This is a genomic window from Janthinobacterium sp. NKUCC06_STL (genome assembly GCF_019345455.1).
GTDB classification, from domain to species: Bacteria; Pseudomonadota; Gammaproteobacteria; order Burkholderiales; family Burkholderiaceae_D; genus Janthinobacterium; species Janthinobacterium rivuli.
Genome location: NZ_JAHKQY010000005.1, coordinates 57672 through 114281, shown reverse-complemented (window position 1 = coordinate 114281; position 56610 = coordinate 57672). Strand labels below are relative to the sequence as shown.

Below are 56610 nucleotides of genomic sequence, written 5' to 3'. Positions count from 1 at the left end.
CCCAGCACCTTGTTCAGTTGCTCGGCGGCCCGCTCGAAGGTGGCGGGCGCCTTGTCTTTCTGCTCAGCATTGCCACCCAGGCGCGCGATGCCCGCCTCGATCTGCAGCTTGATCGACACCAGCCACTGGCTGATGCCGTCATGCAAGTCGCGCGACAGCCGCGCCCGCTCCTCCTCCTGCGACTCGACCACCCTCTGCGCCAGCACTTTCAGCTTGGCGTCGGCCACGCGCAATTCGCGCAGGTTCAACACGAGGCCGCAGGCGGCCACCAGCAGGGAGCCGAGGATGGCGATGGCGGCGATCAGCTCCATGGTCGAGCAGATATTGCGCGACTGCTGGGCGTCGACCTTGGCCAGCGCCTGATCCACGTCATCCATGTAGATGCCGGTGCCCATCATCCAGCCCCACTCCGGCATCAGGATCACATAACCGAGCTTGGGCGCGGACTTGTTGCTCGACGGCTTGATCCAGTTGTAGCGCTCGAAACCGCCGCCGCTCCTGGCCCGCTGCATCAGGCGCTGGATGGTCAGATTGCCTTCGGCGTCGCGCAATTGCCACAGATTCTGTCCCACCAGCTCGGGCTGGCGCGGATGCATCAGCGACTTGCCCTGCAAATCATAGATGAAGAAATAGCCATCGTCGCCATAGCTGAGGGCGGACAGGATGCGCTTGGCCTCCTCTTGCGTGGCGTCATCCTTGCGCCCCGACTGGTACAGGGAGGCGATGGAATGGCTGGCCAGGGTCACGTAATGCTTGAGCTCGGCTTCCTTGCTGGCCAAGTACGCTTGCTGGATGGTGGCGCGCTGCTGCTCGGCCAGGGTAATCGCCTGATGCCGCACGGCAAACGCGATGGCGCACAGCGCGAGGATGAGCGGCGTGATGGCCAGGAAGATGACTTTCTGTCTGAGTTTCATGGCCTTGCGCGCTCCGGCGGCGTCGATGCTGGTGGGAATGCGTGATTTTACGTCGCGGCGCGGCAATCGGTCTGCGTAGTAATACTGAGCGTTACTGCGTAGTCGTGCGCTTGCATCGATTATACGATTCCTGAATACTCGCCATAAGCTGCAGATACACCCAATTCACACCCAAACTGGCGACGACCAGGCTCGGCAGCACACATCATCGCACGGCACAGCGCCCGTCAATCTCTGGAGGAAGCATGAACCGCATTTTCAAACAGCTCGGCTGGGCAGCGCTTGCGCTGGCAGGCGCCGGGTCCCTGGGCGTCGTTGCCCTGCAACGTGGCGAACCGATCAGCGCGATCTGGATCGTCATCGCCGCCGTCTGCGTCTATCTGATCGCCTACCGTTTCTACAGCCTGTTCATCGCCGACAAGGTGCTGGGCCTGGATGCCCGCCGCATGACGCCGGCCTTCAAGCACAACGATGGCCTCGACCACGTGCCGACCAACAAATATGTGCTGTTCGGCCACCATTTCGCGGCGATTGCCGGCGCCGGCCCGCTGGTCGGCCCCGTGCTGGCCGCACAGATGGGCTATTTGCCCGGCATGCTGTGGATTTTGGCTGGCGTCGTGTTTGCCGGCGCCGTGCAGGATTTCATCGTGCTGTTCATTTCCATGCGCCGCGATGGCCGCTCGCTGGGCGACCTGATCAAGGCTGAACTGGGCGAAATTCCCGGCATGATCGCGCTCCTCGGCTGCTTCATGATCATGGTCATCATTTTGGCCGTGCTGGCCTTGATCGTCGTCAAGGCGCTGACCGGTTCCCCATGGGGCAGCTTCACCGTGATGGCGACGATCCCCATCGCCCTGTTCATGGGCGTGTACTCGCGCTTCATCCGCGTGGGCCGCATCGGAGAGATTTCCATCATCGGCTTCGTCCTGCTGATGCTGGCCATCATCGGCGGCCAGTACGTACAGGAACACGCGGTGCTCGGTCCGATGTTCACGTTCACGGGAACGGAACTGACGTGGATGCTGATCGGCTACGGCTTCATCGCCTCGGTCCTGCCCGTGTGGCTGCTGCTGGCGCCGCGCGACTACCTGTCGACTTTTCTGAAAATCGGCACCATCCTGGGCCTGGCCATCGGCATCATCGTCGTCGCGCCCTACCTGAAAATGCCGGCCATGACCAAGTTCATCGATGGCTCCGGCCCTGTCTGGTCGGGCAATCTGTTCCCCTTCCTGTTCATTACGATCGCCTGCGGCGCCGTCTCCGGCTTCCACGCGCTGATTTCCTCGGGTACCACGCCGAAGATGATTGAAAACGAAAGCCACGCCCGCTTCATCGGCTATGGCGCCATGCTGATGGAATCGTTTGTTGCCATCATGGCCCTGGTGGCCGCCTCGACCATCGAGCCAGGCATCTATTTCGCCATGAACAGCCCGGCCGCCCTGATCGGCACCACGGCCGAGTCCGCCGCACAGGCGATCTCGCAGTGGGGCTTCTATGTGACGCCGGAAATGCTGACGCAGACGGCCAAGGACGTTGGCGAGCACAGCATCATCTCGCGCGCCGGTGGCGCACCGACCCTGGCCGTCGGCATGGCGCAGATCCTGTCCGGCGCCATCGGCGGCAAGGCCATGATGGCTTTCTGGTACCACTTCGCGATTTTGTTCGAAGCGCTGTTCATCCTGACGGCCGTCGATGCGGGCACGCGTGCCGGCCGCTTCATGCTGCAAGACTTGCTGGGCAGCTTCGTGCCTAGCCTGAAAAAGACGGAAAACGTCATCGCCAACCTGCTGGCCACGGGCCTGTGCGTGGCGGCCTGGGGCTACTTCCTGTACCAGGGCGTGGTCGATCCATTGGGCGGCATCAACACCCTGTGGCCGCTGTTCGGCATCGCCAACCAGATGCTGGCCGCGATCGCGCTGATCCTCGGCACCTGCGTGCTGTTCAAGATGAAGCGTGGCCAGTATGCATGGGTCACCATCACGCCGACCATCTGGCTGCTGCTGTGCACCTTGACGGCGGGCTGGCAAAAGATTTTCGACGCCAACCCGCGCGTCGGCTTCCTCGCGCACGCCAAGAAATATTCGGCGGCGCTCGATGAAGGCACTTTGCTGGCACCGGCCAAGTCGGTGGCGCAGATGCAGCAGATCATCTTCAACGATTACCTGGATGCCGGCCTGGCCGCCTTCTTCGTCATCGTCGTCGTCAGCGTGCTGTTCTTCGGCATCCGCACGATTTTGAAAGCGCGCGCCGACAGCAAGCCGAGCACCAAGGAAACACCGTTCCAGGCCTTGCCCACGGTGCAATGATGATCGACGAAATCATCAAGGCTGGACGGTATCTGGGGCAAAGCATGCGGCTCATGTGCGGCTTGCCCGAGTACGACACCTATGTGGCGCACCGGGAAGTGACCCATCCCGGCGAGCCGATGATGACGTATGAAGAGTTTTTCCGCGAACGGCAGGAAGCCCGCTATGGCGGCGCGGGAAAACGCGGAGGGTGTTGCTAATGTAAGTGCTGGGGTCAGACCCGCCGGGTCTGACCCCATTGTTGCGCCCTCGTTGTTTCATCTTCAGTAAGTTCCCCTCCCCTCTCCTTCCTTAGACCCACATCAATATCGTGGTGTGTCTTCGCGTCTATATTTTTCCAATAGGAAATTAAAAAACAGTCCACAGGCCGACCGGAGAAGCGCCGCAACCATGTTCAATTTCCAACGCTCCAGCATCAGCCAGAAGCTGACCATGATTTCGGTACTGTCGTCGGGTTGCGCGCTGCTGCTGGTGTTCGTGGCGTTTGCGCTGACGTCCGTGCTCAGCCACAAGAGCGATGAAGGCAAGCAGCTGCTGTCGCTGGCGAGCGTGATCGGCGCGGCCAGCGCCGCGCCCTTGCTGGCGGGAAAATCGGCGCAGGCGCAGGCGGAACAGGTGCTGGCCGCGCTGGCCGCGCGCGACGAGGTGGCCCAGGCGGCCCTGTTCGACAAGGGCGGGCGTTTGTTCGCCCTGTACCGCGCGTCGCAGCACGAAAAGGAGCTGGCGGGCCTGGCGGCGCCGGAAGACATGGACCCTGCCTTGCTGGCCGACATGGCCGTGCAGCCCGTCACGCAAGGCTCGGGCACGACCCTGGCGCCGGCCATGCGCTTGTACCGTCCCGTCTACCGGCCAGGCGAGCCGCAACAGATCATCGGCGCCGTGCTGATCGAGGCGGACCTGAACCACATGTGGCGCGACATCGGCCGCCACGTGGGCGCCATCGGCGGCGCCACCGTGCTGTCCTTCCTGATCGCCGTCTTCCTGGCGCGGCGCTTCAAAAGCGTGATCGCCGAACCGATCACCAAACTGATCGACACGGCGCAAAAAGTGTCGAGCAGCCAGACCTACAGCCACCGCATCGCGCACCAGCGCAGCGACGAGCTGGGTGTGCTGATCGACAGTTTCAACGACATGCTGGCGCAGATCGACAGCCGCGACAGCACCCTGGCCAATTACCGCGACCAGCTCGAGCGCCAGGTGGGCGTGCGCACGGCGCAGCTGGAAAAGGCCAAGGACGCGGCCGAGGCGGCCAGCCAGGCGAAGAGCGCTTTCCTTGCCACCATGAGCCATGAAATCCGCACGCCGATGAATGGCGTGCTGGGCATGACGGAACTGCTGCTGGCCAGCCAGCTGACGCCGCAGCAGCGCCACTACACGAGCATGGTGCAGCGTTCGGGACAGAATTTGCTGGTGATCATCAACGACATCCTCGACTTTTCCAAGATCGAGGCGGGCAAGCTGAGCGTGGAATACATCCGCTTCAATTTCCGCGAATTGCTCGACGACATAGAACACGTGTTCGCGCCGCAGGCGGAAGCGAAAAACATCAGCCTGGAATTCGACATCGCCTACGACATCCCGATCGCCATCTGCGGCGACCCGAACCGCTTGCGCCAGATCATCGTCAACCTGCTGGGCAATGCCATCAAGTTCACGGAAACGGGCAAGGTCACCGTGAAAGTGACCGTCTGCGGCGAAGACGCGCCCAGCGTGGGCTTGCGCTTCGAGGTGCACGACACGGGCATCGGCGTGTCGATCGAAGCGCAGACGCGCATCTTCGAATCGTTCTCGCAGGCGGACGGCTCGACCACGCGCAAACACGGCGGCACGGGCCTGGGACTGACGATCTCGAAACAGCTGGTGGAGCTGATGGGTGGCACTATCGGCGTTGATAATGCTTTAACGCAAGGGTCGATCTTCTGGTTCGAAGTAAATTTCGATAAGCGGCGGGTCGACAGCGATGACCCGTCCTTCAACCTGAAAACCACGCGAGGGTTACGCGCCTTGATCGTCGACCACACACCCGCCACGCGCGCCGTGCTGGAGCGGCAACTGGCCAGCTGGCACATCGTCAGCGACAGCGCCGGCACGGCCAGCGACTGCCTGGGCAAGCTGCGCGCGGCCGCGCAGGCGGGCACGCCGTATGCCGTGGCCCTGCTCGACATGGAGTTGCCGCGCACCAGCGGCCTGGCCCTGGCCGCCAACATCAAGAGCGACCCGCTGCTGGCCGACCTCAGGCTGCTACTGCTGAGCACGGAACAGGCGGCGGCCGACCCGGTGCAGCGGCGCGAGGCGGGCGTGGCCTACCAGCTGATCAAGCCGGCCCGCGAATGCGACCTGTTCGACTGCATCGTCACGCCGCCGCGCGTCAGCGAGGGCATGCGCATCCATCCGCCGCACGCGCCCCGTCAGGTGGGCCGGCGCCAGCGCCGCCGCGTGCTGCTGGCCGAAGACAATCCCGTCAACGTGGAAGTGGCGCTGGCCATGCTCGACAGCCTGGGCCTCGATGTCGTCTGCGCGCGCAACGGCGAAGAAGCCTTGCAGGCGGCGCAAGCCGAGGATTTCGATCTGATCCTGATGGATTGCCAGATGCCCGTGATGGATGGCTTTGCCGCCACGGCGGAAATCCGCCGCCACGAACAGCACTGCGGCCACGCGCGCGTGCTGCCCATCGTCGCCATCACGGCCAATGCGCTGCAGGGCGACCGCGAAGCATGCCTGGCGGCCGGCATGGACGATTACCTGAGCAAACCGTTCACGCAGCAGGACCTGGGCCACACGATTGCCCGCTGGATCACCCTGCCGCGCGCGGCCACCGTGCACCACAGCGAAGTGCCAGAGCAACAAACGCCGCCAGAGATGCCTCCCGCGCCGCAGCCCACGCCAGCCAGCCAGCCGCTGAACCGGCAAGCGCTGGAAAACATCCGCGCCCTGTCCGGCACGGATGGCGATGCGCTGCTCGAACGGGTCATCCAGGCCTTCGTCGGCGAGACGCCGCGCCAGTTGAGCGCCATGCGCGCAGCGATTGCCAGCGCCGATGCGGAAGCGCTGCGCAAGGTGGCGCACAGCCTGAAGTCAAGCAGCGCCAACGTGGGCGCCGACGGCCTGGCGCAGCTGTGCAAGGAGATGGAAAAACTGGGCCGTGCCGGCAGCACCGAGGGCGCGGCTCCCCTGCTGCTGCAGATGCAGCAAGCCTTCCTGGCCGTACGCGACTCGCTGAACGCCATCCTCGTGAAGGAACACTGACATGACAGCGCCCCTCTCCCCTCCCCGCGGCCTGGTGCTGGTGGCCGACGACGATCCCGTGATGCGCCTGCTGATGCGGCAGATGCTCACGCAGGTGGGCCTGGACGTGATCGAGGCCGAAGACGGCGTGCAGGCGCTGGCCAGCTACAAGCACAGCGGCCCGGACCTGGTCATGCTCGACGTCGACATGCCGGCCATGGACGGCTTTGCCGTGTGCCGCGAAATCCGCCACCAGGAAGTGGGCGGCACCGTGCCCATCATCATGGTGACGGGCGGCGATGAACTGGAAGCCGTCACGCGCGCCTACGAGGTGGGCGCCACCGACTTCATTTCCAAACCCATCAACTGGCCCATCCTCGGACACCGCGTGCTGTACGTGCTGCGCGCCAGCGACGCCATCGCCCGCCTGCGCATCGCCGACGCGCACAACCGCGCCGTACTGGCCGCCATCCCCGACACCTTCTTTCGCCTCAACCGCGAAGGTTTTTATCTCGACTACGAACAGGGCCACGACGCCAGCGCCGGCTTTTCCATCACCGACTGCGTGGGCAGCCATATCCGCGACGTGCTGCCGCCCGAAATCGCCACGCGCCTGCTCGACCAGGCGCACGCCGTGCTGGCCACGCAGCATATCGGCTCGGTCGACTACACGCTCACGCACGAAGACAGCACGCGCCATTTCGAGGCGCGCCTGGTGGCGACGGGGGCCGATGAAGTCCTGGGCCTGGTGCGCGACATCAGCGAACGCAAGCGCACGGAAGAGCAGATCCGCCGCCTGGCCTATTGCGACAGCCTGACGGGCATCCCCAACCGGCAAGCGTTCCTGGAAACGCTGGAGCGCGAGCTGCTGCGCTCGAAAGAATACGACAAAAAATTCGCCGTGCTGTTCATGGACCTCGACGCCTTCAAGCGCATCAACGACACCCTGGGCCACGACGTGGGCGACCATTTGCTCAAGGTGGTGTCCGAGCGCCTGCGCGAAACCATCCGCCCCAGCGACCTGGTGCTGCGCGCCGAACACGAGTTTGAAGCCGTCTTCGGCGGCAGCAACCTGGCGCGCCTGGGCGGCGACGAATTCACGATATTGATACCCGACCTGGAGCGCGTGGAAGACGCGCTGAACGTGGCGCACCGCGTCAAGGAAGCCATGCGCCGGCCCTTCATGATCGAGGGACACGAGATTTTCGTCACGGCCAGCATCGGCATCTCGCTGTATCCGGAAGATGGCGAGGATTGCAACTCGCTCTTGAAATATGCGGACACGGCGATGTACCACGCGAAGAACTGCGGCAAGAACAACGCCAAGCTCTATAGTTCTTCGCTGACGATGGAAATCATGAGCCACGTCAAGATGGAAGTGGGCTTGAGGAAGGCCTTGCAGAACAACGAGCTGTACCTGCTGTACCAGCCGCAGATCGACGTGCCCAGCACGCAAATCGTCGGCGTGGAAGCGCTGATCCGCTGGCGCCATCCGGAACGGGGCATCATCTCGCCCACGGAATTTATCCCGCTGGCCGAAGAGACGGGGTTGATCGTGCCCATCGGCGAATGGGTGCTGCGCACGGCGTGCAACCAGGCCAAGGCGTGGCAAAACGATGGCGGGCGGGCCATCCGCATGGCCGTCAACCTGTCGGCCAAGCAATTCAAGGATGAAAACCTGATGCAGATCGTGCTCTCGGCCCTGGCCGACACGGGCCTCGATGCGCGCCTGCTGGAACTGGAATTGACGGAAGGAACCTTGATGGACGATGCGCGCGCCACCATGGTGACCCTGGAGCAATTGCGCGGCATCGGCGTGTACCTGTCGATCGATGACTTCGGCACAGGATACTCGTCAATGAATTACTTGAAACGCTTCGACGTGCGGGCCTTGAAGATCGACAAGAGTTTTATCGCCGGCTTGCCGCAGGATACGGAAAACGCGGCCATCACGCGCGCCATCATCGCCATGGCGCATGGCTTGAAAATGGTGGTGGTGGCCGAAGGCGTGGAAACGGACGAGCAACTGCTGATGCTGGAAGAATACGGCTGCGACATGGCGCAGGGATACTTCCTGGGCCACCCGTCGCCGCACGACACGATCACGGCCATGCTGGCCAGGCAGAGGGGCCAGCTGGCCAGCCTGGAAACTAGAGCACTTCGAAGGCAAGGATTTGCGTGACTTGCTGGGCGTTGAAATTATCGTCGGAAATCATCACCAGGCTGCGGCGGCCGTTTTCCAGGCGCGGGCCCCAGCTGATGCCTTCGATATTGTCGATTCTGGCCAGGCCGGTCTTTTCCAGGTCCAGCAACAATCGCTTGCGCGCCGGCACGTAAGCCGCGCCCGCCAGAGCCGGGATGGCCTGAATGTCGGTGGCGCCATCCGTGTCCATTGCATACACGCGCACGTGGTTCGTATACACGCCGTCCGCATGTTCCACGCCGGCCCGCTCCACCACCAGCAACTGGTGACCGTTGACGGCAAGGATTTCCGACACGCCATTGTCCGCTTCCTTGCCCGGCGCCGGCCGCGACGCCACCGGCTCGATAGCATATGCATACTGGCCCAGCACGGTGCCGGCGCGGTCCAGGCGGGTGATGCGCACGACGGAGCCGATGTCGGGCGTGGCCAGCGGGCCATCCTGGTACAGCGCCGCTTCCATGCCCAGCCACAAGCTCTTGCCATCCGACGAGAACGACAGCGCTTCAAAACTCATGTTGTTGCGCGATCCCGTTGCTTCCTGCGAGACCTTGAACATGGCGGGCGTGGGCAAGGTGCTCAGGTAGTGGCCGCCGCTATCGGCATGGCGCACGAACGGGTGCAAGCCCACCTTGCGGTTGCCTTCGCTGCCGTACCACAGGCTGCCGTCCTGCGGATCGACGCGGATGGTTTCGATGTCGGCCACCTGGTCGCCCTGCTCCAGCCTGGCATGCGCCAGGTTCGGATAGCGGCTGCCGTCGGGCTGCGTGAAGAAATGCACGCTGTTCAAGGTCACGCCCGTAAACGCCTTGCTGTCGTAGTGCAGCGCGGCGCGGTAGAAACGGGCCGGATTGATTGCCGAGCGGTCATCGCTTTCCATCACCCAACTGTTGTTGGCCGCATCGTAATCGATGCCGGACAGGCCGCCCACCGAGGTGCCCTCGAACGCGTATTTAAGCGCGATGCGCTGCTCGCCGATCAGGCGCAGGCCTGTGACCGGCGCGTCGTGGGGGAAGCTGGTACAGGCGGAAAGAAGGATGGCGGAAGACGCCAGGGCAAGCGCGGTACGGAAAAATCGATGCATGACAAGTATCAGTGAGTTGCGTAGGTCGGCTTAGCGCACAGCGCGCAAGCCGACAACATTATTAACTTGGCCGGTGGTGGTGTCGGATTACGCGGCTACGCCGCTAATCCGACCTACATCCCATCAGCCTTCCTCCGCGCGATGGCGGCCGTATAAAATCCCGGTTGCGTAGGTCGGCTTAGCGCGAAGCGCGTAAGCCGACAACATTGTTGGCATGGCCTGGGGAGGTGTCGGAATAGCGTGGTGGTGGCGTCGGATTACGCGGCTACGCCGCTAATCCGACCTACCGACCTACCTTCCCGACATCATCCCACTACACCACCCCATCGGTCTTGAGCTGCGCGATGGCGGCAGCGTCATAGCCGAGCGATGCCAGCACCTCGTCGTTATGCTGGCCCAGGGTCGGTCCCAGCCACTGCGTCTTGCCCGGCGTGGCGGACAGTTTCGGGCTGATGGCGGGCAATTTGACGGGCGTGCCGTCGGCGAAATGGTGTTGTTCGAACATATTGCGGGCGAGAAATTGCGGGTCGCTCATCATGTCGCGCACGGAGTAGATTTTGCCGGCCGGTACGTCGGCAGCTTTCAGCACGGCCAGCGCGCTATCGATGGTGTGCGTGGCGCACCAGGCGCCGATGGCGTCGTCGATTTCCTGCGTGCGCGCCACCCGGCCGTCGTTGCGCGCCAGTTGCGAGTCGCCCGCCATGTCGATGCGGCCCATGGCCAGCATCAAGCGCTTGAAGATGGCGTCGCCGTTGCCGGCAATCACGATGTTTTCGCCGTCGCCCGTCGTGTAGGTATTCGATGGCACGATGCCGGGCAAGGAGCCGCCCGTGCGCTCGCGCACGACGCCCGCCTGGTCGTATTCGGGCACCAGCGACTCCATCAGGTTGAACACGGATTCGTACAGGGCCACGTCGACCATCTGCCCTTCCCCATGTTCGCGCCCACCCGTCACGTCGCGGTGGCGCAAGGCCATCATGGCGCCGATCACGCCGTGCAGGGCCGCCACGGAGTCGCCAATCGACACGCCGACGCGCACGGGCGGACGGTCGGCAAAGCCGGAGACATAGCGCAAGCCGCCCATCGACTCGCCAATGGCGCCGAAACCGGGCAAGTCCTTCATCGGCCCCGTCTGGCCAAAGCCGGACAGGCGCACCATGATCAGGGACGGTTTGATCTGCTTGAGCTGTTCGTAGCCGAGATCCCACTTTTCCAGCACGCCGGGGCGGTAGTTCTCGACGATGATGTCCGCTTCCAGGGCCAGCTGGCGAGCGATGGCACGGCCTTCGGGGGACTTCAGGTTCAGGGTGACGCTTTTCTTGTTGCGTGCCTGCACCGACCACCATAGCGAGGTGCCATCCTTCAGCACCCTCCAGGTACGGATGGGGTCGCCACCATCGGGCGACTCGATCTTGATCACGTCGGCGCCGAATTCGGCCAGCATGCGGGCGCAGAACGGCCCCGCGATCAGGGTGCCCAGTTCAAGGACTTTGATACCTTTTAAAGGACCAGTATTCGCGGAGGGTTCAGTCATAGAGATCAGTTCAGGTTGCCCTGCGGTCGAGCATCGCGCGGGCAATCGTGCCCGCGTCGACGTATTCCAGTTCGCCGCCCACGGGCACGCCGCGGGCCAGGCGGCTCACGCGCAAGCCCCGCGCCTTCAGCATTTCGCTGATGTAATGGGCCGTCGCTTCGCCTTCATTGGTAAAGTTGGTGGCCAGCACCACTTCGCCGACCACGCCATCGTTGGCGCGGTTCAGCAGTTTTTCGAGGTGGATATCTTTCGGGCCGATGCCGTCCAGCGGAGAGAGTCGTCCCATGAGGACGAAATACAGGCCCTTGTAGGTGAGCGTCTGCTCGATCATCAGCTGGTCGGCGGGCGTTTCCACCACGCACAGCAAGCGCTTGTCGCGCTCTTCGTCGAGACAGGTCTCGCACACTTCGTGTTCGGTAAAGGTATTGCACAGGCCGCAGTGATGCACGGCATCGACGGCCTGGAACAGAGCGCGCGACAGCATGGCCGCGCCTTCCCTATCGTGCTGCAACAAATGAAACGCCATCCGCTGCGCCGACTTGGGGCCGACGCCGGGCAGGCGCCGCAGCGCCTCGGTCAAAAATTCAAGCGACTTGGACATGGATCAACCCTGCCCCGTGCCACAGATCGAGCGCATGCGGTAGTGCATCAGAATGGCATTTTGAAGCCGGCTGGCAAGTTCATGCCGCCAGTCAAGCCTGCCATTTTTTCAGCGGACGTCGCTTCCGCCTTGCGCACGGCGTCGTTGAAGGCGGCGGCGACCAGGTCTTCCAGCATGTCCTTGTCGTCGGCCAGCAGCGACGGGTCGATGGACACGCGCTTGACGTCGTTCTTGCACGTCATGACGATTTTCACCAGGCCGGCGCCGGACTGGCCTTCCACTTCCACCAGCGCCAGTTGTTCCTGGGCTTTTTTCATGTTGTCTTGCATTGCTTGCGCCTGCTTCATCAGGCCAGCCAGTTGATTTTTCATCATGAGAATGCTCCGTTCAATTCAGTTTGTGAGTTTTGTTAATCATTAATGCAGGGTCGGCGCGGCGGAGCCCGCCGGTGCAGGGGTAATCGTTCCCGGCACAACAAAAGCGTCGAATGCACGCTTCATGTCGAGCACGAAGGGATCGCTGGCAATGGTTTCTTCCGCTTGCAACTGGCACGCCTCGCGGTGGGCCTGCGCTTCCGCGCTGGCCGTGTACCAGACGGCGCCCAGTTCCGTGTCGACGTTGACCTTGCGGCCGAAACGCTCGCTCAGCACGGCCGCCAGTTTTTCCACGTTGGCCGGACTGCGCCACGTGTCGATCGGCACGCGCAGGCGGAACGTGGTGCTGTGGCCGTCGTGCAGGCATTCGATCAGCTCGGCCTGCACGGCCAATTGCTGGGCTATGCCGCGCAGGGGCAGCACGGCAGCGACGGCCGGCCAGTTGCCGTCCCAGTCCAGGCCCGGCACGGGCGTGATCACGTACGGTCCGCTGGGCGCGGCTTGCTTGGCGGCACGCTGCGGCATGATGACGGCCGGCTGCTCGCTGCTTTGCGCGGCGGGCGCCGACACGGCGGCCGAGGCGCTGTCGTCGGAAAATTCGGTGACCCACGGCGGCAAGTCGTCGTCGGCCGGCGCCTGCTGTGGCGGCGGTGCGGCAGGACGTGCCTGCTGCACGGGCGCTGGCGCTTCCATCACGGCGACCGGTGGCGCATCGTCCCACGGCGCCGGTGCTTTCGCGGCGGCGGGCGGTGGCGGCGGAGCAGCCTGGACGGGTGCAGCCGGAGCTGGCGCCGCGGCGGCAGGTTCCGCAGCCGGTGCCGGTGCGGCTGGCTTGGGCGCCGACGATGGCGCCGATGGCGCGCTGCCCGGACGGCCTTTCGAAGCGGCACGGGCCGCTTCCAGCGCCGCATTGATGGCGGCGCGGGCGGAACTGATCGGAGCGCCCGAGGTTGCCGGGGCCGCCGCAGCGGGAGCAGCGGCAGGCGGCGGCACTGCTGCTGGTGCCGGGGCTGCTACAGGTGCTGGTGCCGGTGCCGGAGCAGCCGCGCGTGGTGGCGGCGCTTCGCTGCGCGCCATGCTGGCGGCAACGGCTGCCACCACGGCAGGTGGCGTCACGGCCGCGTGGCTGGCCACGCTGTTCGTGGCGGCGCGGGCTGCCGGTGCGGATGCCCCTGCCGCGGCGCGCGCGGCGGCCACGGCAGCGGGACGGTTGCCCGGCACGGAGGCTGGTACCGCCGGCACGCCATCGGCGCCGCCTATGCCGGGCCGAAAGGCCAGCATGCGCAGCAAGGTCATGGTAAAGCCCGCATATTCGTCGGGCGCCAGGCCCAGTTCATTGCGGCCATGCACGGCGATCTGATAAAACAGCTGGACTTCTTCCGCGTCAAACGCGGCGGCCAGACGCACGATGTCCGCGTATTCCGGCAAATCCTGCGGCAAGGCGGCGGGCACGGTTTGCGCCAGCGCAATGCGGTGCAGCAAGGTGCCCAGATCTTGCAGGGCACCGTTATACGACAGGCTGCGCGAAGCCATCTCGTCGGCCACGGCCAGCAAATCGGCGCCATCCTGCTGCGCCAGCGCGTCGAGCAGGCGCACCAGATAAGACTGGTCGAGCGCACCCAGCATGCCTTGCACGGCGTCGAGCGTGACTTCACCGGCCGCATACGCGATGGCCTGGTCCGTCAAGGACAGCGCGTCGCGCATGGAACCGTGGGCGCCCTGGGCCAGCAGGCGCAAGGCCGGCTGTTCAAAGGCGATGCCCTCTTGTCCCAGGATATTGTCCAGGTGGCTGATGATGTGGCCGGGCGGCATCTGCTTGAGGTTGAACTGCAGGCAGCGCGACAGCACGGTCACGGGAATTTTTTGCGGGTCCGTCGTGGCCAGGATGAACTTGACGTGCTCGGGCGGTTCTTCCAGGGTTTTCAGCATGGAATTGAACGCGTGGTTCGTCAGCATGTGCACCTCATCGATCATATAGACCTTGAAGCGCGCATTGCTTGGCGCATACACGGCTTGCTCGAGCAGCTGCGCCATTTCATCGACGCCGCGGTTCGACGCCGCATCCATCTCTATATAGTCGACAAAGCGTCCCGCATCGATCGCCGTGCACGCTTCGCACACGCCGCAAGGCTGGGCCGTGATGCCGCCCGTGCCGTCGGGGCCGATGCAATTGAGCGACTTGGCCAGGATGCGCGACAGGGTCGTCTTGCCGACGCCGCGCGTGCCCGTGAACAGGTAGGCGTGATGCAATCGGCCGCTGTGCAAGGCATGCGTGAGCGCGCGCACGACGTGCTCCTGGCCGACGAGCGTCTCGAAATTCTTGGGGCGGTATTTACGGGCGAGGACTTGATAGGACATGCTGAGATTTTACCATGCGATTTTGCGGGTGATCCTGCGCGGCGAGCGCAAGCCTCATGGCCGGGCCATTCCAATATGGCAAACGCGGCAAAGCAGCAATTGTATAACATGGCCAGGTAGAAACAGGGAAAACACGGCAAGCCCGGCAGTGCTGCGGGCCGGCAAGAAAACGGGGCCGTAAAAGCAAAAAAGCTGCCCATGGCAGCTTGATTGTTGATCCTGATAAAACATTCCCGAAGGAGGCGAGCCTGATCTGCGGCACTCATGGTTAATAGCCGTGGCTGCTTCGTTCCCGACCTGACCAGGTTAGCCATGCCACGATGCGCAGGGGCCCGCCGGGGACAATTATAACCGACCTGCGCAAGATTGGGGAAGCAAGCTGAAATCCGGGGTCAGACCCGGCGGGTCTGACCCCGGCATTTACGCCGTTGGGCTTAAATGCCCAACTCTTGCCAAATCCCATCCACCTTCGCCTTCACTTCCGGTGTCATGGCAATCGTCGTGCCCCACTCGCGCGTCGTTTCGCCCGGCCATTTATTCGTCGCATCAATGCCCATCTTGCTGCCCAGGCCGCTGACCGGCGAGGCGAAGTCCAGGTAATCGATGGGCGTGTTGTCGACCAGGGTCGTGTCGCGAATCGGGTCGACACGCGTCGTGATGGCCCAGATGACTTCTTTCCAGTCGCGAATATTCACGTCTTCATCGACCACGACGATGAACTTGGTATACATGAACTGGCGCAGGAAGCTCCACACGCCGAACATCACGCGCTTGGCGTGGCCCGCGTACTGTTTCTTGATCTGCACCACGGCCATGCGGTAGCTGCAGCCTTCGGGCGGCAGATAGAAGTCCGTGATTTCGCTGAACTGCTTTTGCAGCAGCGGCACGAACACTTCGTTCAGGGCCAGGCCCAGCACGGCCGGCTCGTCCGGCGGTTTGCCTGTATACGTGGAGTGGTAAATCGGGTCGCGGCGCATGGTGATGCGGTCGATGGTAAACACGGGGAAACTGTCCTGCTCATTATAGTAGCCCGTGTGGTCGCCATACGGCCCTTCCAGCGCATGCTCGTAGCCGCTCGGATGGTTTTCATCCGGATAGATATGGCCTTCGAGCACGATCTCGGCCGACGCGGGCACGCGCAGCTCGCTGCCAATCGCTTTTACCAATTCGGTACGGCTGCCGCGCAGCAAGCCGGCGAACTGGTATTCGGACAGGCTGTCCGGCACCGGCGTGACGGCCCCTAATATAGTAGCGGGATCGGCGCCCAGCGCGACGGCGATCGGATACGGCTTGCCCTTGCTTTGAATGGCGTGCTCGCGGAAGTCCAGCGCCCCGCCCCGGTGCGCCAGCCAGCGCATGATGACCTTGTTGCGTCCCAATACCTGCTGGCGGTAGATGCCCAGGTTTTGCCGCTTCTTGTTCGGACCCTTGGTGATCACCAGGCCCCAGGTGATCAGGGGGGCGATATCGCCAGGCCAGCAATGCTGGATCGGCAGGCGCGCCAGGTCGACGTCATTGCCCTCCCAGACGATTTCCTGGCATTTGGCGCCGCGCAATTCTTTCGGCGACATGTCCCACACGGATTTCACCAGCGAGCCCAGGCCCAGCAGATCCTTGAAATCCTTCGGCGGTTCCGGTTCCTTCAGGCGCGCCAGCACATGGCCGATCTTGCGCAACTCGCTGACATCTTCCGCGCCCATGCCCAAGGCCACGCGGCGCGTGGTGCCGAACAGATTGCCCAGCACCGGCATGGTGTATCCCGTTGGATTGTTGAACAGCAAGGCCGGTCCGCCTGCGCGCAAGGTGCGGTCGCAAACTTCCGTCATCTCCAAAATCGGTGAAATGGGGGTCGAAATGGGCTTAAGTTCACCCATTTGTTGCAGTTGAGAAATAAAATCTCGCAAATCTGAATATTTCATGTGTTTTTAATTTTTTTTGACGTCGGACGCCGTTGCTGAAGGATCTATGCCAAGTAATTGATTTTATTGGCTTTTGGCACAATGCAAGTCAAAAAGTAAGACATAAAAGTAATAAAGAAACGATTCGTTAGTATTGACTTGATATAAAACGGCTTCTACAATTCGCCCAACTTGAAAGAGCACGCCGGCCCAGAGCTTGATTTTAGCGTTTCTCTTTCATTCACGGAGTCGGGGCTCCACATGACATTTTAAGGAGTGTTTTCAAAAGGCGTCTGCCTTACCCCCGGTAAAAGTTGTATTGCGACTGATCCAATACCAAAACGGGACCGATCAGCTCAAGCAAGCAATGACGGCGTTTCTCGCACGCATCCATACGCGGCGGAAACGATGATATTTCTGATGCACGGCATTGGCAGTACCCACAACACCGCGACACCGCGGAGGGACTGCCTGTTGACGCGACATTTCGGGGAACTCTATGACTCATCGTAGCACTGAAGCAGCATTGCCTGCTTCAACCGTGGCTGGCCAGCCAGCGTTGGCGCGTTTGCGCGCCCGCGCACAAGCCATTTCGGCACGTGGCGTTTTGACCACGGCACAACACACACTGACAGTGTTCGGCATTTCCGCCCTGGCACTGATCGCCCTGCTGATGTTCCGCCCTGACCTGGGCAAGCAACTGACGCACAGCCTGTTCCCGCTGCCGATGGCAGAGGCACAAGCCGTTGAAGCGCCGGCCCTGTCGGCACTGATGGAAGCGCCCGCTTCCGTGCAAACGGCCGCCGCCAGCGACGCACCGCTGAGCAAGGAAGAAAAAGCCTTGCTGGGCACGCAAAAGCAGCAGCAATGGGTCACCAACTGGCTCTCCAAGCGCTACCGCGTGGCCAACGACGCGACCAATATGCTCGTCTCGACGGCTTACCTGACGGCCCGTGAAATCAAGCTGGACCCGCTGCTGATCCTGGCCGTGATGGCCATCGAATCGGGCTTGAATCCGTTCGCGGAAAGCCCCGTCGGCGCGCAAGGCTTGATGCAAGTCATGTCGAAAGTGCACCATGAGCGCTTCCAGGAAATGGGCGGCGTGCAAGCAGCCTTGAATCCGGTCGCCAACATCCGCGTCGGCTCCCTGATCCTGAAAGACTACGTCACGCGTGGCGGATCCGTCGAAGCGGGCCTCAAAACCTACGTGGGCGCCGCCAACTTCGCCACCGACTCGGGCTACGGCTCGCGCGTGCTGGCCGAATACCGCCGCCTGAAACAAGTGTCCGCCGGCCAGCGCGTGCCGACCACGACGCCGGTGATGGCATCGAACACGCCAGCGCCAGCCAAGGCGCCGGCAGCGGAAAGCGGCATCACCATCAAAGTACTGCCCCACAACGAGATCGCCGGCCTGTGACCCTTTAAAAGCCCTCACAGGGGCATCCAAAAAGTAGCGCCCAGTAAAAAAGCCACCGCATGCAAGTGCCGGTGGCTTTTTCATTGCCCTGCGGCGCAGGCCGCAGGAACTACTCACTATATTACTTGCGCTTGTTGGCGCCCACTTCTTCCTCGCGGAATTTCACTGCCAATTTATCCAGCACGCCGTTCACATACTTGTGGCCGTCGATACCGCCAAACGACTTGGCCAGTTCGACCGCTTCGTTGATGACGACGCGGTACGGGATTTCCATGTTGTTCTTCAGCTCGAAAGCGCCGATCAGCAGGATGCCGTGTTCGATGGGCGACAGTTCCGCGATATTGCGGTCGATCAATGGTGCCATGCTTTCGCGCAGCGCCAGCGAATCCTTGATGGCGCCGTACAGCAGCACCGTGAAATGATCGCCATCGGCCTTGTCGAAACCGTGTGCCGCGCGAATATTGTTCACGACGGTGGTCGCGTCTTCATTGTTCAGCAGCCACTGGTACAAGCCCTGCAGCGCAAACTCGCGCGCGCGGTGACGCGGCGTGCGGTTTTTGCTGGGATTGGCGAGCAAATTTTTCTCAGTCATGATTGTTACCTGTTTTTAAGTACTTGTTCATTACAAATTCCGACGAGACACTGCGGCACGCTTTTAGGCAGCGCAGCCGCAATTCAAGCGTGCGTGAGAAGGATGTCAGGGCAAGGCGCGAGGCCGAAGACAGTACGAAAGTACGGCGAGGCCTTGCAACGCAGCCATGGCATTCTTATCACACGCGCTTAATCTTCGTCGGTGTCCTGCAACTCTTCTAGCGCTTGCGCCAGATTGGCCATTTCCACTGCCACGCGTGCCGCTTCGGCTCCCTTGACCAGCATGCGCACTTCCGCCTGCTCGTCGTTTTCGGTCGTCAACACTGCGTTGGCGATGGGGATGCCGTAATCGAGACCGACGCGCGTGATGCCCGCGCCCGATTCGTTCGATACCAGCTCGAAGTGGTAGGTTTCACCGCGAATCACGGCGCCCAGTGCGATCAGGGCGTCGAATTGCTCGGTTTCCGCCATTTTTTGCAGAATCAGTGGGATTTCCAGGGCGCCCGGCACGGTCACGTGCAGGATATCTTCATCGGCCACGCCCAGCTTGCTCAACTCTTCCAGGCATGCCGACAGCAAGCCACCACCGACGATTTCATTGAATCGTGCCTGGACGATACCGACGCGCAAACCTTCGCCGGCAAAATTGGTTTCATATGCTCCTACTGTCATCATAAGCCTCTTTATAAGTGATCAGCGGCGGCGCCATGCGCCAGGCTGCTGAATAGTGTTAATTAATTACTACTGGCCAGGATGGCACTGAAAACCTGTTACTTCGAGGTCGAAACCGGCCATCGACGGCATCTTGCGGGGGCTGGCCAGCAATTGCATCTTGCTCACGCCCAGGTCGCGCAGAATTTGCGCGCCGATGCCGTAGCTGCGCAAGTCCATGCTGGCGGCGCGACCTTTCGGCTTGGCTTGCGGCGTATCCAGGGCGGCGAACTGGGCAAACAGTTCACTCGACGTCTCGCCACAATTCAGCAAGACCATCACGCCCCGCTCTGCCTGCTTGATGGCGGCCATCGAAGCGGCCACCGTCCACGAGTGGGTGGTCGCTTCGCTTTCCAGCACGTCCAGCAGGGAAACGGGCTGGTGCACGCGCACCAGCGCTTCCAGGCCGGGGGCCAGGTCGCCATGCACGAGAGCCAAGTGGGCCGACGCGCTAGGCTTGTCGCGGAAGGCGATCAGGCGGAATTCGCCGTGCGCCGTGTGCAGGGTGCGCTCGGCAACGCGCTCGACCAGGGATTCCGTCTGGCTGCGGTAATGGATCAGGTCGGCAATCGTGCCGATTTTCAGGCCATGTTGCTCGGCAAACACCAGCAAGTCCGGCAGGCGCGCCATGGTGCCGTCGTCCTTCATGATTTCGCAAATCACGGATGCGGGCGTCAAGCCGGCCATGGCCGTCAGGTCGCAACCGGCTTCCGTATGGCCTGCGCGCATCAGCACGCCGCCTTTTTGCGCTTTCAGCGGGAAGATATGGCCGGGCTGGACGATATCGCTGGGCTGCGTGCCCTTGGCCACGGCCACCTGGATGGTCTTGGCGCGGTCGGCGGCGGAAATGCCCGTCGTCACGCCTTCGGCCGCTTCGATCGACACGGTAAAGTTGGTGCCGTAGGCGGTGCCGTTGCGCGACGTCATCATCGACAGGTTCAGCTCGTCGCAACGCTCTTCCGTCAAGGTCAGGCAGACCAAGCCACGCGCATGCGTGATCATGAAATTGATGGCTTCAGGCGTCACGAAATCGGCGGCAAGCACCAGATCGCCTTCATTTTCCCGGTCTTCTTCATCGACCAGTATCACCATGCGGCCGGCGCGTAATTCAGCGACGATCTCTTCGGTGCTGGATATAGACATTGTTCATCCTCGTATGACGCCTGGCCAAACCTGCTGCGCGTCGGTTTTGCCAGGCGTTGTTAGTGAAACTAAAAACTGCAACATCAAGCGCGAATATTCCGCGGATTTCCCGGAATTTTCTTATAACCTGCTATTTTAAAGGATTTAGCGCTTGCAGACCTGAAATAAGACAGCTTTGCGGCACGGATGCCGCAGTCTGCATCACAAAGCGCCGCTTCCCCGATCCTGGGCACACGGCGGCGGCAAGGCGCGCGCCGCCGGCCTTGCAAAGAGCATAAGATCAGCCAGTCACCGCCACGGCGCTGATACCCCACTCGCAGCGATACCCCACACAGGAGCGGCAATATGAAAACCAACGGATCGGCCATCTGGTCAGGCGGCATCAAGGATGGCAAGGGCGCCATCAGCACGCGCAGCGGTGCCTTGCAGGAATATCCCTACGGCTTTGCCAGCCGCTTCGAAGGCAAGCCCGGCACGAATCCCGAGGAACTGATCGGCGCCGCGCATGCGGGCTGCTTCACCATGGCCTTGTCGCTGATCCTCGGTGAAGCGGGCCTGACGGCGGAAAAGATGGAAACGACGGCCGAAGTGACCCTCGACAAGGTGGACGACGGTTTCGCCATCACGGCCGTCCATTTGATCCTGAAAGCGAAGATCCCCGGCGCCGACCAGGCGAAGTTCGATGAATTGACGGCCAAGGCCAAGGCCGGCTGCCCCGTGTCGAAGCTGCTGAAAGCCAACATCACCCTGGATGCGACCCTGCTGCCCTAGATTTTCGTCACGGGCTTGACGGGCTCCACAGGGGCCACCGGCGCCACCAGCGGCAGGCGCGAGTCGCTGGCCGGCAATGGCCGGTTCATCAAGCCAGGATTCAAGGCTGCATTGTTCAGGTTATAGGCGGCGATGGCTGCCGCCACGGAAGGATCTTGCGACGAGGGCGGCGGCACGGCCATGCCCGCGTTTTGCGCAGCCAGCTCTTGCGCCTGGGCATTTTTCTGGGCCAGCTGGGCTTGCGCCGTCGCCAGGCCCGCATCGGCTTGCCCCTGCGCCGCGCGCGCCAGCGACTGCGCCCGTTCGCTGGCCGCCTGGGCCGCCATTTGCGCGTCGCTGGCGGCCAGCTGCGCCCGCGCCGCATCGTCCGCCGCCGCTTGCGCCCGCTGCTGCAAGCCCTGCTGCTGCACTTGTCCCTGGCGCAGCGCGTCCACCCGTTCTGCTTCCTGCTGCTGCGCCTGCTGATCGGTATTGATCCGTTCGCTGTCCAGCCGTTCGGCCTCCAGGCGCTGAGTATTGAGGCGCTGATTGTCCGCGCGCTGCGTCTGCAGCAGTTCCGCTGCATCGGCGGCTTGCGCCGAAGGCTGGGCCCGCAGCTCCTGCAAGTCCAGGTTCAGCTCTTCCGCTTCCAGTTGCTGCTGCAGTTCCAGCTGCCGCTGCGCAATGGCGGCCGTTTGCGGCGGCGCCTCCTCGATGGCCTGCGGCTGCACGGCCTGCGTGGCCGGCTCGGCGCTGGACGGCAGTGCTTCACCCGTCAAATCCGCTTCGACATTGGTTGCCAGCGGCGCGCCCTGCTGCCGGGCCAGCACGGCACCCACCTGCGCCAGCACGTCCGTTCCCTGTTGCAAGGCGTCCAGGGTGGCATTGCTGTCGGCTGCATACGCGGCCTGCAACGTTGTCGCATCGACATTTTCATTGCGCAAATCGATGCCGATGCGGGCCAGTTGCGCTTGCGTGAGCAGACTGCCGTCCTGCGCCAGCGCGGCGGCCGCATCCGTTGTGCCATCGCCCGACAGCAAATCGTAGCGCTGCGCCAGACTGCCCGGCGTGTCGCCGGCCGTCGCCAGCTGGCTGGCGTCGATGCCGCTCGTTTGCAGCTGGGCGAACGATTCCGTCAGCTGCCGCGCCAGCGCCAGCAAGTCGTCATTGACATTCAAGGAGGTATTGGCGGCCCTGGCCTCTTCCGTGGCGCCCTGCAAGGCCAGCAGCTGCCGGCGCGACAAGGCCACGCCGGACAGGAACTGGCCCAGCGGGGAGATGTCGACCTGGGTCGATGACTGAATGGCAAGGGCCGCAGCCGCGCTGGACGGCGGCACGGGCTGCGCGGGTGCCAGCGCTGCCGTCTCGCCCACGCGGGACGTGGCCGGGATGGTGTTGGGCACGGTTGCGCGCGAAATCGGGTCCATGACTAGCCTCCACTGCGGAAAGCTTCATAGTATGCGCGTCTGCAAGAAAAGCAACACACGCCTGGCAAGCCGGCAGGTGTGTTGCTCTTTTCAGCTACCGTGTCAGGCGGCAGCTTTGTCCAGCGACAGCATGCGTTCGACATAGCGGGCGATCAGGTCGATTTCCAGGTTGACCTTGCCATCGACCGTCAAGTGTTTCAAGGTCGTCATGGCGATCGTGTGCGGAATCAGGTTGATCGAGAAGCGGCAGCCGTTGACGGCGCCCGCGCCCAAGTCTTCCACTCTGTTGACGGTCAGTGACACGCCATTGACGACGACGGAACCCTTGAAGGCCAGGTATTTCGCCAGTTCGTGCGGCGCCTCGATCACCAGTTCCCACGATTCTCCCACGGCTTCGAACTTGCGCACGATACCCAGGCCGTCGACGTGGCCGGAAACCAGGTGGCCGCCCAGGCGCTCGGCCAGGGTCAGAGCTTTTTCCAGGTTGACTTCCGTGGTGGTATCGAGACCCACGGTGCAATTGAGGCTTTCGCGCGAGACATCGACGGCAAAGCCCGTATCCGATTTTTCCACCACCGTCATGCAGGCGCCATTGATGGCGATCGAGTCGCCCAGGGCCACGTCGGCCAGCGGCAAGCCACCCGCGTGGATGCTCAGGCGCACGCCTGCATCGAGGCCGCCGTCGAGTGGCTGCACGGTTTCAATCTTGCCGATGGCGGCAACAATTCCTGTAAACATGAACTAACCCTATAAAAGTGTGAAGTATTAATTGCGCTGGGCGAATCTTGCAAGGATACGCACATCTTCGCCCACTTGCTGAACCTGGTGAAATTGCAAAGTGCGCTGTTGCTTGATATCCGTCAAGGCAGGCAAGGCAAACATGCCTTGCGCGTCGCCCAGCAAGGTGGGCGCCAGGTAGACCAGCAGCTCGTCGACGCAGCCTTCGCGGATCAGCGAGCCGTTCAGTTTGGCGCCGGCCTCGACGTGGACTTCATTGCATTGCCGGCGTCCCAGTTCCAGCATCAGCGCGGCCAGATCGACCTTGCCGTCCTCGTTCGGCAGCAGGATGACTTCCGCGCCCAGGGCGCGCAGCTGCGCTTCCTTTTCCGGATTGGCAACGGCTGCCACGATCCACGTGCCGCCGCCCTGCAAGATGCGCGCGTCAAGGCTGATGTCGAGCCGGCTGTCGACGACGATGCGGCGCGGCTGGCGCGGCGTCTCGACGGCGCGCACGTTCAGTTGCGGGTCGTCCGCCTTGACCGTGCCGATGCCCGTCAGGATGGCGCAGGCGCGCGCGCGCCAGGCGTGGCCATCGGCGCGCGCCTCTGGCCCCGTGATCCACTGGCTTTGGCCATTGTGCAAGGCCGTCATGCCGTCCAGGCTGGCAGCCGTTTTCATGCGCACCCACGGCTTGCCGCGCTGCATGCGCGAAAAGAAGCCGATATTCATTTCATAGGCCTCGTCGGCCAGCACATCCGTGGTGACGGCGATGCCGGCCGCTTGCAGCTTGGCCAGCCCCTGTCCCGCCACCAGCGGGTTCGGATCCGTCATGGCGGCCACGACGCGGCCCAGCCCCGCGCGCACGAGCGCATCGGAGCATGGCGGCGTGCGGCCATGGTGGTTGCACGGCTCCAGGGTGACATAGGCGGTGGCGCCGCGCACGTCGTTGCCGCGCGCCGCCGCGTTGGCCAGCGCTTGCACCTCGGCATGATCCTGCCCGGCCGCCTGCGTCACGCCGGCGCCGATCACTTGGCCATCCCGGACGATGACGCAGCCGATGCGAGGGTTAGGCGAGGTCGTATATAAACCGCGCGCCGCCCATTCCAGCGCCAGGCGCATGCCATCGATATCGTTGAGTATTTCCACGGGCTTCTTTGCTTGAAGGTGAGTAATTGATAAGTCGTGCTACGAACTGTCGGCCACGCCGCTGCAATTGGCCGCCTGCTGCTGCGGATCGCACACGCGCACCCTGCCCAGCATATTGATTTTAATATGCCGCACCTGCTTTCCCAAAGCCAGGGACAAGGTACCCCAGCGTGCCGCCAGGCTATTGGTCGCGCTGCAACTGCGTCCTGCGCCATTGTAGGCGATATAAAACGGCGCCGTGGCCGAGGAAAACGCGAACTGGGCCGTGATGCCCTCCGGCAGCGGCCCCTGGCGGAACAGCAATTCGTCATCGCCATCGAACACGAGGTTGGCATTGCGATCGATGAAGATCAGCCAGCCCGTGCGCCAGTCCGTGCCACCGGACCCGGCCGGCATCAGCAGCACGCGCTGCCCCCGCGCCATCGCCTGCGCCCGCGTCAATTCGATGGCCGAGAACAAGTCGGTCGCCGCCGCGCGCACCTGCTGGCGCGCCAGCAGGTGCTGCAAGCTGGGCATGGCAGCGGCCGCCAGCAGCGCGGCAATCGCCAGCACGGCCAGCAATTCGAGCATGGTGTGCCCGAGGGTGCGGCCGAGGGTGTGCCCGAGGGTGCGGCCGAGGGTGCGCCCGAATTTGTGCCTGCTCCTCGGTAGCCGCTTGCACATGGCCATGGCCTAGGGCCAGCAATGGCTGGCGGGGCCGCTGCTGCCGCGCTGGCCCGTACTGCTGAACGACAGGACACCGCAATCGGCATCCTGGAACTGCGCATCAACCTTGGACGTGCCCGGCATGGCGCGCAACAGTACGCATTGCCCGATCGTCAGGCCGGGACAGGCCAGCGCCTCGATTTCATATGCACTACCAGCCGCGCCCTCTTCGCCCGACCACCATGGAAATTGCTGCGACTGCTGCGCCGGCGATGCCGAGGAAAAGGCCAGATAGCGGTTATTTTGCGAGTAATAGCGCTCCTGCTGCTGCATCAGGCGCAGCAGGGCCGCCTGTCCCTGCACCCGTTTGGCACGCACGACATGGCTGTGATAAGCGGGCACGGCCAGCGCCAGCAGCAGGCTCATGATCGCCAGCGCGGACAGCAGCTCGATCAGGCTGAAGCCCTGCGGGTTGGCAGCAGGAGTTCCACCGTTTGCAGCGAACCTGTTCCGCCTTGCCAGCGTCCCCATGCGATCTCCCTCTTTCCCAAAAAGCGCCAGCCGAGACGCTGCAGCAGCCTTGCCGGCCTATTTTTTCTTGGCCACCTCGTGCAATTCGCGCCAGTTCGCCACTTCGCGCCAGCTCAGGCGCCGGGCCGGCAGCGGCGCGCTGACGACCTTGAGCACTGCCCCGCTGGCCGCGCCGGGCAAGCCAGGCTGCAGCACGGCCAGTTCCTTGCGCCCATCGGCCCGCCCTGTCGCCGTCGCGGCGCCCACTGTGCTGTTCAGTTCCAGTGCCTGCGGCGGCGCGCGCGCCAGGCCGTCGAACAAGCGTCCCGTCTGCTCGCCCGCCTGCACGACACCGGCGCCATCGGCGGCAAAGCCGCTCAGCACGTCGAGCACGTACAGGCGCGTGGCCGGCCTGGCGCAAGGGTCGCGCCCCGGCAGGACGGTGTTGAACAGCACCTTGCCGGCAGCCAATATGGGACTGCTGATGCTGCGCTCGCCCGTCTGCGCGGTGTCCATAAAATCGAGGTACCAGCCGCGCATGGCATCGCTGCCCGTATAGCGCAGCTCAGCGCCGTCGACGCGCACGCCACCGGCCGCCGCCCCCAGGCTGCGCGGTTCCAGGTCGGCCCGGCTGCGCGTGGGGGACGACTCGCGCACATCGTCGTGAACGGCGTAAAACGACTGCGACAGAAAGGCGGCGGGCCAGGTATCGGCCGCTTCGACCAACTTGCCCGTGCCGAACAGCAGCAGATAGCCGCCACCGGGCGCGTACGCCACGCTCGGCTGCTGCGTCACCGGCTGGCGCCGGCCCTGGGCGTCGCGCGCAACAAAGACGAGCTTGCGTCCCTGCCCGTCCTTCCACGGCGGCCCGCCAGCCATGTCGAGGCGCCAGATATTTCCCTGCATATCGCCTGCATACAGATAAGCCAGCGCGCCGTCGCTGCCCGGCACCACGGCGGGCGAGCCCAGCGCGTGGGGCTCGGCATCGGCGCCCGCATCAGTGTCATGGCCGCCATCACCGCCGCCGCTGGCCACGGGCACCTTGAGGCGAAAGTAATTACTTCCCAACGTCCATGGGGTGCCGGGCGCCTTGTCCAGTGCCAGCAGGAAGATGGCGGCGGCCGCGGCGGGCGCCGTCGTGTCCTTGCCGTCGTTGACATGGTTGTTGTAGCCGCTGGCGACGATGGCAAAGTCGCGGTAAGCCGGCGCCCCCTCCTTGCCACCCATGTTGATGCGGGCAAACGCAGGCGGCGTGCGCACGTTGCCCATCAGCCTGTCGTCGCGGTCCGTAAATTCCCACAGCGCCCCGTCTTGCGCGAAGCGGGCCGGATCGGTGATGTCGAGCGCAAACACGCCTTGCGCCCCACCGCCCATGCCCGATACCAGCACCGTTTTCCAATGTCCCAGCGCCAGCACTTCCGCCGTGGCTGCCGCGCCGTCGAGCAGCGGGCCGGGGCTATAGTGAGTGCTCGCAGCGGCTGGCGCAAGGTGCAGCAGGGCCTGCGGCAGATAGGCAAACACTTCGCTGCCCGTGCGCGCATCGAAGGCATGCAACAAACCGTCGTTGGCGCCAAGGTAGAGCATTTTGCGCCGCTGCTGCAGCGCCTGGCGGTGCAAGCCATAGCCGGCGCCCGGCATGCCCAGTCGGGGCGCGCCCACGTACAGCAAATTGCCGTAGGGTGCCGCGCCCAGGCTGCCTGACCTGCGCCGCAGGAAGCCACCCGGCTGGCCCACCTCGTGCGTGCGCTGGCCCAGCAGGTACGCCAGGCGTACTTCCCCTTGACCATCACCGCCGTCGAATGCGCCGCGCTGTTCCGCATCGAGCCGCTTCCAGGCCAGCGGCATCAGGGCGCCCTTGGCGTCGGGCGTGTAGACGGGACGCAAGGATGCGGGCGTGCCATCCGGCACGGGCTTCTCTTGTCCGCCAGCGGTCCACGATGGCTTGCCGGGAAGCAGTGCCCCATCGGCGCCCACGGCAAACGCGGTGCGCGACAAGGTCATGCCGCCATCGGCCAGGCGCAGCTGCGTCTGAAACCAGTATGCCTCTTCCGTTCCGCTGGCCAGCGCCATCAGGGCCGGCCCCGCGAGCGTCGCTGGCAAGGTGGCCTTGTCGGCGGCCGCAAAAGCCGCGCGCAGTCCCGCGATCAAGGCGGCCGGATCGCTGCCGGGCAGGTAATGGGCGGGCCAGCGGCCATCCAGGCTCCATTCATCGAACGCGCTGCCCGTCGCACTCTTGAAGGGGTTGGCGTCGCCGTTCGCATCGAGAAAGCCGCCATATTTGGCCGCCAATAACAAGGGCGTAGCGGCGGGAGTGGCGGCAGATTCGCCCGCCGGGTCGCTCTGGCGCAAGTCGCCCGCATAGTGCTCGACCTTGGCAAGGCCGTCGCTCTTGCCAGGACGCAGGGCCTGCACGTGCGACCAGTAGGCAAGGCCTGCCGCATGGTAGCTGGCGCCGCCCGCTCCGTCGGCCAGCCATTCCAGCGCCGCCAGTTCGGGCCGTGGCGCGGGATTGCCAGGTGTGCCGCCGCTTTCCAGGCTGCCCACCGCATGTGTCCACGCCATCGCATCGAAGGGCGGCGGCGCAAAGCCATCGGCGGCGCGGGCGCGGTCGCCGTTGGATGCGGGAGTGTGCGGGACATTGCCGGGCACGTAACGGTCGCCCGCCATGCCCGCATCACCGAGACTGACGACGACATGGCGCTGGCAACTGGCCGTTTGCGGGTCGCTCCACGCAATCACGACCGGCAAGCCGTCATCGATGGCAGGCGGCGCCGTGGCAGGTGGTACGACGGCGCTGGCTTGTCGCCCCTGCAGGTAACGCAACGATTCGTACAGCAATTCGGCCAGCGGCGCCGCGCTGGCGTACGCGCCGGGCTGCCCGGCGTTGCCGCGGCCCAGGCCATTGATGTAAGCGGTCACCCCGCCGCCAGGGCCGGAGCTCTGGAACACATACACACCGGTGGCGGGATTCCATTCGGCACCGGCATTGTCTTGCGGCATAAAGTCGGGCGCCGTCCAGCGCTGCGTGCCCACGTGAGCCAATGGCACGCGCAGCACGCCGCCATACACGGGGCCGGCGCCGGAGCTCACGCCGTTCAAATGGCCAAACACGCCCACGCGCACCCTGCCGCCATGGCGTTGCACGGCGCCTACCGGCTTGTAGTTCTTGCCATACGCGAGGCATAAATCGTCGCGCAGCGGCCCTTCTTGCGCGTCGCAGACGCGCACGCGCGCGAGGAACACGCCGTGCGTGGCAGCAACGCCAGACGCGTCGCAATTGCCGCCCGGAGGCAAGCTGGCGTCGCCGAACAGCAGGCGATTACGGCAGGAAACGATGGCCAGTTGCGCCAGCGCAAACGGTGTCGCCGCCGACACCCCAGCCTGCAAGACCTTGCGCGGGAAGAAGACGGGGTGGGCAAAGAAGTCGATGGGGCTGTCGGCATCGGGTAAATTAGCGCGCTGCAGCACCGTCTTGCGCACCTCGTCGATGACGCGGTCGCCGCCCGTCAGCGCATAGCGGACGAGGTCGAGCATGCTGGTGCTGGCCCAGTTGAGAAAGTTGCCGCTAAAACTGTCGCCGCCGCAGCCGTGCAGCGCATCGGCCGGCTTCAGCACGGAGAAGTAAGCGGTCGCTACGCGCAAGTCCGGCAGCATGACGCCGTCCTTGCTGCGGTACGGATAGCTGTAGCACATGCGCGCATGAAAATAACCTGCGTACTCGCGCTGCGGTGCATAGTCGCCGCCATGCGCGGCCGCGGCGGCCGCATGCGTGAAAGACAGGTTGAGCAGCAGGTTCGGCGGCACGCGGGCGCCGTACAAACCTGCGTCGGCCCGCGCCAGCGCCACAGGAGGTGCGGCCGCGGCAAAGGCGCCGCCGCAAACGAGGAAAAACCAGCCGAGAAATAGCCAGGCAAACGACAAAGCCCTCATGGCCCCGCTCCCGCCGCTTGCTTGCGGTAATAACTTTGCAGCACGACTTGCGTGCTTTCCTGCGCGCCAAAACCGATGGCCGTGATGCGGTACACATAGCTTTCCGTCGCCAGGCCGCCAGCCACCGCCGTGGCCTGCGCGCCGGGCGGGTGAAACGGCAGCAGTTCGATCAGGTAGCGGGGCCGGCGCGACGGCAGGAAGCCCTGCCCCGTCTGCATGACGGCGCCCGTAAACTGGCCATACGGCACCGTGCGGCTACCCGCTTCGGCGCCATCGAGGTCCGTACTTAACCAGAGTGCCGGTGCGTCCGGCGCGGCGGGCAGGCACAGGCCCAGTGCGCCTCCCTCGCCGCAGCCATCCGCGAACCCGGCCGCGCTGCCTGGCGCGAAGAGGCTGCTGCGCCCAGGCGTGCCGGGCAAGCCTTCGATATCGTTCTGCGCATCCATCAATGCTTCCTCCGCCGCCTGAAACGCGATCTGCCGGTCGCGCTCGCCGCGTGCCGCCTTTTCGCCCTGCAAGGCCATCTGCGCCGCCGATATGCCCAGCAGCAAAATGATCACCAGCAGGCACAGCACATACACGAGCGTGGCGCCACCGCAGCGCGCACGAGAGGCGCAACAAGGTAGGCAACGGCGGACGCCAGCACCAGCCATTGCGCCGCCCGCCTAGGCTGGCCCGTTGCGCAGCATGATGCTCGTCTGCACCAGTTGCCGCAGCCGCGAGCGCGTCGCGGCAGGCAAGGCCGCGCGCGCGATGCGCACGCCCGTGTCGCCGGCGCCGTGCGCCTCGGCATACGCCTTGCCGAACAGGTCGAACTGCGCCGGCCCCAGTTCCGCCATCTTGTCCGCCTGGCCCGCCTCGCCATGCAACAACAACGCCACGCGCACGCTGGCCACGCGCTTCCAGTGCGTGCGGCGGTGAAAATCGCGCTGGCGCGCGGCCGCATCCGCACCCACCAGCACCAGCGCCGCATCGTCGGCGTCAAGCGCGCTGGCATTGACATAGCGGTTCGCCACGCCATCGGGCGGCGTATCCGTGTCGAGGCCATACAGCACCTGGAAGCCGTCGACGCCACGGATGATGGCGTCCGCGCCCCAGCCGTTCGCGCCACGGTATTTGCAGCGCAGTTCGCCCTCGCCATCGGCGCCCTGTGCTACATAGAAAATGCTCCAGCCCCGCTGCGCCTGCGTTTGCGCGGCACCCACGCCAAAGCCCGCGCAATTGAGCACGGAGCCGTCGCCGCCCTCTTCCTTGCCGGCGCCGTAATAGCGCAGGGCCAGCACGTCGCTGCCATGCAGGGCGCCAGGCAAAGCGCCGCTGATGCCCTCGCTGTTCTTGCCCAGGCTGCGCGCGTCGAGCCCGGCGACATTCGCGCTGTCGAAATCGGCATGGGCGACGGGCGCGGCGCTGCTGTCCCAGTTCACGTACGCCGTCTGGCGCACGGCGCGGGCGATGGTGTCGAGCGCATAGCGGCCGTTGTCGTCGAGGCGCGCGCTGGCGGACTGGTCGCCATAACTGCCGCTGGCCGCCAGCAGCATGCTACTGGCGGCCAGCATCAGCAGCGCACCGAGCGACAGGGCCACCAGCAATTCGACCAGACTCATGCCGCGATGCTGATATAGGACCTCGTTCATGCACCGCCTCCGCCCAGCTGGAATGCCAGCCTGGGCAGCGACTCGCCTGCCGCATTCTCGGCGGGCGAGCCATCGGGCAGGCGGCCGCGCCAGCCCAGCTTGATGACGATGGGCGCGCCCTTGCCGCCGCTGCACGTCCATTGCAAGCCTTGAGCGGCGGCATCCCACGCGGAAGTGTCGCGGCAAATGCGCAGGCGCGCGCCGGGCAAAGCCGCATGCAGCCGCTGCTGCCATTCGGCGATGTCGAATTGCGCCAGCTCGGCCGCGCTGCAGGCGACAGCACCGAAGCAGTCGGGCGCGCCGCCGCCCGCGTCAGAGCCGTCCGCCGCCGCGTATGCCACGTTCAAGTAGGGGTTGCCCGTATCCGGGCCATGCATGAGCACGCTGTTTGCGCGCATGCGCTCGGCCATGCCGGCCGCCAGTTGCACGCCCGCCGACAACAGCGCCGACTCATGGCGCGCGCGCAGGGAGTTCAGTTGCAGGATGCTGGCACCGAGCAGGCCCAGCGCCAACAGCAGCAGCGACACCAGCACCTCGACGAGGCTGCTGCCACCCGCAGGAAACATAGTGCGACCGCCCTTGCCCATGCGCTACTCCCTTCCGCAGACAGAGTCGCAGGAACAGGCGGCCCAGCTACAAGATAGGCGTGCGCAAAAAGCCGGGTCTGCGCTAGCGCAAACAGCACGGCGATAAGGTGAGAAGAACAGCGTTGGTGTTGATCAGGCCGCTTGCCAGGCGAACCTGGGCGTGGTGAACAAGAAGGCGAGCAAGAAGGTGAGCAAGAAGCCGAACGTCAGGGCGAAGGTCAGGGCTTGCGCGCCTGCCCCACTTCGGCGATGGCGTCCTGGAACTCGGCCAGGTCTTCGAAGTTCTTGTAGACGGAGGCGAAGCGGATGTAGGCGATCTTGTCCAGGCGCTTGAGTTCCTGCATGACGAGTTCGCCGATATAGCCGGAATCGACTTCGCGCAAGCCGCTGGTCAGCAGCTTTTCCTGGATGGAGGCGATGGCCGTATCCACGGAGGCGGCCGCGACGGGACGCTTGCGCAAGGCCAGCATCAAACTGCCGCGCAACTTATCCGCAGCGAACTCCGTCCGGCTGCCATTCTTTTTGACGACGGCCGGCATGATAAGTTCAATGCGCTCGTAGGTGGTAAAACGCTTGTCGCATTTGCCGCAGCGGCGGCGGCGCCGAATGGCATCCCCTTCCTCCGATACGCGCGTATCGAGAACCTGGGTGTCGCCGTGCTGGCAAAATGGACATTTCATGGGCTAGCTACAACTTTATAGTAATAATTACGGGAAATCGCCGCCCTTGTACAAAGGGCGCCCGAATCACTCCGGGCGCCCTTGGGCACGAAGGAATGTGTCATACAGAATCTTACTCCGTATGACACATTCTGGACAAATAATTATGCAGCGTACACAGGGTGCGCGTCGGCCAGGACTTTCACGGCCGCTTTCACGCGCTCGATGGTGGCGGCGTCATGCGGATTGTCCAGCACGTCGGCGATCAGGTTGCCCACTTCTTCCGCTTGCGCTTCCTTGAAACCGCGCGTCGTCATCGCCGGGCTGCCCAGGCGGATGCCCGAGGTGACGAATGGTTTTTGCGGGTCGTTCGGGATGCCGTTCTTGTTGCAGGTGATGTGCGCGGAACCGAGGATGGCTTCGGCTTCTTTGCCCGTCAGGTTCTTGGCGCGCAGGTCGACCAGCATGACGTGCGATTCAGTGCCGCCGGAAACAATGCGCAGGCCGCGCTTGATCAGGGTTTTCGCCAGCACGTCGGCGTTCTTGATCACTTGCTTCTGGTATTCGACGAATTCAGGGCTCAGCGCTTCCTTGAAGGCGACAGCTTTGCCGGCGATCACGTGCATCAGCGGGCCGCCCTGGATGCCAGGGAAGATGGCCGAGTTGATGGCTTTTTCGTGTTCGGCCTTCATCAGGATGATGCCGCCGCGCGGGCCGCGCAACGATTTGTGCGTGGTCGAAGTAACGAAGTCGGCGAACGGCACCGGGTTCGGGTACAGGCCGGCGGCGATCAGGCCGGCGTAGTGGGCCATGTCGACCATGAAGTAGGCGCCAACTTCCTTGGCGATCTTGCCGAAGCGTTCGAAGTCGATCTTTTTCGAGAACGCGGATGCGCCGGCGATGATCAGTTTTGGCTTGCGTTCGCGGGCCAGGCGTTCCATCGCCTCGTAGTCGATGTCTTCTTCCGCCGTCAAGCCGTAGGAGACGACGTCAAACCATTTGCCGGACATGTTCAGCGGCATGCCGTGGGTCAGGTGACCGCCTTCGGCCAGCGACATACCCATGATCAGGTCGCCTGGTTTCAACATGGCGAAGAACACGCCCTGGTTCGCCTGCGAACCAGAGTTCGGCTGCACGTTCGCGCATTCGGCGCCGAACAATTGCTTGACACGGTCGATGGCCAGTTGCTCGGCCACATCGACGTATTCGCAGCCGCCGTAGTAGCGCTTGCCTGGATAGCCTTCGGCATATTTATTCGTCAGCTGCGAGCCTTGCGCTTCCATTACGGCTGGCGACGTGTAGTTCTCCGACGCGATCAGTTCGATGTGGTCGTGCTGGCGCGTATTCTCTTTTTGAATGACGGCGAACAATTCAGGATCGACGTTGGCGAGGTTGTGATCTTTTGCAAACATGTAAAAACTCCAAGTATGAGGGTGCTTGTACTGGCAGGTTGGATCGAATGAGGGGAGCCGGCGTTAAGTGAATAACAACATTGGACAGGCAGCCTCTTCGTGCTTTTCCATAGTGGCTACCCAGGCGAACGGCTGATGAAAAATCTCACGTTTCCCGGTGGATGCCCACCTTTCGCCGGTTTGCCGATCACCATTCATGGAGATCGCCCGACTTTTCGCCAGTCACGTGAGACGTAATGGAAGCCAAATTGTAAGTTAAGTGCCCAAATTGAGCAAGGAATGCAACCGTGCGGCTATAATCGCCGCGCGCCACCCCAGCCGGAGTGCGGCCACAAGCTGCCCCGGGGCATGGCTGCGGCTTTTAAGCTGGACTTAAACCTGGCCATGGCATGTAAGCGTATGTTACGAAGCTTGCCATTGCACACGCCGGATTTACAATGCTGCGGTGCAACTTATATGCAGCTTTTGCATGGCTTTCCAGCAAGCGCCCACAGTCACAAGAAGAAAAATCGCGTAAAATGTTGCTCAATCTCACTACTGGCGCAATAAACATGCCTTCAGTCTTTACCTGGAACGTACGTGTCTACTATGAAGACACCGACGCCGGCGGCATCGTCTATTACGCTAACTACCTGAAATTCTTCGAACGCGCGCGTACCGAATGGCTGCGCGCCATCGACGTGGGCCAGCAGGAATTGCTGGAGCAGCACGATGCAATGTTCGTTGTCAAAAGCGTCAACGCCGACTATCATGCGCCAGCCAGGCTCGATGACACGGTAAGATTAACCTTAAGTATAGAAAAAATGGGGCGCGCCTCCATCGTTTTCCTGCAACAAGCCTGGTGCGGCGACCGCCTGCTCAACACGGCCCGCGTCAAGATCGGCTGCGTCGATTCGGCACTGCGCCCGCGCGCCGTGCCTGATGCAGTCGCGGCCCGCATGCGCGCCGCCTGAGCCCTACCCGCCACCCCCGGACAATTCACCCAACAGACTGCCAGCCAATGAACGTTACACAAGATCTTTCTTTCCTCGCGCTCATCTCCAATGCCCATTTGATCGTGCAACTGATCATGGCCCTGCTGCTGCTGATTTCCCTGACCAGCTGGACCTACATTTTCCGCAAGATGTTTGCCGTGCGCCAGGCGCGCAAGCAAACCATCGAATTCGAACGCAGCTTCTGGGCCGGCGGCAACCTACATGCGCTGCACCAGAACGCCAGCGGCAACCGCGACCAGAGCGGCGCGCTGGCCCGCATCTTCGATGCCGGTATGGGCGAATTCATCAAGGGCAAGGCTTCCTACGGTTCGCGTGAAGCGCTGGACGTCGGCGCCGTGCTCGACGGCGCACGCCGCGCCATGCGCGCCGCCTTCCAGCGTGAAATGGACGTGCTCGAATCGCACCTGGCCTTCCTCGCCTCCGTCGGCTCCGTCTCGCCCTACATCGGCCTGCTCGGTACCGTCTGGGGCATCATGAACGCCTTCCGCGGCCTGGCCAACGTGCAGCAAGCCACCCTGGCCGCCGTCGCGCCCGGCATTGCCGAAGCGCTGATCGCCACCGCCATCGGCCTGTTCGCCGCCATTCCCGCCGTCGTCGCCTACAACCGTTTTTCGCATGACATCGACCGCCTGGCGATCCGCTTCGAGAGCTTCGTCGAGGAATTCTCCAACATCTTGCAGCGCCAGTCGCGCTAAGAGGGAGCAGCGTCCATGGGTTCCTCATTCAATAGCGGCGGCATGCGCGGCGGCCGTGGCCGCAAGTTCAAGTCCGAGATCAACGTCGTGCCGTACATCGACGTGATGCTGGTGCTGCTGATCATTTTCATGGTGATGCCGTCGTCGAACAATCCCAGCGTGGTGAACTTGCCCAACGCGGAAAAGTCGGCGAAACCGCCTGATGACTATATTCAGATCGTGCTGAAACCGAATGGTTCGCTGTCGATTGGCGTCATCGGCAAAGAACAGCTGTCGCCGGAAACGGAACCGAACCGCGACGCCCTGCTGCGCAAGCTGCGCGGTTTGCACGAGAGCAATCCCGACTATCCCGTGATGATCGCGGGCGACAAGGAAAGCAAGTACGACGATGTGATCCAGCTCATTTCGGAAGCGAAAAAGATGGGCATTACCAGAGTCGGCCTGGCCACCAAGTAAGCGCAGCACCCTGTTTCCAGACTTGACCGTTTTTAGATAGACTAGACTTTGCAGAACAAACAAATCGACCATGTACTCGGCAAGCCCTACAGCGTGCCGCGCGAACGCAGCCGCTGGCCCTCGCTGGGCCTGGCGCTGGCGATGCACCTTGGGCTGCTGTTTTTCCTGTGGGTGGGCGTACACTGGCAAAATACGGAACCTGTCGCCGTCGAAGCGGAAGTTTGGGACATGAAAGTGCAGACGGCCGCGCCGCCGCCTGAAGTGGCGACGGAACCGGAGCCGACACCAACGCCGCCGCAACCGCAAGTGGAACAGCCGGCCCCGCCACCGCCGCCGCCCGTGGCCGCGCCCGAGCCGAAGGTCGACCTGCGCGAAGCGGAGATCGCACTCGAGCGCAAGAAGGCCAAGCTGAAAGAAGAAAAAGACAAAGCGGCAGCGGAAGAACGTCGCAAGCAGGAATTGAAGGAACGCGAGGAAGAAAAGCGCGAACTGGAAAAACAGAAGCAGAAAGAAAAAGACAAGGCTGACAAGCTGGAGAAAGAAAAGGCCGACAAGCTGGAGAAAGCCAAGGAAGCCAAAGAGAAAGCGGCGGAAGAAAAAGCCGAGAAAGAACTGGCCGATAAAAAAGCGGCGGCCGAAAAAGCGGCCAAGGCGAAAAAAGCGGCGGAAGAGAAAAAAGCCGCCGACAAGGCGCGCGCTGCGGAAATGAGCCGCATCACGGGTGCGGCGGGCGCCGGCACGACAGGCACGGCCGAGAAATCGACCGCGCCACGCAAGGACAGCGGCTATGTCGCTGCCCTGACGAGCAAGATCAAGAGCAATATCGCGTACAGCGGTAGCACGGACGTGCCGGGCAACCCGCGCGCCGTGTTCAAGATCGAGCAACTGCCAACTGGGGAAATTATTTCGGTCCGAAAGATTAAAAGTAGCGGCCTGCCGGCGTATGACAGCTCGGTGGAAAACGCCATTAATAAATCGTCGCCACTGCCGAAGAAAAAAGACGGCACCGTGGAACGCGAGATTGAACTCATATTCGAGATGAAGGATTTGCCTAAATGATGACCATGAAAAAAATGAGCTATGTCGTGCTCTGCGCCGGCCTGATGCTGGGAGCGTCAAGCGCCCAGGCGCAGCTGCGCGTGGAGATTACGGGGATCGGCAGCAACCAGATCCCGGTGGCTGTCGCCAGCTTCGTCAATGAATCGGCCGCACCGCAATCGCTGTCCGGCATTATCAAGGCCGACCTGGCGCGCAGCGGTGTGTTCAAGCTGATCGACGCCGATGCGCCCGTATCGGAAACGGCGCCCGTCAGCTACGAGCAATGGAAGTCGCGCGGCGCCGACGCGCTGGCGGCCGGCACCGTGCAAAGCATGGCCGATGGCCGCCTGGACGTGCGCTATAAGCTGTTCGACACCATCAAGGGCGCGCAGATTTCCAGCATGAACAATGCGGCCGCGCCGCAGTTCAACCGCCTGCTGGCGCACAAGATCGCCGATGACATCTATGAAAAGCTGACGGGCGTCAAGGGCGCGTTCGCCACGCGCATCGCCTACGTCACGCAATCGGGCCGCGAATACCGCCTGGAAATCGCCGACGCCGATGGCGAAGGCATCCAGGTCGCCCTGCGCTCGAACGAGCCGATCATTTCGCCGTCGTGGTCGCCGGACGGCACCAAGGTCGCGTATGTGTCGTTTGAAAAGAAAAAGCCGATCGTCTACGTACAGAATCTGGTGACGCGCCAGCGCACCATCGTCTCGAATGAAAAAGGTAGCAATTCCGCGCCGAGCTGGAGCCCGGACGGCTCACGCCTGGCCGTGGCCCTGTCGCGCGATGGTCATACCCAGGTCTATACCGTCAATGCCGACGGCAGCGGCTTGCGCCGCGTCAGCACCAGCAGCGGCATCGATACGGAACCCCAATTCTCGGCCGATGGCCAAAGCATTTACTTCACCAGCGATCGCAGCGGCGGACCACAAATCTACCGCATGTCGACCAGCGGTGGCGAAGCCAAGCGCGTGACGTTTGGCGGCTCCTACAACATCAGCCCGCGGATTTCGTCCGACGGGAAGACACTTGCTTATATTTCCCGTCGCGACGGCAATTTCCAGCTCTACGCGCTCGACCTGGCTAGTGGCCAGGAACTGCGCCTGTCGGACACCGCCAACGACGAATCACCGAGCTTTTCGCCCAACGGGAAATATATCATGTACGCGACCGAATCCGGACGACGCAAGTCGCTGGCAGTGGTATCGGTGGATGGCCGCGTCAAACAGCGTTTGACTACGCAAGCTGGCAATATCAAGGAGCCCACCTGGGGTCCTTTTATGAAGTAAATGCTGTACAGTTTCACCTTTAACCATGACCCGGAGAATAAAAATGAGTAACTTTAAAAGTTTGGCTTTCATCGCCGCTACCGCAGCCCTGCTGTCCGCCTGCAGCACCCCAGTCAAAGTAGCCGAGACCCCAGTGGTTGAGCGCGCTCCTGAAAAAGTCGTTGCGCCAGTTGACACCCGTCAAGTTCAGCCAGTGACGACCGCATCGGTCGATCCACTGGACGATCCAAAAGGCGTGCTGGCTAACCGCAGCATCTACTTCGACTTCGACAAATACGTCGTGCGCGAAGCGGACACCCCAGTTGTGCAAAACCACGCTGGCTACCTGGTGAAAACGCCTAGCCGCAAGATCCTGATCCAAGGTAACACCGATGAACGCGGTGGCGCTGAGTACAACCTGGCCCTGGGCCAGAAACGTGCTGAAGCAGTGCGCAAGTCGATGGCAGCTCTGGGCGTACCAGAAGGCCAAATGGAAGCCGTGTCGCTGGGCAAAGAAAAGCCTAAAGCACAAGGCAGCAACGAAGCAGCATGGGCAGAAAACCGCCGCGCTGACATCGTTTATTGATGTTGACAGGTGAGCGCGGCAGCATTGACGCTTACCTAACTGGCCAGTCATAGGCATAATAATGGGGCGCAGCGCGGTGATTCACCGCCCGGCGCCCCGTTTGCATGTTTGCGTAACCTTAGAAAGCCCGACCCATGATGACATTCTCGAAAGCCGGCGTCGCCGCCGCCTTGATGGCCGCGTTTGCCTACCTGCCCCTGCACGCCAACGCCGCCCTGTTCGATGACGACGAAGCACGCAAGGCCATCCTCGAGCTGCGCGCCAAGGTCGACGCCATGGCGCGTGACCTGAACAGCCGCATCGACGCCAAGGCGGACAAGACCAGCACCTTGAGCCTGATCAACCAGCACGACCAGACCATGCAAGAGATCGCCCGCCTGCGCGGCCAGATCGAAGTGCTGGGCAACGACCTGGCGAATGTGCAAAAGCGCCAGAAGGATTTCTACACCGACATCGACGCGCGCCTGCGCAAGCTCGAACCGCGCCAGGTGACCATCGACGGCCAGGAAGCGGCCGTGGGCGTATCCGAGCAAAGTTCATACGAATCCGCCTTCGGCCTGTTCAAGTCGGGCGACTACAAGGGCGCCGTGACGGCCCTGGACGGCTTTGTGAAACGCTATCCGGAATCGGCCTACGCTGCCAACGCGCAATACTGGCTGGGCAACGCCTATTACGCCCAGCGCGACTGCAAGAGCGCCATCACGGCCCAGCAGGCAGTGCTGAAACACTACCCGGACAGCCCGAAGGCGCCCGACGCCATGCTCAACATCGCCAGCTGCTACACGGAGCTGAAAGACAAGCCGAACGCGACCAAGACGCTGAACGCCCTGATCTCGCGCTACCCGGACTCCAGCGCGGCCCAGGCCGCCAAGGAACGGGCCGGTAAAAAGTAAAAGCGGGGAAAAAGTTGCCCGTTAGGTTTGACAGAATCCCGGGCACCCCCTATAATCTTTCTTCTTCGGGTCGTTAGCTCAGCTGGTAGAGCAGCGGACTTTTAATCCGTTGGTCGCAGGTTCGAATCCCGCACGGCCTACCACGAATACGCAGTACTGATCTGCTTGCGAGTTGTTATAGCAAGCATTTTTTTACTGCACAGTGTTACCGAAGTTGTTGTAAAAAGTTTTTGGGTCGTTAGCTCAGCTGGTAGAGCAGCGGACTTTTAATCCGTTGGTCGCAGGTTCGAATCCCGCACGGCCTACCAAATACTTCAGAGAAGCCAACCGTTCGCGGTTGGCTTTTTTGTTTTCTAGACCCGCCGCGCCCGCAGCCACTCCTTCAGCGCATCATTCATGCGCGTTTGCCATCCATCACCGGTGGCCTTGAACGCGTCGAGAATTTCAGCGTCGAAGCGTATGGTCGTGCTGACCTTGCCGCCGCTACCCGCAGGCCTGCCACGGCGGCGCACCATTTCTTGCTGCGCCTCGGGACGGGAAACGGGCTTGTCGCCCACTTGCCAGACGCCTTGCTCAAAAAAACCATCCGTCAATTCAGGCGCGTCGTCGGGGTCAACCCAGGCCTTGCTTGTATTTGTCGATTTCGCGTTCATTTGCCTTCCTCATGCTGATGATTCTGCGCGCCAGGCCACGCGGCGTCCAGACCAGTACGACCAGGCGCTCATCGAGCCAGCCTGCAGTGATGAAGCGGGGTTCGCCGTAGTCCTGGCGCTGGTCCGGCAGCGTAATGGTGAGCCCGTCAAACACTACACGCGCACGCGCAAAGTCGAGACCACGCTCCCTGAGCGTCTTTTCACGCTTGGCAGCATCAAAAGTGATTCTCATTATTTATTGTAGTAACAAATAATAGAAACAGCCAGCCCTATTTCACGGGCAAGGGCGCCATCGGGACTGCTACATCGCCACCCTTAACGCGACGCCAATGCCGGCCTCCCCGCCAGATGCGCCACCACGCCACCCATCACCCGCCCCAGCGGCACCTCCACCCAGCGGTAAAACGCGGCACCGGCCGCCAGGCTGGCGCCCCAGGCCGTCAGCATGCCCAGCGCCTGCCACTCCGGCTCGAGCGGGACATAGCTGATAAACAGCGCATTCACCAGCAGGCTGACGGGGAAGTGCACGAGGAAGACAGCATATGAAATACGCCCCAGGGCGTTGATGACGTTCCAGGCGCCGCCGTGGGACGGCGTGCGGGCGCGGCCGAACAGGAACAGGGCACAGGCGACGATCAGGGCCAGGGCGATGCGGCTGCGGTAGTCGACAGCCAGGGCCAGCAGGACGGGCACGGCGGCCATGGCCATGAGCACAGTCATGGCACCTGGTTTGCGGGCTGGGTCGCTGGCCCACCAGGCCAGCATGCCAAGGCCATAGCTACCGAAGAAATACGGCGCCCAGTTGTCCCAGTCCGCGTCGATATTGAAATACAGCAAGGAAAAAGTGATACCCACGGTGACGGCCAGCGGCATCAGCCAGTGCCCGCGCCGATGGCCCGTCACGCGGCCACCCAGCCACAGCAGCGATACCGTCAGCAGGTAGAGCTGGAAATCGATGGCCACGTACCAGGCGCCAGCCGACAGCGATTCATAGCCCAGCACGCCGTGCAGCAGCAAGGCATGGGCGCTCAGCTGACCCAGGGTGACGGCGGCCGACATGGAGTCGTGCTGCATCCAGATGCCTGCCACGGGCGTGATGATGGCCGCGAGCAAGGTGGCAGTCAGGAATGGCGGCGCCAGCTTGGCATAGCGGCGCCAGATCGCCTGCAGCGGGGCGGCGATGCCGGGATGGCCGGCTGGCGAAAGGGATTTGGCGACCAGAAAGCCGCCGATGACGAGAAACACTTGCACGGCGATGCGCGCGCTGCCGCCCAGCCAACCCAGCAACTCGGGCCACAGCGGCTGCACGTAATCGGACATGGGTCCGTAAAACGCCAGGTGGTGCAACACGATCAACTGCGCCGCGCCTGCCTTCAAACCATTGATCCAGCCAAACTGCGGACGATGTGCCAGATCCGCCTGTGATACCACTGCTGCTGCCGTCATTCCCTATCCTTGCCGTGCCAGGTAGTGTCGCCAGCCCATCGCGCAACAGGCGCGCGGCTGAGGATTTACCGAAAGGCCGACATCATAGCCGAGCCTGGCAAATGGCGGGGCACGGCAGGCGGCTAGACTCCCCGCCCGCCCGCGTCCGGCGCCTCGGGCGCCACTGGCTGCTGCGCCAGGATGGCGTCCAGCAAGCCGGGAAAGCGGCTTTCGATATCGGCGCGGCGCAAGGTGTTCATGTGCGTCGTGCCCGCGTTTTCCGTGTAGACGAGGCCCGCTTCGCGCAAGACCTTGAAATGGTGGGAAACGGTCGACTTCGGCCGCCCACCGTCGAGGTCGCCACAAGCGGCCGCGTCGACTCTGGCCAGGTGGCGCACGATGTCGAGGCGAATGGAATCGCTCAAGGCGTATAGCACTCTTTCAAGGACGAATTCGCTGGCGGGAGGATGTTTGTGTGGGCGCATGAGCAGAATCATACAGCATGCGCTATACTAATTCCATTCTTCGAATATTTACGAACTACCGAATCAGCATTTCCATACTTTCCATACACCACCATCAACAAAGGCCACCATGTCCGCCCTCTTCCAGCCCTACACCCTCAAAAACGTCACCCTGCGCAACCGCATTGCCGTGCCGCCCATGTGCCAGTACATGGCCGTCGATGGCGTCGCCAACGACTGGCATCTGTCGCATTACGCGGGCATGGCCCGTGGCGGTGCCGGCCTGGTGATCGTCGAAGCGACGGCCGTGGCGCCGGAAGGCCGCATCACGCCCGGTTGCACGGGCATCTGGAACGATGACCTGGCGCAAGCCTTCGTGCCTGTCGTCAAAGCCATCAAGGCGGCCGGCTCCGTGCCCGGCATCCAGATCGCCCACGCGGGCCGCAAGGCCAGCGCCAACCGCCCATGGGAAGGCGACGACCACATTCCTGAAGGCGACGCGCGCGGCTGGCAAACCATCGCCCCGTCCGCCATCGCCTTTGGCGGCGGCCTGCCGAAAGTGCCGCGCGCCATGGACCTCGACGATATCGCCCGCGTGAAACAGAACTTCGTCGACGCGGCCGTGCGCGCCCGTGAAGTGGGCTTCGAATGGCTGGAGCTGCACTTTGCCCACGGCTACCTGGCGCAAAGCTTTTTCTCGGCCCACTCGAACCAGCGCGACGATATCTATGGCGGCAGCCTGGAAAACCGTAGCCGCTTCCTGCTGGAAACCTTGAAAGCCGTGCGCGCAGTGTGGCCCGAACACCTGCCGTTGACGATCCGCTTTGGCGTGCTGGAATTCGACGGCCGCGACGAGCAAACCCTGCTTGAATCCATCGGCCTCGTGCGCCAGTTCAAGGATGCCGGCATGGATATGATCAGCGTCAGCATGGGTTTTACCATTCCCGACGTATCGATTCCGTGGGGCCCGGCCTTCATGGGTCCGATTGCCGAGCGCGTGCGCCGCGAAGCGGGCGTTCCCGTCTCGTCCGCCTGGGGCTTCGGCACGCCAGCCATTGCCGAGCGCGTCGTCAAGGAAGAGCAGCTGGACGTGGTGATGGTGGGCAAGGCGCACCTGGCCAATCCGCACTGGGCATATTTTGCCGCCAAGGAACTCGGCGTGGAACGCGCCTCGTGGACCCTGCCGGCGCCGTACGCGCACTGGCTCGAGCGCTACTGATCGTCCTTGACCGTCGCCGGATGCCCCTCCAGGGGCAATTCCGGCAGGAACAACAAGAAGACCAGTCCCAATAGCAGCAACACGGCGCCGGCGCCAAACACGCTGGCGATCGCATGGCGGTAGACGTCCACCGTCTGCATCGCTGCCTGCGCGCCCAGCGCCGAGACCGCTTCCACGCCGTGCTTGTGCAGCTGATGCGCGAGGATGGCGCCGGACGCCGTCACGCCCAGCAAGCCGCCCAGCGAGCGGAAAAAAGCCAGCATGGCCGTACCCACGCCGCGGCGCGCCAGCGGCAAGGCATTTTGCACGGCAATCGTCATGTTCGGCATCACCAGTCCCAGTCCCGTGCCGAGCAGGAAGATGGCCGGCTCGATGACCCAGTAACCACGCGACGTTTCCATGCCCCAGGCCAGCACGGCAAACGCCAGCAGCGCCACGGCCAATCCCATCACCTGCACCATTTTGTACTTGCCCGAGCGCGACAGCACGCGGCCGTTGAAGATCGACGAGGCCACCAGCCCCACCATCATCGGCACCGTCATCACGCCGGACTCCGCCGGACTCGTGCCCATCACCAGCTGGAAAAACAGGGGGAAGAAGACGCTGGCGCCCATCAGACCCATGAAGGTCACGGCCATCACCAGGCTGGCGATATTGAAGGTGCGGTTCTCGAACAGGTCGGGCGGCAGCACAGGTTCATCCACCCGGCCCACGTGCACCGCCAGCCAGAGGCCCAGCAGCACGGCAACGCCGCCGCACACCTTGATGGCCAGCGCATCCCACGGCCACTCGGTGCCGCCCAGCGCCAGCACCAGCAGGGCCGCCGTGACGGCGCCCGTCAGCAATGCCGATCCCAGATAGTCGATCTGGTGTGCATGCGTGCGCACGGGTTTGCGCATGGCGCGCGCGATGATGACAAAGGCAGCCGCGCCAATGGGCAGGTTGACATAGAAAATCCAGTGCCACGACCACGCATCCGTAATCACGCCGCCCAGCACGGGGCCCAGCACGCTGGTGACGGCATACACGATGGGCACCATGCCCTGGCGCTTGCCCCGTTCGGCCGGCGGCACGATGTCGCCAATAATGATTTGCGCCAGCGGCATGAAGCCGCCCGCACCCAGGCCCTGGATGGCGCGAAAAATGATCAGCTCCGTCATGTTCTGCGCCAACCCGCACAGCACGGAACCGAGCAAAAAGGTCAGCAGGGCCGTGAAGATCATGGGACGGCGGCCGTACTGGTCGGCCAGCTTGCCGTACAGGGGCATGGTGGCCGTCGAGGCCAGCACGTACGCCGTCACCACCCACGACAGATGCGCCATGCCGCCCAGGTCGTCGACGATGCGCGGCAAGGCAGTGGCGACGATGCTCTGGTCCAGCGCACCGAGGCCCAGCACGGCCATCAGGCCCAGGTAGATGGCGCGCACTTCGCGCTCGGTGACGGGTTTCGCGGCATCTTTTTCAGCACCTGCGGCGTGATCGTGGCCGCTCATGCCTGGCCAATCTCAAGCAGGGGCTGCATGGCGGCAGCCAGCGCATCGACCTGCTGCGGCGACAAGCGGGCGATGCGCCGCGCCAGCGCATCACGACGGCGCGCGCGCAAGGTTTCGAGCATGCTCAAGCCTTGCGCGGACACCTGCAAGCCCGAGCGACGCCGGTCCTGCGGATCGGGCGCGCTGCGCTCGACCAGCCCCGCTTCTTCGAGCGACTTGACTTGCGCGCTGACGGTGGGCCCGCGCACATTCTGCAGCCGCGCCAGCGCGGCCACGCCGATGCCGGGCTGCTCGTGAATCAGCGCCAGCAGCATGTATTGCATCATCGACACACTGCCTTCCAGCTCGCCCCCTTCGCGCTGCATGGAGCGCAGCAGGCGCTTGAACGCCAGGCGCAAGTCATCGGACAGCGCCAGCGCGCGTTCGGGAATGGGGAAGTCTTCAGTATTGGGCATGGGCACATATAAGTAGGTAGTCTATCTACCCATATTATGCCGTACCCGGACACCACGCAAGGCTTTTTTCCATCCCTGCCCTTCCCAAAACCGCCGTTGGCCGTCATAATAGCCGCCCTTGGGTCGTTAGCTCAGCTGGTAGAGCAGCGGACTTTTAATCCGTTGGTCGCAGGTTCGAATCCCGCACGGCCTACCAAGAATTTGCAGTCCGCTTACTTGCCGCCATGGCAAGCCACGTACCGCACAGTGTTACCGCAGTAAGTAGTCAAGTTTTTGGGTCGTTAGCTCAGCTGGTAGAGCAGCGGACTTTTAATCCGTTGGTCGCAGGTTCGAATCCCGCACGGCCTACCAAATACCGTAGCAAAAATCAGGCTTTCCCGTTTGCGCGGGAAAGCCTTTTTTACGTCAGCATCTTCACTCACTAGCTGACACTTTTGCAGCTCCCCCTGCGAACAATGCTACGATTGGTTCCCGCTCGATGGGTGGGGCGGTAAAAACGCTAGATTGGTTTTCATGTCATGACTAGCTAGATACGCTAAGATAGTGTGATACCAAGACATATCCTACCCTCCTCACGCCTCATCCGAAATACCTTGTCGTACTGCAAAATGACTGAAATTAAGATACTAGAGACGACAGATTCTGAAAGATGCCTCAAATGGCTAAACTAGGACGGTTACAACATATCGAGCTATCGGGATTTCGCTCGATTAAGCAACTAAGCCTCGACCTCTCGCCACTCAATATATTGATCGGCGCCAATGGCGCGGGAAAATCCAACTTCATTAGTTTCTTCAAATTCATGAACAAGCTTTTGGAGAAGGAACTCCAACTACACGTCCGCACTCAATTAAATGGGGCAGACCGCACACTATATTTCGGACGCAAGGTCACGGACAAGCTCACTATTGATTTACATTTTCGGCCTAACAGCTACCGCACCACTTTGGTTCCGACCAATGATGATACGCTTGTGTTTGCAAGTGAGTTCGCCTTATTTCATGGGGATGAGGTCGGCTATGCAGGAGGCACAAAAAGTCGCCCTCTGGCTAGCGCCGGGGCACAGGAAACAGGATTGCCCCAACCGGGCTCTGCCACTCCAGCACAATATGTGGCAGCCTACCTGCAGGACTGGAAGGTCTATCATTTCCATGATACGAGTGACACAGCCAAGGTAAAAGGCACTTACAGCATCCATGCAACTGAACGCCTGATGTCGCAAGGCGAAAATCTTGCAGCTTTCCTCAATCACATCAAGGATACGGAAAACTACCAGCGCATAGTACGCACGGTTCAGCGGGTAGCGCCTTATTTCAGTGACTTCATCTTTCAACCCGAAGCAAATGACATGATTCGTTTACGCTGGAAGCACAAGGGGAGTGATGACTACTTCGATGGGACAATGCTGTCAGATGGAACCTTGCGCTTCATCTGCATGACCACCTTGCTCCAGCAACCATCATTGCCCACCATGATCTTGCTGGACGAACCGGAACTTGGCTTGCATCCCTTTGCGATGCAACTGCTGGCAGGAATGATGCGTTCAGCTAGCGAAAACACCCAGATTATTGCCTCTACACAGTCAGTCACTCTTGCCAACCAATTTAGCTGGGAGGATATGGTGATCGTTGACCAGGACAGCAATGGTTCACAATTCCGGCGACTTCAACAAACGGAGGTATCGTCGTGGCTTGAGCAATACAGGCTAGGAGATGTCTGGGAAATGAATGTTCTTGGAGGAACTCCTGAATGAGGCGTTTAGGAATTAGCACTGAAGGCGCAACAGAGCGCGAATTCGTCAATAGAATAGTGCGCCCTCACCTGACACACTTCGGCTTTCACACGGTAGCCATCGACTTGCGCGGCAACATCAGTCTCGACAAGATAAGAACCAATCTACCCGCACTATTCGGCGCATTCGATATTGTCAGCACGTTTTTTGACTTCTACGGTTTCAAAGGCCGTGGAAATCGCACGATTGTTGAACTGGAGAATGACATTCTGGAATTGGTAAACATCGCTCAGCAACAGCGCTTTATTCCTTACGTCCAGCAATACGAATTTGAAGCCTTGTTGTTTGCTGCTCCAACACAGGCAGTGGAATGGCTTGACGGCAGCGCCCTAAGTTTAGCGGCCATGCAGGAAGCAGTACGTAAATCCGGATCACCTGAAAAGGTCAACGACAGCGTCGAAACAAGCCCGTCGCATCGACTGCAAGCATTGTTTTCACATTATGACAAAAAGCTGCATGGACCAGAAATTATCGAACTAGTAGGGCTAGCTGAGATTCGCGCGCAATGTCCGCGGTTCAATGTCTGGCTGAGGCGTCTTGAATCATTTGGGACACCACCACCATTGTAACTACCGGTACGCCCTCGATCCAATCGAGACCTGACCCTCGACACTGTTGCCAGCCAAATGGCGGATCGCGGATCGCACGCGGATCGGGGGCAAGTCCCGCGCCAGTACACAATTTCAGCCTTGGCCGTCTCTATCTGCAGCAAGTTGCTGCTTTATCAAACACCGATATTGCTCGATTCACTGCCATGCCCTTCCCCATACCTGCCCGGCGTCACCCCCATCACCCGCTTGAACATGGCAATGAAGGCGCTGACGTTGTCGTAGCCCAGTTCCAGCGCAATCGTCGTGACCGGCTGGCCGGCGGCCAATAATTCCAGGGCGCGCAGGATGCGGGCGCGCTGGCGCCAGGCGGAGGGGGTAAAGCCGGTCTCGATCGTGAAACGGCGCGCCAGGGTGCGCGGCGAGACGCCGGCCCAGGCGGCCAGCGCTTCCACGCCCCGCTCGTCGGCCAGGTCATCGAGGATGGCGCGCGCCACGCGCAGCAGGCGCGGGTCCGTGGGCAGGGGCAAGCCGAAGGGCTCGTGCGGCGCGGCGGCGATTTCGTCGAGGATCACGGCCGCCACCCGAGCCTGCCGTGTATCGAGCGCGCCATCTTCCCAGGCGCTGGCGCGGCCCACCGCTTCGCGCAGCAGGCCCGAGACGCGCATCACGCACGGCGCGGCGGGCAAGTCGGCGCAACTGGCCTCGTCCATATACACGCTCCAGCCCGTAAACGGGCCATGCGAACGCAACGCATGGACGTGATGGGGCGGCATCCACACGCAGTGGCTGGCCGGCACCACCCATTGCCCGCTGTCGGCGGCAACGGAGAGCAAGCCCCGCATGGCGCCGAACAGCTGGCCGCTGGCGTGGCGGTGCGCCGCCGTCACCCGCTGCTGCGGCTGGGTAATGCGCATGGCGCGCAGCGGCAGCGATGGCGACAAGATTGGCGGATTTGACGTATCAAATGACATAAACAACGCAGGCAAGACAATCCAGCCATCATACAGTGGAGTCTCTTACTATTTCAGGAGTTCACCATGCGCGCAGAAGACGTATTGCCGGATCAACAAAACCAGGGCCAGTTCAATGGCGTGACCGTACGCAAGGGCACGGTGGGCGCCTTCCTCGCCAATGCCAAGGTATGGCTGGACGAGTCCAGCGGCATCGACGAAAAGGCCGTCGCCGAGCGCGACATTGTCGACGCCTTGCCCGCTCTGCACGCGCTGGGACTGTTCGATATTGTGCAAGTGCGCGATGCGGCGCTGCGCGAACTGGTGGCTGCCCCCACAGCGCGAGCGGACTGACTCGTCCCCGGCGCGCATTTCCTCTATCATGCTGCTTTGCCCGCCTTCGCACCCGCCATGCCGTTTACCATTGCCACCCCCGTCCACAGCGAACTGATCATCAAGAAAAGCCGTTTCATCGGTTGCGTGCAACCGATGACGGACCGCGCCAGCGCGCAGCAGGTGGTCAATGACTTGAAGGCGCAGCATCCGGGCGCCTGCCATGTGTGCTGGGCCTTGCTGGCGGGTGGGCAATCGGCGGCCGTCGATGATGGCGAACCGAGCGGCACGGCCGGGCGGCCCATGCTCGACGTGCTGCGCCACCAGGACCTGGAAGGCGTGCTGGCGACCGTCGTGCGTTACTTTGGCGGGATCAAGCTGGGCGCGGGCGGCCTGGTGCGCGCCTACACGGACAGCGTGGCGCAAGCGCTGTTGCAGGCGGAAAAGACGGCCATCGTGCGCCAGCGTACCCTGCGCTGCACAGTGCCATATGCAATGGAAGGCATGCTGCGCCGCGAACTCGATGGCGCCGGCGCCACCTTGCTGAGCGTGGAACACGGCGAGCACGTGCTGTTCGACTTCAGCCTGGCGGAAGCGGCGGCCACCGCCCTGCTCGCCCATCTGCATGAAGCGGGCAATGGGCGGATAGCCTGGCTGAAAGTGGAAGCCGAAGAGGAAGAATAAAACTTACAAATTGGGTGGGCGCTTGATCTGCAGCAAGATGAAATGCGTCCACGCCAGCGCCGGCAGCACCAGCAACAGCAGCATCAGTCCGGCCGGCATGTCCGGCACGAAACGCACGAAACAGCCAAGAAAGCCGGCGATGGCCAGCCAGAAGCGCCAGTTGAACGCGTATGCCTTGCGCGCCACGGTGGCCAGCGCGATGCGCCAGAACTCCAGCAAGGCCCACACGCCGCCCGTCAGCAGCAGCGCGGCCAGCGCATTGGCGCCGGGGGCGGCGGCCCAGGTGCGCACCAGGTTGTACAACAGCACCGGATAGCCGGCCGTGATGGCCAGGGTGGCCGGGCCGGCGGCGATGACAGCTTCAAACAGCTGCCCTTTGGAACGATGATCCACTGATACTCCTCAAGCCACGACGCCGGAATGGGCGGCGACCACTTGCAGCGCGCCCGCCGCATCCTGCGCCCAGACGCGCGTAAAACGGAAGTCGCCATGCGTTTCAACATCGTGATAGGTGCCCGTCAGCTGCATGCGCACAGAGACGACGGCCACGTTGCCGCTGATGCGCACATGGCGCTCGGACGCGCGCAGATCCGTGATGGCCAGCAGGCGCTGCTCGTGCGCGGCCAGGTCCGCATGCTTGCTCAGCAAGTGGCCCAGGTGATTGGTAAACAACAAGTCGTCGGCCAGCAAGACATTCAACGCGGCCACGTCGGAGGCCATCATGGCCAGGCGCAAGCGCTCTTCCGCATCGAGCACTTGTACTTCAGTTAATGCATTCATCTTCTTCCTATCAAATAGTCTGGCGCATATTAGCAAACGGGAAAAGCATGCTTGCACGAAATAGCTAATTTCACAATCAGCCACAAGGCTTATACCTGTGAAGCATATTTATATAGCGTAATATTCGCAGCGGTATTGCGCAAAACGCCACCATAGTACTGTACAGTGCTTGCCCTTCCGCCCCGGGCTGGGGCAGCTGTCAGTTGTAGTACAGTTTATGTGCTCCGTGCAGTCTCGAATAAAACCAAGATAAGGCCCCTTCATGGCAATTAACATCATCCTGAACCTGCTCGTTGCGTTGCTCGTCTTCGCCTTCATGTTCCACCAGCAACGCAAACACGCGACGTTTACCGTGCGCGTCTTCACGGGCCTGGGCCTGGGCGTGCTGCTCGGCGCGGCCGTGCAGTGGCTGTACGGCGCCGGCTCGCCCATCATTGCGGGCACCAATGAATACATCGACATCGTCGGCAGCGGCTACGTCAAACTGCTGCAGATGATCATCATGCCGCTGATCATGGTGTCCATCATCTCCGCCATCCTGAAACTCAAGGACGCGAGTTCGCTGGGCAAGATCAGCGCGCTGACCATCGGCACCCTGCTCATCACCACGACCGTCGCCGCCGCGCTGGGCATCCTGATGGCCAAGCTGTTCGGCCTGACCGCTGTCGGCCTGACGTCGAGCGCCGCCGAAGTGGCGCGCGGCGTGCAACTGCAGGGATCGCTGGAAACGGCGAAAGCCCTGTCCCTGCCGAAACTGCTGGTCAGCTTCGTGCCGACCAACCCCTTCCTCGACATGACGGGCGCGCGCAAGACGTCGACCATCGCCGTGGTGGTGTTCTCCATCTTCATCGGCATCTCGGCCACGGGCATCGCCGCGAAAAAGCCGGAAATCTTCGCCTCGTTCGAGAACTTCATGAAAGTGGCGCACGCCATCGTCATGCGCATGGTCACCCTGGTGCTGCGCCTGACGCCGTACGGCGTGTTCGCACTGATGTTTGAAGTGGTCGCTTCGTCGAGCTACACGGACATTTTAAAATTGATCAACTTCGTCGTCGCCTCGTACAGCGCGCTGATATTGATGTTCCTCGTGCACCTGGCCATCATCGCCGGCGTGGGTCTCAATCCGCTGCGCTTCGTGAAAAAAGTCTTCCCCGTGCTGGCCTTCGCGTTCACCTCGCGCACCAGCGCCGGCTCGATCCCGATGAGCGTGCAAACGCAAACCCAGCGCCTGGGCACGCCGGAAGGCATCGCCAACTTCGCCGCCTCGTTCGGTTCGACCATCGGCCAGAACGGCTGCGCCGGCATCTATCCAGCCATGCTGGCCGTCATGATCGCCCCGACAGTCGGCGTCGATCCCTTCACGGTCAGCTTCCTGCTGCCGCTGCTGGCCATCATCACCATCGGTTCCGTCGGCGTGGCCGGCGTGGGCGGCGGCGCCACGTTTGCCGCCCTGATCGTGCTGTCGGCAATGGACTTGCCCGTCGCACTGGCCGGCTTGCTGATCTCCGTCGAACCGCTGATCGACATGGGCCGCACGGCCCTGAACGTGAGCGGCTCGATCACGGCTGGCACCGTCACCAGCCGGGTCATGGGGCAGACCGACCTGGCCGTCTACAACAGCGACGATGCGCCCGACCTGGACGAGGCGGAACACACAGCCTAAGAACGTATCCAGCGGCGCGCCGCGCCTTGCCGCTTTCCTCTATATTGATTCACAATAAATGCAGAGGAAGGCGCAAGGCGATGGAACAGAAATGGCCGCAGCAAATCTGGATCGTGCGTCACGGCCAAAGTGCCGGCAACGTGGCGCGCGATGCCGCCGAAGCGGAAAAGCAATTGTTGATCGCCATCGCCGAGCGCGATGTCGATGTCCCCCTCTCCGAGCTGGGCACGCGCCAGGCGCAAGCCCTGGGCGACTGGTTCGCTACACTTCCCCCTGAACAACAACCGACCGTCGTGCTGTATTCGCCGTACGTGCGGGCGCAGCAGACGGCGCAAGCCGTGCTGGCGCGCATCGATGCGGACAGCTTGAGCTCCGTGGTGGCCGACGAGCGCCTGCGCGAAAAGGAATTCGGCATCCTCGACCGGCTGACCGTGCACGGCATCGCCAGCAAATACCCGGAATTGCACGAGCAGCGCCAGCACGTGGGCAAGTTTTATTTCCGCCCGCCAGGCGGCGAAAGCTGGTGCGACGTCATCCTGCGCCTGCGCAGCGTGCTCGACACCATCACCCGCGAATACCGCGGCGAAAGGGTGCTGATCGTGGGCCACCAGGTCATCGTCAATTGCTTCCGCTACCTGCTGGAACGCTGCGACGAGCAAGCCATCCTGGCCATCGACAAGGCGGCCGACGTGCCCAACTGCGGCGTCACCTCGTATGCTTTCAACCCCGCCCTGGGCAAGCGCGGCAAGTTGCAGCTGGACCTGTGCAACTTCGTCGCGCCTTTGGTCGAATCGGGCACACCCGTCACGGCCCAGCCCGACATGCCGGCCGCGCCCAAATCCTAGTTCTTCGGAGGCATGCATGGACACCACCGACATCACCGCCACCCTGCTGCGTTCCTGGCCCCTGCCCATGCCCCAGCCCGGCGGCGACAAGGAAGTACGCGGCCATTTGCTGATCGTCGCCGGCTCGGCGGAAATGCCGGGCGCCATCTTGCTGGCCGCCACGGCCGCGCTGCGCGCGGGCGCGGGGAAGCTGACCCTGGCGACGGGCGCGTCAGTGGCGGCGCAAGTGGCCGTCGCCATGCCCGAGGCGCGGGTCATCGGCCTGGACGAAACGGCGCTGGGCGGCTTCCGCCATGAAGCGCAACATCAGCTGGCGCCGCTGGCCGGCAAGGTGGACGCCGTGCTCGTCGGGCCAGGCATGTGCGACACGGCCGCCAGCTGCGAACTGATGCGCCATTTGCTGCCCCTGTTTGCCGGCAGTCGTTTGATCCTGGACGCCTGCGCCATGCAGGTCGTGCGCAAGCCCCCGCACTTCCGCTTCGAGCAGCCCGTGCTGCTGACGCCGCATGCGGGTGAACTGGCCCAGCTGATGGGCCTGTCAAAAGACGCCGTGCTGGCCGACCCGCATGCCTGCGCCACGGACGCGGCGCGGCGCTGGAACGCCATCGTCGCCCTGAAAGGCGCGCTGACCGTCCTCGCCATGCCCGATGGCACCAGCTGGACACATGCGGGCGGTAATATCGGCCTGGCCATTTCCGGTTCCGGCGACACCCTGGCCGGCATCATCACGGGCCTGGCCGCACGCGGCGCGCCGCTGGAGCAGGCGTGCGCCTGGGGCATCGCCCTGCATGCGCTGGCGGGCGAACAACTGGCCCTGCGCTTCGGCATCCTCGGCTATCTGGCGCGTGAAATCCCGGCCGAGATTCCCGCCCTGCTGCGCAATCTGGCGGCATAAAAACAACAGCATAAGCATATCCAGAAAGAATCGTTAGCGCCGGCGGGCGCCTCCCTTAAGCTCATTGCAACTGTTTCCACACGAACACTAATCGAGCCCAAAGGACACCGCCTTGTATCCGCGCCATTCAACCACCACGCCTTCCCTTCCCGCCACGCCGCTGCGCGCCATCGTGCTGGCCTGCGCCATGCTGGGCACGGCGCCCGCCTGGGCACAGGACGCGCAGACCACCACCGGCGGCGCCTCTGAAACGGCCAGCGCCAGCATCGACCAGGTCACCGTCGTCGGTTCGCGCGCGCGCAACCGCACCGTCTTCGACAGCAGCGTGCCCATCGACCGTTTCGGCGCGCGCGAAGTGAGCAATGCGCTGTCGACGGGCGACGCGGGCGCGGCCCTGCAAAACCTGTCGCCGTCGATCAACTTCCCCCGCATCGAGTCGAGCGGCGCGTCGGACTCCGTGCGCGGCATCCAGTTGCGGGGACTGGCGCCCGACCAGGTGCTGGTGCTGATCAACGGCAAGCGCCGCCACTCGAGCGCCGTGCTCGACACGGAAAGCAGCTTCGCCGGCACCGTGCCGGTCGACATCAACGCCATCCCGCCGAACGCCATCGACCACATCGAAATCCTGCGCGACGGCGCCGGCGCCCAGTACGGCAGCGATGCCGTGGCGGGCGTGATCAACATCGTGCTGAAAAAGGCGCGCACGGGCGGCGCCGCTTCCATCAGCTATGGCGCCAACCACACGCATTTCGAGCCGACCGATCAAACCCTGACGGATGGCCAGACCGTCATTGTCAACGCCGACTATGGCGTGCCGCTGGGCGAAGCGGGCTTCTTCCGCTTCGGCGCGGAAACGCGGCGCCGCTCGCCCACGGAACGGGCCGGCCCCAGCGACGCGGGCTGGACGTCCTACAACTTCACGCCAGCCGACCAGGCGCTCGACGGCAAGGTCGTGTTCAAGTCCGGCGACTCGCGCCAGCGCAACAACTATTTGTTCTACAACACCCAGCTCACCCTGGCCAACGGCCTCGACCTGTACTCGTTTGCCACCTTGAACGAACGCAAGTCGGACGGCAGCGCCTACTTCCGCTATCCGGGCGACCCGTCGAATGTACTGGCCCTGTATCCGAACGGCTACCGGCCCGTCACCAATGGCGACAAACGCGACCTCAGCATCGTCGCCGGCGTACGCGGCAGCGCGGGCGAGTGGAACTGGGACGCCAGCGCGCGCCACGGCAGCGACCGCTTTGACTACGGAGTGAGCCACTCCGTCAACGCCTCGCTGGGCGCGGCCAGCCCCACGCGTTTCGGGCTGGCCGGTTTCGACTTCCGCCAGAACGCCTTGAACCTCGATGCCACGCGCAGCATCGACATCGGCTTGCCCGCCCCCTTGAGCGTGGCGGTGGGCGCCGAATGGATGCGCGAAACCTACACCAGCTCGGCCGGCGACCCTGCCTCGTACGCGGCCGGCAGCTTCACGGATGCGCCACCGGGCGCGCAGGCGGGACCGGGCCTGCGTCCATCGGACGCCTATGACGGCAGCCGGCAAATCCGCTCCGTGTATGCGGACGTGGAAAGCGACCTCACGCCGCGCCTGCTGGTGGGCGCCGCCGCACGCTATTCCGACTACAGCGACTTCGGCAGCGCCAGCACGGGCAAGCTGTCCACGCGCTATAAAGTAACGAATAATTTCCTCGTGCGCGGCTCGCTGTCGAACAGCTTCCGCGCACCGGCCCTCGTGCAGACGGGCTTCCGCTTCGCCACACTGAACTTCAACGCCGATGGCACGGCCCTGCAAACGGCGGCATTGCTGCCGGCCAGCGACCCACTGGCGCGCAGCTTCGGCGCGCAACAGCTGAAACCTGAAAAATCGACCAACGTCTCGCTGGGCCTGGCCTGGAAACCGGCCGCCGCCACCAGCGTGACGGTGGATGCCTACGTGATCCGCATCCGCGACCGCATCACGCGCTCGAGCGACTTGCAAAGCGACGCCGTCACGGCCTACCTGGCCGCGAATGGCCGCAGCGACATCCAGTCCGTCGCCTACCTGGCCAACCTGCTCGACACGCGCACAAAGGGCCTGGACGTGGTGCTGAACCACGACCTGTCGTTCACGTCAGGCAAGCTGAACCTGAACGCGGCGCTGAACCTGAACAAGACCAGCCTCGACAAGGTACGCCAGAGTGCCGCCGCGCTGTCCAATATCGATCCAAGTCTGACCCTGCTGACGGAGACGAGTTTGTTCCGCATCAAACATGCGTCCCCCAACAGCAAATTGATACTCGGCGCCGACTGGCAGGCGGCCGGCTGGGGCGTGCAGGCGCGCGCCACGCGCTTTGGCGAGCTGAAAGATTTTTCGTACGACAGCGACGCGCCCCTGATCGACGGCATCCCCGCACAGCGCTTCGGCGCCGTCTGGTCGCTGGACCTGGAAGGCCAATTGAAACTGAGCAAGCAGCTGACCTTGAGTGTGGGCGGCAACAACATCCTCGACCGCTATCCGCAGCGCGTGCGTGAAACGAATAACGCCACGTATGGCGGCGCCCTGCCCTACAATTTCATCAACCCCATCGGCGTGAACGGCGCGTATTTCTACGCCAAGCTCAGCTACACCTTCTAAAGACACGGAAAGCGCACATGATCATCAATAAAATATCCCACCTCGTCGCCGGCGCCTGCCTGAGCGCCCTCATGC

53 protein-coding genes, 4 tRNA genes, 1 other RNA gene and 1 riboswitch (2 of these 59 running past the window's edge) are annotated in these 56610 nt (G+C 62.9%); of the genes, 27 read left to right on the top strand and 31 right to left on the bottom strand.

Annotated features, from left to right (window positions below; all coding sequences use genetic code 11):
* Positions 1-914: the 5' portion of a cache domain-containing protein gene (locus KO539_RS17720; RefSeq protein WP_219310766.1), read on the bottom strand. 460 nt of this gene lie to the left of the window's left edge; 914 of the gene's 1374 nt are visible here — the first part of the coding sequence; it begins with the start codon at positions 912-914; its stop codon lies off the left edge, out of view.
* Positions 915-1159: 245 nt separating this feature from the next.
* On the opposite strand from KO539_RS17720, the gene KO539_RS17715 reads away from it, so the two are divergent.
* From KO539_RS17715 to KO539_RS17700, 4 genes are all read left to right on the top strand, one after another.
* Positions 1160-3220, top strand: a complete 2061-nt coding sequence (locus tag KO539_RS17715; protein ID WP_219310765.1) for a carbon starvation CstA family protein — start codon at positions 1160-1162, stop codon at positions 3218-3220.
* Positions 3220-3420 (top strand): YbdD/YjiX family protein, encoded by a 201-nt coding sequence (locus KO539_RS17710; RefSeq protein ID WP_010396213.1) that lies wholly within the window; start codon positions 3220-3222, stop codon positions 3418-3420. The genes KO539_RS17715 and KO539_RS17710 overlap by 1 nt, the downstream gene beginning before the upstream one ends.
* Before the next feature lie 190 nt (positions 3421-3610).
* A complete protein-coding gene (locus tag KO539_RS17705; RefSeq protein ID WP_219310764.1) occupies positions 3611-6466 on the top strand; it encodes a response regulator in 2856 nt (951 codons plus the stop codon).
* A gap of 1 nt (position 6467) precedes the next feature.
* Entirely contained in the window at positions 6468-8627 is a 2160-nt protein-coding gene (locus KO539_RS17700; RefSeq protein ID WP_219310763.1) for a bifunctional diguanylate cyclase/phosphodiesterase, read from the top strand.
* Here KO539_RS17700 and KO539_RS17695 read toward each other — a convergent pair.
* The 7 genes from KO539_RS17695 to ubiD all read right to left on the bottom strand — a co-directional run bounded on the left by KO539_RS17695 (position 8596) and on the right by ubiD (position 16515).
* Positions 8596-9729, bottom strand: a complete 1134-nt coding sequence (locus KO539_RS17695) for an esterase-like activity of phytase family protein (protein WP_219310762.1) — start codon at positions 9727-9729, stop codon at positions 8596-8598. The two genes, KO539_RS17700 and KO539_RS17695, sit on opposite strands and share 32 nt — an antisense overlap.
* 313 nt (positions 9730-10042) lie before the next feature.
* On the bottom strand, positions 10043-11263 hold the full coding sequence (locus KO539_RS17690) for a CaiB/BaiF CoA-transferase family protein (protein ID WP_219310761.1): 1221 nt from the start codon (positions 11261-11263) through the stop codon (positions 10043-10045).
* Between the two features lie 10 nt (positions 11264-11273).
* Complete coding sequence (gene recR / locus KO539_RS17685) at positions 11274-11864, bottom strand: recombination mediator RecR (protein ID WP_034786598.1); 591 nt, start codon at positions 11862-11864, stop codon at positions 11274-11276.
* A gap of 47 nt (positions 11865-11911) precedes the next feature.
* Positions 11912-12238, bottom strand: a complete 327-nt coding sequence (locus KO539_RS17680; RefSeq protein ID WP_034759121.1) for a YbaB/EbfC family nucleoid-associated protein — start codon at positions 12236-12238, stop codon at positions 11912-11914.
* 42 nt (positions 12239-12280) lie between these two features.
* Positions 12281-14596, bottom strand: a complete 2316-nt coding sequence (gene dnaX / locus KO539_RS17675; RefSeq protein ID WP_219310760.1) for a DNA polymerase III subunit gamma/tau — start codon at positions 14594-14596, stop codon at positions 12281-12283.
* Between the two features lie 238 nt (positions 14597-14834).
* An RNA gene (gene ffs / locus KO539_RS17670) (signal recognition particle sRNA small type) lies at positions 14835-14933 on the bottom strand.
* A 97-nt stretch (positions 14934-15030) separates the two neighbouring features.
* A complete protein-coding gene (gene ubiD / locus KO539_RS17665) occupies positions 15031-16515 on the bottom strand; it encodes a 4-hydroxy-3-polyprenylbenzoate decarboxylase (RefSeq protein ID WP_219310759.1) in 1485 nt (494 codons plus the stop codon).
* A gap of 478 nt (positions 16516-16993) precedes the next feature.
* Between ubiD and KO539_RS17660 the strand changes: the two genes are divergently transcribed.
* Positions 16994-17911, top strand: coding sequence for a lytic transglycosylase domain-containing protein (locus tag KO539_RS17660; RefSeq protein ID WP_171984962.1), 918 nt, complete (start codon positions 16994-16996; stop codon positions 17909-17911).
* A gap of 121 nt (positions 17912-18032) precedes the next feature.
* On the opposite strand, the gene nusB is transcribed toward KO539_RS17660, so the two are convergent.
* The 3 genes from nusB to ribBA all read right to left on the bottom strand — a co-directional run bounded on the left by nusB (position 18033) and on the right by ribBA (position 20356).
* Entirely contained in the window at positions 18033-18503 is a 471-nt protein-coding gene (gene nusB / locus KO539_RS17655) for a transcription antitermination factor NusB (protein ID WP_034786595.1), read from the bottom strand.
* Positions 18504-18691: 188 nt separating this feature from the next.
* Positions 18692-19174, bottom strand: coding sequence for a 6,7-dimethyl-8-ribityllumazine synthase (gene ribH / locus KO539_RS17650; RefSeq protein ID WP_034759563.1), 483 nt, complete (start codon positions 19172-19174; stop codon positions 18692-18694).
* Positions 19175-19243: 69 nt separating this feature from the next.
* A complete protein-coding gene (gene ribBA / locus KO539_RS17645) occupies positions 19244-20356 on the bottom strand; it encodes a bifunctional 3,4-dihydroxy-2-butanone-4-phosphate synthase/GTP cyclohydrolase II (RefSeq protein ID WP_219310758.1) in 1113 nt (370 codons plus the stop codon).
* 345 nt (positions 20357-20701) lie between these two features.
* Here ribBA and KO539_RS17640 point away from each other — a divergent pair, with 345 nt between their 5' ends.
* Entirely contained in the window at positions 20702-21127 is a 426-nt protein-coding gene (locus KO539_RS17640) for an OsmC family protein (protein ID WP_099404033.1), read from the top strand.
* Here KO539_RS17640 and KO539_RS17635 read toward each other — a convergent pair.
* The 11 genes from KO539_RS17635 to glyA all read right to left on the bottom strand — a co-directional run bounded on the left by KO539_RS17635 (position 21124) and on the right by glyA (position 33776).
* Positions 21124-22533, bottom strand: coding sequence for a hypothetical protein (locus KO539_RS17635; protein ID WP_219310757.1), 1410 nt, complete (start codon positions 22531-22533; stop codon positions 21124-21126). The genes KO539_RS17640 and KO539_RS17635 overlap by 4 nt on opposite strands.
* 102 nt (positions 22534-22635) lie before the next feature.
* Positions 22636-23271, bottom strand: coding sequence for a riboflavin synthase (locus KO539_RS17630; RefSeq protein ID WP_219310756.1), 636 nt, complete (start codon positions 23269-23271; stop codon positions 22636-22638).
* 27 nt (positions 23272-23298) lie between these two features.
* On the bottom strand, positions 23299-24399 hold the full coding sequence (ribD, locus tag KO539_RS17625; RefSeq protein WP_225243584.1) for a bifunctional diaminohydroxyphosphoribosylaminopyrimidine deaminase/5-amino-6-(5-phosphoribosylamino)uracil reductase RibD: 1101 nt from the start codon (positions 24397-24399) through the stop codon (positions 23299-23301).
* A gap of 39 nt (positions 24400-24438) precedes the next feature.
* A complete protein-coding gene (locus KO539_RS17620) occupies positions 24439-24969 on the bottom strand; it encodes a GspH/FimT family protein (protein ID WP_219310755.1) in 531 nt (176 codons plus the stop codon).
* 102 nt (positions 24970-25071) lie between these two features.
* Positions 25072-25575, bottom strand: coding sequence for a type IV pilin protein (locus tag KO539_RS17615; RefSeq protein ID WP_219310754.1), 504 nt, complete (start codon positions 25573-25575; stop codon positions 25072-25074).
* A gap of 57 nt (positions 25576-25632) precedes the next feature.
* Positions 25633-29484 (bottom strand): pilus assembly protein, encoded by a 3852-nt coding sequence (locus tag KO539_RS17610; protein WP_219310753.1) that lies wholly within the window; start codon positions 29482-29484, stop codon positions 25633-25635.
* Positions 29481-30065, bottom strand: a complete 585-nt coding sequence (locus tag KO539_RS17605) for a PilX N-terminal domain-containing pilus assembly protein (RefSeq protein ID WP_219310752.1) — start codon at positions 30063-30065, stop codon at positions 29481-29483. Before KO539_RS17605 ends, KO539_RS17610 begins: the two co-directional genes overlap by 4 nt.
* 84 nt (positions 30066-30149) lie before the next feature.
* Entirely contained in the window at positions 30150-31118 is a 969-nt protein-coding gene (locus tag KO539_RS17600) for a PilW family protein (protein WP_219310751.1), read from the bottom strand.
* Positions 31115-31684 (bottom strand): type IV pilus modification protein PilV, encoded by a 570-nt coding sequence (pilV, locus tag KO539_RS17595; protein WP_219310750.1) that lies wholly within the window; start codon positions 31682-31684, stop codon positions 31115-31117. Before pilV ends, KO539_RS17600 begins: the two co-directional genes overlap by 4 nt.
* Before the next feature lie 239 nt (positions 31685-31923).
* Positions 31924-32385, bottom strand: coding sequence for a transcriptional regulator NrdR (nrdR, locus tag KO539_RS17590; protein WP_034759169.1), 462 nt, complete (start codon positions 32383-32385; stop codon positions 31924-31926).
* Positions 32386-32528: 143 nt separating this feature from the next.
* Entirely contained in the window at positions 32529-33776 is a 1248-nt protein-coding gene (gene glyA / locus KO539_RS17585; RefSeq protein ID WP_035826086.1) for a serine hydroxymethyltransferase, read from the bottom strand.
* A 111-nt stretch (positions 33777-33887) separates the two neighbouring features.
* Positions 33888-34012: riboswitch (ZMP/ZTP riboswitch) on the bottom strand.
* Positions 34013-34327: 315 nt separating this feature from the next.
* Between glyA and ybgC the strand changes: the two genes are divergently transcribed.
* From ybgC to KO539_RS17540, 9 genes are all read left to right on the top strand, one after another.
* On the top strand, positions 34328-34729 hold the full coding sequence (ybgC, locus tag KO539_RS17580; protein WP_046682324.1) for a tol-pal system-associated acyl-CoA thioesterase: 402 nt from the start codon (positions 34328-34330) through the stop codon (positions 34727-34729).
* 47 nt (positions 34730-34776) lie between these two features.
* Complete coding sequence (gene tolQ / locus KO539_RS17575; protein WP_034759183.1) at positions 34777-35466, top strand: protein TolQ; 690 nt, start codon at positions 34777-34779, stop codon at positions 35464-35466.
* 15 nt (positions 35467-35481) lie between these two features.
* Positions 35482-35922, top strand: coding sequence for an ExbD/TolR family protein (locus KO539_RS17570; protein ID WP_223278896.1), 441 nt, complete (start codon positions 35482-35484; stop codon positions 35920-35922).
* A 48-nt stretch (positions 35923-35970) separates the two neighbouring features.
* Entirely contained in the window at positions 35971-36981 is a 1011-nt protein-coding gene (tolA, locus tag KO539_RS17565) for a cell envelope integrity protein TolA (protein ID WP_225243579.1), read from the top strand.
* 5 nt (positions 36982-36986) lie between these two features.
* Positions 36987-38255 carry a Tol-Pal system beta propeller repeat protein TolB gene (gene tolB / locus KO539_RS17560; RefSeq protein WP_374106454.1) on the top strand — a complete coding sequence of 423 codons (1269 nt, stop codon included), beginning with the start codon at positions 36987-36989 and terminating at the stop codon, positions 38253-38255.
* 43 nt (positions 38256-38298) lie between these two features.
* On the top strand, positions 38299-38820 hold the full coding sequence (gene pal, locus KO539_RS17555; protein ID WP_034786578.1) for a peptidoglycan-associated lipoprotein Pal: 522 nt from the start codon (positions 38299-38301) through the stop codon (positions 38818-38820).
* 134 nt (positions 38821-38954) lie between these two features.
* Positions 38955-39713 carry a tol-pal system protein YbgF gene (gene ybgF / locus KO539_RS17550; RefSeq protein WP_035826081.1) on the top strand — a complete coding sequence of 253 codons (759 nt, stop codon included), beginning with the start codon at positions 38955-38957 and terminating at the stop codon, positions 39711-39713.
* 67 nt (positions 39714-39780) lie between these two features.
* Positions 39781-39856, top strand: a tRNA-Lys gene (locus KO539_RS17545).
* Between the two features lie 89 nt (positions 39857-39945).
* A tRNA-Lys gene (locus KO539_RS17540) sits at positions 39946-40021 on the top strand.
* A 45-nt stretch (positions 40022-40066) separates the two neighbouring features.
* Here the strand turns inward: KO539_RS17540 and KO539_RS17535 are convergent.
* The 4 genes from KO539_RS17535 to KO539_RS17520 all read right to left on the bottom strand — a co-directional run bounded on the left by KO539_RS17535 (position 40067) and on the right by KO539_RS17520 (position 42276).
* On the bottom strand, positions 40067-40366 hold the full coding sequence (locus tag KO539_RS17535; RefSeq protein ID WP_219310749.1) for a BrnA antitoxin family protein: 300 nt from the start codon (positions 40364-40366) through the stop codon (positions 40067-40069).
* Entirely contained in the window at positions 40326-40598 is a 273-nt protein-coding gene (locus KO539_RS17530; protein WP_219310748.1) for a BrnT family toxin, read from the bottom strand. Before KO539_RS17530 ends, KO539_RS17535 begins: the two co-directional genes overlap by 41 nt.
* 83 nt (positions 40599-40681) lie before the next feature.
* A complete protein-coding gene (locus KO539_RS17525; protein WP_219310747.1) occupies positions 40682-41812 on the bottom strand; it encodes an acyltransferase in 1131 nt (376 codons plus the stop codon).
* 122 nt (positions 41813-41934) lie between these two features.
* Positions 41935-42276, bottom strand: a complete 342-nt coding sequence (locus tag KO539_RS17520; protein WP_099404101.1) for a helix-turn-helix transcriptional regulator — start codon at positions 42274-42276, stop codon at positions 41935-41937.
* A 109-nt stretch (positions 42277-42385) separates the two neighbouring features.
* Here KO539_RS17520 and KO539_RS17515 point away from each other — a divergent pair, with 109 nt between their 5' ends.
* Positions 42386-43474, top strand: a complete 1089-nt coding sequence (locus KO539_RS17515) for an NADH:flavin oxidoreductase/NADH oxidase (RefSeq protein WP_219310746.1) — start codon at positions 42386-42388, stop codon at positions 43472-43474.
* On the opposite strand, the gene KO539_RS17510 is transcribed toward KO539_RS17515, so the two are convergent.
* Positions 43468-44967, bottom strand: coding sequence for an MDR family MFS transporter (locus KO539_RS17510; RefSeq protein WP_257626344.1), 1500 nt, complete (start codon positions 44965-44967; stop codon positions 43468-43470). The two genes, KO539_RS17515 and KO539_RS17510, sit on opposite strands and share 7 nt — an antisense overlap.
* Positions 44964-45422: a MarR family winged helix-turn-helix transcriptional regulator gene (locus KO539_RS17505; RefSeq protein ID WP_219310745.1), complete on the bottom strand. Its 459-nt coding sequence runs from the start codon at positions 45420-45422 to the stop codon at positions 44964-44966. Before KO539_RS17505 ends, KO539_RS17510 begins: the two co-directional genes overlap by 4 nt.
* Positions 45423-45542: 120 nt before the next feature.
* Here KO539_RS17505 and KO539_RS17500 point away from each other — a divergent pair.
* The 4 genes from KO539_RS17500 to KO539_RS17485 all read left to right on the top strand — a co-directional run bounded on the left by KO539_RS17500 (position 45543) and on the right by KO539_RS17485 (position 47783).
* Positions 45543-45618: transfer RNA gene (locus tag KO539_RS17500), tRNA-Lys, on the top strand.
* A 79-nt stretch (positions 45619-45697) separates the two neighbouring features.
* Positions 45698-45773: transfer RNA gene (locus KO539_RS17495), tRNA-Lys, on the top strand.
* Positions 45774-46080: 307 nt separating this feature from the next.
* Positions 46081-47175, top strand: coding sequence for an AAA family ATPase (locus KO539_RS17490; protein ID WP_219310744.1), 1095 nt, complete (start codon positions 46081-46083; stop codon positions 47173-47175).
* Positions 47172-47783, top strand: coding sequence for a DUF4276 family protein (locus KO539_RS17485; RefSeq protein ID WP_219310743.1), 612 nt, complete (start codon positions 47172-47174; stop codon positions 47781-47783). The genes KO539_RS17490 and KO539_RS17485 overlap by 4 nt, the downstream gene beginning before the upstream one ends.
* Positions 47784-47938: 155 nt before the next feature.
* Here the strand turns inward: KO539_RS17485 and KO539_RS17480 are convergent, their stop codons facing one another.
* Positions 47939-48709 carry a helix-turn-helix domain-containing protein gene (locus KO539_RS17480; RefSeq protein WP_374106453.1) on the bottom strand — a complete coding sequence of 257 codons (771 nt, stop codon included), beginning with the start codon at positions 48707-48709 and terminating at the stop codon, positions 47939-47941.
* A 93-nt stretch (positions 48710-48802) separates the two neighbouring features.
* Here KO539_RS17480 and KO539_RS17475 point away from each other — a divergent pair, with 93 nt between their 5' ends.
* Entirely contained in the window at positions 48803-49069 is a 267-nt protein-coding gene (locus KO539_RS17475; protein ID WP_219310741.1) for a hypothetical protein, read from the top strand.
* A gap of 57 nt (positions 49070-49126) precedes the next feature.
* On the top strand, positions 49127-49732 hold the full coding sequence (locus tag KO539_RS17470) for a YigZ family protein (RefSeq protein WP_219310740.1): 606 nt from the start codon (positions 49127-49129) through the stop codon (positions 49730-49732).
* A gap of 3 nt (positions 49733-49735) precedes the next feature.
* On the opposite strand, the gene KO539_RS17465 is transcribed toward KO539_RS17470, so the two are convergent.
* Together KO539_RS17465 and KO539_RS17460 are read right to left on the bottom strand one after the other, a co-directional pair.
* Positions 49736-50125: a hypothetical protein gene (locus KO539_RS17465; RefSeq protein WP_219310739.1), complete on the bottom strand. Its 390-nt coding sequence runs from the start codon at positions 50123-50125 to the stop codon at positions 49736-49738.
* Between the two features lie 9 nt (positions 50126-50134).
* Positions 50135-50512: a nuclear transport factor 2 family protein gene (locus tag KO539_RS17460; RefSeq protein WP_219310738.1), complete on the bottom strand. Its 378-nt coding sequence runs from the start codon at positions 50510-50512 to the stop codon at positions 50135-50137.
* A gap of 262 nt (positions 50513-50774) precedes the next feature.
* On the opposite strand from KO539_RS17460, the gene KO539_RS17455 reads away from it, so the two are divergent.
* From KO539_RS17455 to KO539_RS17435, 5 genes are all read left to right on the top strand, one after another.
* On the top strand, positions 50775-52175 hold the full coding sequence (locus KO539_RS17455) for an L-cystine transporter (RefSeq protein WP_219310737.1): 1401 nt from the start codon (positions 50775-50777) through the stop codon (positions 52173-52175).
* 80 nt (positions 52176-52255) lie between these two features.
* On the top strand, positions 52256-53020 hold the full coding sequence (locus tag KO539_RS17450) for a histidine phosphatase family protein (RefSeq protein ID WP_219310736.1): 765 nt from the start codon (positions 52256-52258) through the stop codon (positions 53018-53020).
* A 16-nt stretch (positions 53021-53036) separates the two neighbouring features.
* Positions 53037-53915 carry an NAD(P)H-hydrate dehydratase gene (locus KO539_RS17445; RefSeq protein WP_219310735.1) on the top strand — a complete coding sequence of 293 codons (879 nt, stop codon included), beginning with the start codon at positions 53037-53039 and terminating at the stop codon, positions 53913-53915.
* A gap of 112 nt (positions 53916-54027) precedes the next feature.
* Complete coding sequence (locus tag KO539_RS17440; RefSeq protein ID WP_257626343.1) at positions 54028-56535, top strand: TonB-dependent siderophore receptor; 2508 nt, start codon at positions 54028-54030, stop codon at positions 56533-56535.
* 17 nt (positions 56536-56552) lie between these two features.
* Positions 56553-56610, top strand: partial view of an S-adenosyl-l-methionine hydroxide adenosyltransferase family protein gene (locus KO539_RS17435; RefSeq protein ID WP_219310734.1) — the beginning only. Its footprint extends 866 nt past the window's final position; only the first 58 of its 924 coding nucleotides appear in the window; it begins with the start codon at positions 56553-56555; its stop codon lies beyond the right edge, outside the window.

Bases quoted from the DNA above. Each gene is read 5' to 3' on its own strand.
- KO539_RS17715 (WP_219310765.1), top strand. From the start codon at position 1,160: ATGAACCGCATTTTCAAACAGCTCGGCTGGGCAGCGCTTGCGCTGGCA.
- KO539_RS17710 (WP_010396213.1), top strand. From the start codon at position 3,220: ATGATCGACGAAATCATCAAGGCTGGACGGTATCTGGGGCAAAGCATG.
- KO539_RS17705 (WP_219310764.1), top strand. From the start codon at position 3,611: ATGTTCAATTTCCAACGCTCCAGCATCAGCCAGAAGCTGACCATGATT.
- KO539_RS17700 (WP_219310763.1), top strand. From the start codon at position 6,468: ATGACAGCGCCCCTCTCCCCTCCCCGCGGCCTGGTGCTGGTGGCCGAC.
- KO539_RS17695 (WP_219310762.1), bottom strand. From the start codon at position 9,729: ATGCATCGATTTTTCCGTACCGCGCTTGCCCTGGCGTCTTCCGCCATC.
- KO539_RS17690 (WP_219310761.1), bottom strand. From the start codon at position 11,263: ATGACTGAACCCTCCGCGAATACTGGTCCTTTAAAAGGTATCAAAGTC.
- recR (WP_034786598.1), bottom strand. From the start codon at position 11,864: ATGTCCAAGTCGCTTGAATTTTTGACCGAGGCGCTGCGGCGCCTGCCC.
- KO539_RS17680 (WP_034759121.1), bottom strand. From the start codon at position 12,238: ATGATGAAAAATCAACTGGCTGGCCTGATGAAGCAGGCGCAAGCAATG.
- dnaX (WP_219310760.1), bottom strand. From the start codon at position 14,596: ATGTCCTATCAAGTCCTCGCCCGTAAATACCGCCCCAAGAATTTCGAG.
- ubiD (WP_219310759.1), bottom strand. From the start codon at position 16,515: ATGAAATATTCAGATTTGCGAGATTTTATTTCTCAACTGCAACAAATG.
- KO539_RS17660 (WP_171984962.1), top strand. From the start codon at position 16,994: ATGACTCATCGTAGCACTGAAGCAGCATTGCCTGCTTCAACCGTGGCT.
- nusB (WP_034786595.1), bottom strand. From the start codon at position 18,503: ATGACTGAGAAAAATTTGCTCGCCAATCCCAGCAAAAACCGCACGCCG.
- ribH (WP_034759563.1), bottom strand. From the start codon at position 19,174: ATGACAGTAGGAGCATATGAAACCAATTTTGCCGGCGAAGGTTTGCGC.
- ribBA (WP_219310758.1), bottom strand. From the start codon at position 20,356: ATGTCTATATCCAGCACCGAAGAGATCGTCGCTGAATTACGCGCCGGC.
- KO539_RS17640 (WP_099404033.1), top strand. From the start codon at position 20,702: ATGAAAACCAACGGATCGGCCATCTGGTCAGGCGGCATCAAGGATGGC.
- KO539_RS17635 (WP_219310757.1), bottom strand. From the start codon at position 22,533: ATGGACCCGATTTCGCGCGCAACCGTGCCCAACACCATCCCGGCCACG.
- KO539_RS17630 (WP_219310756.1), bottom strand. From the start codon at position 23,271: ATGTTTACAGGAATTGTTGCCGCCATCGGCAAGATTGAAACCGTGCAG.
- KO539_RS17620 (WP_219310755.1), bottom strand. From the start codon at position 24,969: ATGCTCGAATTGCTGGCCGTGCTGGCGATTGCCGCGCTGCTGGCGGCC.
- KO539_RS17615 (WP_219310754.1), bottom strand. From the start codon at position 25,575: ATGGGGACGCTGGCAAGGCGGAACAGGTTCGCTGCAAACGGTGGAACT.
- KO539_RS17610 (WP_219310753.1), bottom strand. From the start codon at position 29,484: ATGAGGGCTTTGTCGTTTGCCTGGCTATTTCTCGGCTGGTTTTTCCTC.
- KO539_RS17600 (WP_219310751.1), bottom strand. From the start codon at position 31,118: ATGAACGAGGTCCTATATCAGCATCGCGGCATGAGTCTGGTCGAATTG.
- pilV (WP_219310750.1), bottom strand. From the start codon at position 31,684: ATGTTTCCTGCGGGTGGCAGCAGCCTCGTCGAGGTGCTGGTGTCGCTG.
- nrdR (WP_034759169.1), bottom strand. From the start codon at position 32,385: ATGAAATGTCCATTTTGCCAGCACGGCGACACCCAGGTTCTCGATACG.
- glyA (WP_035826086.1), bottom strand. From the start codon at position 33,776: ATGTTTGCAAAAGATCACAACCTCGCCAACGTCGATCCTGAATTGTTC.
- ybgC (WP_046682324.1), top strand. From the start codon at position 34,328: ATGCCTTCAGTCTTTACCTGGAACGTACGTGTCTACTATGAAGACACC.
- tolQ (WP_034759183.1), top strand. From the start codon at position 34,777: ATGAACGTTACACAAGATCTTTCTTTCCTCGCGCTCATCTCCAATGCC.
- KO539_RS17570 (WP_223278896.1), top strand. From the start codon at position 35,482: ATGGGTTCCTCATTCAATAGCGGCGGCATGCGCGGCGGCCGTGGCCGC.
- tolB (WP_374106454.1), top strand. From the start codon at position 36,987: ATGAAAAAAATGAGCTATGTCGTGCTCTGCGCCGGCCTGATGCTGGGA.
- pal (WP_034786578.1), top strand. From the start codon at position 38,299: ATGAGTAACTTTAAAAGTTTGGCTTTCATCGCCGCTACCGCAGCCCTG.
- ybgF (WP_035826081.1), top strand. From the start codon at position 38,955: ATGATGACATTCTCGAAAGCCGGCGTCGCCGCCGCCTTGATGGCCGCG.
- KO539_RS17535 (WP_219310749.1), bottom strand. From the start codon at position 40,366: ATGAACGCGAAATCGACAAATACAAGCAAGGCCTGGGTTGACCCCGAC.
- KO539_RS17530 (WP_219310748.1), bottom strand. From the start codon at position 40,598: ATGAGAATCACTTTTGATGCTGCCAAGCGTGAAAAGACGCTCAGGGAG.
- KO539_RS17525 (WP_219310747.1), bottom strand. From the start codon at position 41,812: ATGACGGCAGCAGCAGTGGTATCACAGGCGGATCTGGCACATCGTCCG.
- KO539_RS17520 (WP_099404101.1), bottom strand. From the start codon at position 42,276: ATGCGCCCACACAAACATCCTCCCGCCAGCGAATTCGTCCTTGAAAGA.
- KO539_RS17515 (WP_219310746.1), top strand. From the start codon at position 42,386: ATGTCCGCCCTCTTCCAGCCCTACACCCTCAAAAACGTCACCCTGCGC.
- KO539_RS17510 (WP_257626344.1), bottom strand. From the start codon at position 44,967: ATGAGCGGCCACGATCACGCCGCAGGTGCTGAAAAAGATGCCGCGAAA.
- KO539_RS17505 (WP_219310745.1), bottom strand. From the start codon at position 45,422: ATGCCCAATACTGAAGACTTCCCCATTCCCGAACGCGCGCTGGCGCTG.
- KO539_RS17490 (WP_219310744.1), top strand. From the start codon at position 46,081: ATGGCTAAACTAGGACGGTTACAACATATCGAGCTATCGGGATTTCGC.
- KO539_RS17485 (WP_219310743.1), top strand. From the start codon at position 47,172: ATGAGGCGTTTAGGAATTAGCACTGAAGGCGCAACAGAGCGCGAATTC.
- KO539_RS17475 (WP_219310741.1), top strand. From the start codon at position 48,803: ATGCGCGCAGAAGACGTATTGCCGGATCAACAAAACCAGGGCCAGTTC.
- KO539_RS17470 (WP_219310740.1), top strand. From the start codon at position 49,127: ATGCCGTTTACCATTGCCACCCCCGTCCACAGCGAACTGATCATCAAG.
- KO539_RS17460 (WP_219310738.1), bottom strand. From the start codon at position 50,512: ATGAATGCATTAACTGAAGTACAAGTGCTCGATGCGGAAGAGCGCTTG.
- KO539_RS17455 (WP_219310737.1), top strand. From the start codon at position 50,775: ATGGCAATTAACATCATCCTGAACCTGCTCGTTGCGTTGCTCGTCTTC.
- KO539_RS17450 (WP_219310736.1), top strand. From the start codon at position 52,256: ATGGAACAGAAATGGCCGCAGCAAATCTGGATCGTGCGTCACGGCCAA.
- KO539_RS17445 (WP_219310735.1), top strand. From the start codon at position 53,037: ATGGACACCACCGACATCACCGCCACCCTGCTGCGTTCCTGGCCCCTG.